Source organism: Pseudanabaena sp. lw0831, assembly GCF_016584665.1.
Classification (GTDB): Bacteria; Cyanobacteriota; Cyanobacteriia; order Pseudanabaenales; family Pseudanabaenaceae; genus Pseudanabaena.
Genome location: NZ_BBJB01000023.1, coordinates 1 through 57671, shown reverse-complemented (window position 1 = coordinate 57671; position 57671 = coordinate 1). Strand labels below are relative to the sequence as shown.

Annotated in this window: 57 protein-coding genes, 1 tRNA gene and 1 pseudogene; 27 read left to right on the top strand and 32 right to left on the bottom strand. The window is 41.6% G+C overall.

Annotation, left to right across the window (positions count from 1 at the left end):
* Positions 1 to 242: 242 nt before the first annotated feature.
* From APA_RS05095 to APA_RS05085, 3 genes are read right to left on the bottom strand one after another with little or no spacing between them, the layout of a single operon-like run.
* Positions 243 to 860 carry a Spy/CpxP family protein refolding chaperone gene (locus APA_RS05095; protein ID WP_201321231.1) on the bottom strand — a complete coding sequence of 206 codons (618 nt, stop codon included), beginning with the start codon at positions 858 to 860 and terminating at the stop codon, positions 243 to 245.
* Positions 861 to 876: 16 nt separating this feature from the next.
* Positions 877 to 1323 carry a hypothetical protein gene (locus tag APA_RS05090; protein ID WP_201321230.1) on the bottom strand — a complete coding sequence of 149 codons (447 nt, stop codon included), beginning with the start codon at positions 1321 to 1323 and terminating at the stop codon, positions 877 to 879.
* Positions 1320 to 1931, bottom strand: a complete 612-nt coding sequence (locus APA_RS05085) for a sigma-70 family RNA polymerase sigma factor (protein ID WP_201321229.1) — start codon at positions 1929 to 1931, stop codon at positions 1320 to 1322. The genes APA_RS05090 and APA_RS05085 overlap by 4 nt, the downstream gene beginning before the upstream one ends.
* Before the next feature lie 114 nt (positions 1932 to 2045).
* Here APA_RS05085 and APA_RS05080 point away from each other — a divergent pair, with 114 nt between their 5' ends.
* Positions 2046 to 2546, top strand: a complete 501-nt coding sequence (locus APA_RS05080) for a DUF2993 domain-containing protein (RefSeq protein WP_201321228.1) — start codon at positions 2046 to 2048, stop codon at positions 2544 to 2546.
* 64 nt (positions 2547 to 2610) lie between these two features.
* Complete coding sequence (locus APA_RS05075) at positions 2611 to 3132, top strand: thermonuclease family protein (RefSeq protein WP_201321227.1); 522 nt, start codon at positions 2611 to 2613, stop codon at positions 3130 to 3132.
* A 35-nt stretch (positions 3133 to 3167) separates the two neighbouring features.
* Here the strand turns inward: APA_RS05075 and rpsU are convergent, their stop codons facing one another.
* From rpsU to APA_RS05060, 3 genes are all read right to left on the bottom strand, one after another.
* Positions 3168 to 3359: a 30S ribosomal protein S21 gene (gene rpsU / locus APA_RS05070; RefSeq protein WP_094532977.1), complete on the bottom strand. Its 192-nt coding sequence runs from the start codon at positions 3357 to 3359 to the stop codon at positions 3168 to 3170.
* 139 nt (positions 3360 to 3498) lie between these two features.
* A complete protein-coding gene (locus APA_RS05065) occupies positions 3499 to 6252 on the bottom strand; it encodes a bifunctional acetate--CoA ligase family protein/GNAT family N-acetyltransferase (protein ID WP_236579414.1) in 2754 nt (917 codons plus the stop codon).
* 144 nt (positions 6253 to 6396) lie between these two features.
* Positions 6397 to 6711: a hypothetical protein gene (locus tag APA_RS05060; RefSeq protein ID WP_201321226.1), complete on the bottom strand. Its 315-nt coding sequence runs from the start codon at positions 6709 to 6711 to the stop codon at positions 6397 to 6399.
* A 157-nt stretch (positions 6712 to 6868) separates the two neighbouring features.
* Between APA_RS05060 and APA_RS05055 the strand changes: the two genes are divergently transcribed.
* A complete protein-coding gene (locus APA_RS05055) occupies positions 6869 to 7354 on the top strand; it encodes a hypothetical protein (RefSeq protein WP_201321225.1) in 486 nt (161 codons plus the stop codon).
* Positions 7355 to 7390: 36 nt separating this feature from the next.
* Here APA_RS05055 and APA_RS05050 read toward each other — a convergent pair whose 3' ends face one another.
* From APA_RS05050 to gap, 6 genes are all read right to left on the bottom strand, one after another.
* Positions 7391 to 8194, bottom strand: a complete 804-nt coding sequence (locus tag APA_RS05050; RefSeq protein WP_201321224.1) for a hypothetical protein — start codon at positions 8192 to 8194, stop codon at positions 7391 to 7393.
* Positions 8191 to 9318, bottom strand: coding sequence for a DUF3419 family protein (locus APA_RS05045; RefSeq protein ID WP_201321223.1), 1128 nt, complete (start codon positions 9316 to 9318; stop codon positions 8191 to 8193). The genes APA_RS05050 and APA_RS05045 overlap by 4 nt, the downstream gene beginning before the upstream one ends.
* Entirely contained in the window at positions 9278 to 10012 is a 735-nt protein-coding gene (locus tag APA_RS05040; RefSeq protein ID WP_201321222.1) for an iron-containing redox enzyme family protein, read from the bottom strand. Before APA_RS05040 ends, APA_RS05045 begins: the two co-directional genes overlap by 41 nt.
* A gap of 14 nt (positions 10013 to 10026) precedes the next feature.
* Positions 10027 to 11019, bottom strand: a complete 993-nt coding sequence (locus tag APA_RS05035) for a fatty acid desaturase (RefSeq protein WP_201321221.1) — start codon at positions 11017 to 11019, stop codon at positions 10027 to 10029.
* Positions 11020 to 11105: 86 nt separating this feature from the next.
* On the bottom strand, positions 11106 to 11312 hold the full coding sequence (locus APA_RS05030; protein ID WP_201321220.1) for a hypothetical protein: 207 nt from the start codon (positions 11310 to 11312) through the stop codon (positions 11106 to 11108).
* A gap of 24 nt (positions 11313 to 11336) precedes the next feature.
* Positions 11337 to 12362 (bottom strand): type I glyceraldehyde-3-phosphate dehydrogenase, encoded by a 1026-nt coding sequence (gene gap, locus APA_RS05025; protein WP_201321219.1) that lies wholly within the window; start codon positions 12360 to 12362, stop codon positions 11337 to 11339.
* Positions 12363 to 12647: 285 nt separating this feature from the next.
* On the opposite strand from gap, the gene APA_RS05020 reads away from it, so the two are divergent.
* From APA_RS05020 to nagA, 3 genes are all read left to right on the top strand, one after another.
* Positions 12648 to 13166: a hypothetical protein gene (locus APA_RS05020; RefSeq protein WP_201321218.1), complete on the top strand. Its 519-nt coding sequence runs from the start codon at positions 12648 to 12650 to the stop codon at positions 13164 to 13166.
* A gap of 99 nt (positions 13167 to 13265) precedes the next feature.
* Positions 13266 to 14030 carry a DUF561 domain-containing protein gene (locus APA_RS05015; protein ID WP_201321217.1) on the top strand — a complete coding sequence of 255 codons (765 nt, stop codon included), beginning with the start codon at positions 13266 to 13268 and terminating at the stop codon, positions 14028 to 14030.
* An 85-nt stretch (positions 14031 to 14115) separates the two neighbouring features.
* On the top strand, positions 14116 to 15192 hold the full coding sequence (gene nagA, locus APA_RS05010; RefSeq protein WP_201321216.1) for an N-acetylglucosamine-6-phosphate deacetylase: 1077 nt from the start codon (positions 14116 to 14118) through the stop codon (positions 15190 to 15192).
* Positions 15193 to 15313: 121 nt separating this feature from the next.
* On the opposite strand, the gene accD is transcribed toward nagA, so the two are convergent.
* The 3 genes from accD to grpE form a co-directional block, all read right to left on the bottom strand.
* The gene (gene accD / locus APA_RS05005; protein WP_201321215.1) at positions 15314 to 16282 is read right to left on the bottom strand and encodes an acetyl-CoA carboxylase, carboxyltransferase subunit beta; all 969 of its coding nucleotides are present in this window, start codon (positions 16280 to 16282) and stop codon (positions 15314 to 15316) included.
* 148 nt (positions 16283 to 16430) lie between these two features.
* Complete coding sequence (gene dnaK / locus APA_RS05000) at positions 16431 to 18290, bottom strand: molecular chaperone DnaK (RefSeq protein ID WP_201321214.1); 1860 nt, start codon at positions 18288 to 18290, stop codon at positions 16431 to 16433.
* 115 nt (positions 18291 to 18405) lie between these two features.
* Positions 18406 to 19158 (bottom strand): nucleotide exchange factor GrpE, encoded by a 753-nt coding sequence (grpE, locus tag APA_RS04995; RefSeq protein WP_201321213.1) that lies wholly within the window; start codon positions 19156 to 19158, stop codon positions 18406 to 18408.
* 183 nt (positions 19159 to 19341) lie between these two features.
* On the opposite strand from grpE, the gene APA_RS04990 reads away from it, so the two are divergent.
* Positions 19342 to 19926, top strand: coding sequence for a GNAT family N-acetyltransferase (locus APA_RS04990; RefSeq protein ID WP_236579413.1), 585 nt, complete (start codon positions 19342 to 19344; stop codon positions 19924 to 19926).
* A gap of 82 nt (positions 19927 to 20008) precedes the next feature.
* Here APA_RS04990 and APA_RS04985 read toward each other — a convergent pair whose 3' ends face one another.
* The 4 genes from APA_RS04985 to APA_RS04970 form a co-directional block, all read right to left on the bottom strand.
* Entirely contained in the window at positions 20009 to 21940 is a 1932-nt protein-coding gene (locus APA_RS04985; RefSeq protein ID WP_201321212.1) for a pentapeptide repeat-containing protein, read from the bottom strand.
* Complete coding sequence (locus tag APA_RS04980) at positions 21937 to 22905, bottom strand: hypothetical protein (RefSeq protein WP_201321211.1); 969 nt, start codon at positions 22903 to 22905, stop codon at positions 21937 to 21939. Before APA_RS04980 ends, APA_RS04985 begins: the two co-directional genes overlap by 4 nt.
* A 190-nt stretch (positions 22906 to 23095) precedes the next feature.
* On the bottom strand, positions 23096 to 23437 hold the full coding sequence (locus tag APA_RS04975) for an MgPME-cyclase complex family protein (RefSeq protein WP_201321210.1): 342 nt from the start codon (positions 23435 to 23437) through the stop codon (positions 23096 to 23098).
* A 107-nt stretch (positions 23438 to 23544) separates the two neighbouring features.
* Complete coding sequence (locus APA_RS04970; protein ID WP_201321209.1) at positions 23545 to 24339, bottom strand: TIGR01548 family HAD-type hydrolase; 795 nt, start codon at positions 24337 to 24339, stop codon at positions 23545 to 23547.
* A 60-nt stretch (positions 24340 to 24399) separates the two neighbouring features.
* On the opposite strand from APA_RS04970, the gene APA_RS04965 reads away from it, so the two are divergent.
* Positions 24400 to 24699, top strand: coding sequence for a 30S ribosomal protein PSRP-3 (locus APA_RS04965; protein ID WP_094530228.1), 300 nt, complete (start codon positions 24400 to 24402; stop codon positions 24697 to 24699).
* Between the two features lie 105 nt (positions 24700 to 24804).
* Here APA_RS04965 and psbC read toward each other — a convergent pair whose 3' ends face one another.
* Both psbC and psbD read right to left on the bottom strand, forming a co-directional pair.
* Positions 24805 to 26196 carry a photosystem II reaction center protein CP43 gene (psbC, locus tag APA_RS04960; protein ID WP_201321208.1) on the bottom strand — a complete coding sequence of 464 codons (1392 nt, stop codon included), beginning with the start codon at positions 26194 to 26196 and terminating at the stop codon, positions 24805 to 24807.
* A 218-nt stretch (positions 26197 to 26414) separates the two neighbouring features.
* Positions 26415 to 27476, bottom strand: coding sequence for a photosystem II D2 protein (photosystem q(a) protein) (psbD, locus tag APA_RS04955; RefSeq protein WP_201321207.1), 1062 nt, complete (start codon positions 27474 to 27476; stop codon positions 26415 to 26417).
* A gap of 449 nt (positions 27477 to 27925) precedes the next feature.
* Between psbD and APA_RS04950 the strand changes: the two genes are divergently transcribed.
* Genes APA_RS04950 through APA_RS04935 form a run of 4 tightly spaced genes read left to right on the top strand, consistent with a single transcriptional unit; the run spans position 27926 to position 30843 of the window.
* Positions 27926 to 28549 carry a type IV pilin-like G/H family protein gene (locus APA_RS04950; protein WP_201321206.1) on the top strand — a complete coding sequence of 208 codons (624 nt, stop codon included), beginning with the start codon at positions 27926 to 27928 and terminating at the stop codon, positions 28547 to 28549.
* 37 nt (positions 28550 to 28586) lie between these two features.
* Positions 28587 to 29531, top strand: coding sequence for a pentapeptide repeat-containing protein (locus APA_RS04945; RefSeq protein WP_201321205.1), 945 nt, complete (start codon positions 28587 to 28589; stop codon positions 29529 to 29531).
* A gap of 30 nt (positions 29532 to 29561) precedes the next feature.
* Positions 29562 to 30338: a sterol desaturase family protein gene (locus APA_RS04940; RefSeq protein WP_201321204.1), complete on the top strand. Its 777-nt coding sequence runs from the start codon at positions 29562 to 29564 to the stop codon at positions 30336 to 30338.
* Positions 30325 to 30843 (top strand): rhodanese-like domain-containing protein, encoded by a 519-nt coding sequence (locus APA_RS04935; RefSeq protein ID WP_201321203.1) that lies wholly within the window; start codon positions 30325 to 30327, stop codon positions 30841 to 30843. The genes APA_RS04940 and APA_RS04935 overlap by 14 nt, the downstream gene beginning before the upstream one ends.
* Positions 30844 to 30886: 43 nt before the next feature.
* Here APA_RS04935 and APA_RS04930 read toward each other — a convergent pair.
* Positions 30887 to 30960, bottom strand: a tRNA-Pro gene (locus APA_RS04930).
* A gap of 190 nt (positions 30961 to 31150) precedes the next feature.
* On the opposite strand from APA_RS04930, the gene APA_RS04925 reads away from it, so the two are divergent.
* From APA_RS04925 to APA_RS04900, 6 genes are all read left to right on the top strand, one after another.
* The gene (locus tag APA_RS04925) at positions 31151 to 31405 is read left to right on the top strand and encodes a DUF29 family protein (RefSeq protein WP_201321202.1); all 255 of its coding nucleotides are present in this window, start codon (positions 31151 to 31153) and stop codon (positions 31403 to 31405) included.
* Positions 31398 to 31979: an AAA family ATPase gene (locus APA_RS04920; protein ID WP_201321201.1), complete on the top strand. Its 582-nt coding sequence runs from the start codon at positions 31398 to 31400 to the stop codon at positions 31977 to 31979. Before APA_RS04925 ends, APA_RS04920 begins: the two co-directional genes overlap by 8 nt.
* A 65-nt stretch (positions 31980 to 32044) precedes the next feature.
* On the top strand, positions 32045 to 32611 hold the full coding sequence (locus tag APA_RS04915; protein ID WP_236579412.1) for a type IV pilin-like G/H family protein: 567 nt from the start codon (positions 32045 to 32047) through the stop codon (positions 32609 to 32611).
* A gap of 283 nt (positions 32612 to 32894) precedes the next feature.
* Complete coding sequence (locus APA_RS04910) at positions 32895 to 33551, top strand: type IV pilin-like G/H family protein (RefSeq protein ID WP_201321200.1); 657 nt, start codon at positions 32895 to 32897, stop codon at positions 33549 to 33551.
* A 183-nt stretch (positions 33552 to 33734) separates the two neighbouring features.
* Positions 33735 to 35939, top strand: a complete 2205-nt coding sequence (locus tag APA_RS04905) for an O-linked N-acetylglucosamine transferase, SPINDLY family protein (protein WP_201321199.1) — start codon at positions 33735 to 33737, stop codon at positions 35937 to 35939.
* The gene (locus APA_RS04900) at positions 35932 to 37782 is read left to right on the top strand and encodes an O-linked N-acetylglucosamine transferase, SPINDLY family protein (protein WP_201321198.1); all 1851 of its coding nucleotides are present in this window, start codon (positions 35932 to 35934) and stop codon (positions 37780 to 37782) included. Before APA_RS04905 ends, APA_RS04900 begins: the two co-directional genes overlap by 8 nt.
* Before the next feature lie 32 nt (positions 37783 to 37814).
* Here APA_RS04900 and APA_RS04895 read toward each other — a convergent pair whose 3' ends face one another.
* The 4 genes from APA_RS04895 to APA_RS04880 all read right to left on the bottom strand — a co-directional run bounded on the left by APA_RS04895 (position 37815) and on the right by APA_RS04880 (position 42719).
* Positions 37815 to 38789, bottom strand: a complete 975-nt coding sequence (locus tag APA_RS04895; RefSeq protein ID WP_201321197.1) for an FkbM family methyltransferase — start codon at positions 38787 to 38789, stop codon at positions 37815 to 37817.
* 48 nt (positions 38790 to 38837) lie between these two features.
* Positions 38838 to 39671 (bottom strand): FkbM family methyltransferase, encoded by an 834-nt coding sequence (locus APA_RS04890; protein WP_201321196.1) that lies wholly within the window; start codon positions 39669 to 39671, stop codon positions 38838 to 38840.
* Positions 39672 to 39773: 102 nt separating this feature from the next.
* Complete coding sequence (locus tag APA_RS04885; RefSeq protein WP_201321195.1) at positions 39774 to 41354, bottom strand: FkbM family methyltransferase; 1581 nt, start codon at positions 41352 to 41354, stop codon at positions 39774 to 39776.
* A 33-nt stretch (positions 41355 to 41387) separates the two neighbouring features.
* Positions 41388 to 42719, bottom strand: a complete 1332-nt coding sequence (locus tag APA_RS04880; RefSeq protein WP_201321194.1) for a class I SAM-dependent methyltransferase — start codon at positions 42717 to 42719, stop codon at positions 41388 to 41390.
* 126 nt (positions 42720 to 42845) lie between these two features.
* Between APA_RS04880 and lnt the strand changes: the two genes are divergently transcribed.
* Complete coding sequence (gene lnt / locus APA_RS04875; protein ID WP_201321193.1) at positions 42846 to 44384, top strand: apolipoprotein N-acyltransferase; 1539 nt, start codon at positions 42846 to 42848, stop codon at positions 44382 to 44384.
* Here the strand turns inward: lnt and APA_RS04870 are convergent, their stop codons facing one another.
* From APA_RS04870 to APA_RS04845, 6 genes are all read right to left on the bottom strand, one after another.
* Positions 44385 to 46082: a YgcG family protein gene (locus tag APA_RS04870; protein WP_201321192.1), complete on the bottom strand. Its 1698-nt coding sequence runs from the start codon at positions 46080 to 46082 to the stop codon at positions 44385 to 44387. It abuts the gene before it with no gap.
* A complete protein-coding gene (locus APA_RS04865) occupies positions 46072 to 47322 on the bottom strand; it encodes a hypothetical protein (protein ID WP_201321191.1) in 1251 nt (416 codons plus the stop codon). The genes APA_RS04870 and APA_RS04865 overlap by 11 nt, the downstream gene beginning before the upstream one ends.
* A gap of 111 nt (positions 47323 to 47433) precedes the next feature.
* Positions 47434 to 49308, bottom strand: a complete 1875-nt coding sequence (locus APA_RS04860; RefSeq protein ID WP_201321190.1) for a lipoxygenase family protein — start codon at positions 49306 to 49308, stop codon at positions 47434 to 47436.
* Between the two features lie 106 nt (positions 49309 to 49414).
* Positions 49415 to 50104: a response regulator transcription factor gene (locus APA_RS04855; RefSeq protein WP_103667276.1), complete on the bottom strand. Its 690-nt coding sequence runs from the start codon at positions 50102 to 50104 to the stop codon at positions 49415 to 49417.
* A 142-nt stretch (positions 50105 to 50246) separates the two neighbouring features.
* The gene (locus APA_RS04850; protein ID WP_201321189.1) at positions 50247 to 50894 is read right to left on the bottom strand and encodes a type I restriction endonuclease subunit R; all 648 of its coding nucleotides are present in this window, start codon (positions 50892 to 50894) and stop codon (positions 50247 to 50249) included.
* Positions 50894 to 52462 carry a hypothetical protein gene (locus tag APA_RS04845; RefSeq protein WP_201321188.1) on the bottom strand — a complete coding sequence of 523 codons (1569 nt, stop codon included), beginning with the start codon at positions 52460 to 52462 and terminating at the stop codon, positions 50894 to 50896. Before APA_RS04845 ends, APA_RS04850 begins: the two co-directional genes overlap by 1 nt.
* A gap of 119 nt (positions 52463 to 52581) precedes the next feature.
* On the opposite strand from APA_RS04845, the gene APA_RS04840 reads away from it, so the two are divergent.
* The 8 genes and pseudogenes from APA_RS04840 to APA_RS04805 all read left to right on the top strand — a co-directional run.
* A complete protein-coding gene (locus tag APA_RS04840) occupies positions 52582 to 52866 on the top strand; it encodes a hypothetical protein (RefSeq protein WP_201321187.1) in 285 nt (94 codons plus the stop codon).
* Positions 52867 to 52900: 34 nt separating this feature from the next.
* Positions 52901 to 54235, top strand: coding sequence for an ATP-binding protein (locus APA_RS04835; RefSeq protein ID WP_201321186.1), 1335 nt, complete (start codon positions 52901 to 52903; stop codon positions 54233 to 54235).
* 93 nt (positions 54236 to 54328) lie between these two features.
* Entirely contained in the window at positions 54329 to 54580 is a 252-nt protein-coding gene (locus APA_RS04830; protein ID WP_201321185.1) for a hypothetical protein, read from the top strand.
* Between the two features lie 5 nt (positions 54581 to 54585).
* Entirely contained in the window at positions 54586 to 54951 is a 366-nt protein-coding gene (locus APA_RS04825; RefSeq protein ID WP_201321184.1) for a type II toxin-antitoxin system PemK/MazF family toxin, read from the top strand.
* Positions 54952 to 55206: 255 nt separating this feature from the next.
* Complete coding sequence (locus APA_RS25060; protein WP_236579411.1) at positions 55207 to 56367, top strand: hypothetical protein; 1161 nt, start codon at positions 55207 to 55209, stop codon at positions 56365 to 56367.
* Positions 56348 to 56710: a hypothetical protein gene (locus APA_RS04815; protein ID WP_201321183.1), complete on the top strand. Its 363-nt coding sequence runs from the start codon at positions 56348 to 56350 to the stop codon at positions 56708 to 56710. The genes APA_RS25060 and APA_RS04815 overlap by 20 nt, the downstream gene beginning before the upstream one ends.
* On the top strand, positions 56707 to 57039 hold the full coding sequence (locus APA_RS04810) for a hypothetical protein (protein WP_201321182.1): 333 nt from the start codon (positions 56707 to 56709) through the stop codon (positions 57037 to 57039). Before APA_RS04815 ends, APA_RS04810 begins: the two co-directional genes overlap by 4 nt.
* 109 nt (positions 57040 to 57148) lie before the next feature.
* Positions 57149 to 57671: pseudogene (locus APA_RS04805) on the top strand (IS4 family transposase); the annotation flags it as partial.

Below are 57671 nucleotides of genomic sequence, written 5' to 3'. Positions count from 1 at the left end.
TCAGGCTTTCTTCGTGAATCTTGATAAAACTCAACAGAAGTATTTGTAATAGCTAGAGATTATATTAAGTGCAGTTCTAGATTTGGCGGAGGGATTTAACAATTTCTTCGCGTTAGGTATTTACACCGATCAAAAAAAAGCACAGATTCGCAGTGCTTTTTTTATGAAGCAATAAATGTTTTAAAAATGTTGCTTAGTAACACTTTTAAAACATTTATTGCTTTGGATTTGAGCGCAAAGCGCTAGAGGGTTGGGCGATCGCCTAGATTATCTAGACGTTTTTTCATGCGATTTTGGATACGGTCTTTCATGCTCTCTCTGGGGTGATTTGGTCGCTCTTTTTGTATGATTTCTTTGAGCTGCGATCGCTGTTGTGGGGTCAAGATTTCGCGCATGGCTAACATTCGCTCGAAATGTTGCTTGCGTAATTCTTGCTGGAGATTTAGCGCTTGATTATGCTTAGCCCGAACTACATCACTGCTTTCAGACCCTGCTAGTAAATCTCGTAACTCCGTATTCGCCTGACTGGATTGTTGAGCAAGCTCTCGAATCCGCGCAAGATCGCGATCGCGAATTGCCTTAAGCTTTTGTAACTGCTCAGTTGATAAATTTAATTGTTTGAGCATCCTACCTGAAGGCATATCGCCATTTTCAGGACGATCCTGCCTTTGGGCTAATATTTCGGGTTCTGATTCTGATTTATTTTCAGGGCTGGCTTGAGATTGAACTTGAGATTTCGCTTGAATTTGAGATTGCGCTGATTGCAACTGCAAGTTTGCCTTACTCGCCCAAATAGTACCACTGGCGGCAACTACGGCGGTCGCGATCGCGCAATATTGAAAAACTTTTGATTTAAACATAATATTTCTCGGCTGTTTACTCATATTCAAGAGGTGCTAACTCACTCAAAAGCTGTGTATCTGAGGAATTAGGTGCAGTATTAACCGCTTGATAGGTCATGTCATCGGTCATATTCCAACTGCTAATCAGCGACTGCTCGATCTCAGCTTTTTCAGATTCGCTAATACTTGCCATTTGATACTGCGATCGGTTCGTTGCCCAATTAAAAGTAATCCCTGTAGCGATCGCGACGGGGAGCAATAACGCCCAAGGCAGCCAACGGCGTAAATTTGCGTTAGAAGATTTTGGCGATCGCTGTGGATATTTACTGATTTCAGCAAATAGCTGTTTCTCAAAATTTGGGGCTGGGGATGGAGCGATCGGTTTATTTTGTTTGAGAAAAGACAATAAGGAGTCATTAGAATTTTCACTAGGGTCTTCGCCAAAGTGTTCTGGAAAATCTTGAGAATATTTGTTTTTCATAACTCGACTCCTTGCGCTTCTAAAAACTTTTTGATGGCACTACGGGCATGAAATAACCGCGATTTCACCGTGCCGACAGGAATAGATAAAATTTCGGCAATATCTTTTTGCGGTAACTCCTCTAGATCATGCAGAACCAATACGGCGCGATGATCTTCGCTTAGCTTAGCCAAACCGCGTTGCATTAGGTCTTGATAATGCATTTGGGTTAAGCTCGGTTGCGAATCACTTTCACGGGCGATCGCATCGTCAGCGAGATTTTCTAATTGCTCATCTTCGACAGAGATATTGCGCGATCGCATTTTGGCTAGAGCTTTACGGCGATCGCTTGCCACGTTAAAGGCAATCCGATAGAGCCACGTCGAAAACTGGGAGGACTGCCGAAACTTAGATAGTCCTTTCCATGCGCGTAAAAACACATCCTGCACCAAATCATCTAGACTATCGGAGCCACATAGCTGGTAGAGCGTTGAGCGCACCTTTTGATGATGACGCTGATAAAGTTTTTTAAACCCATGGGGATCACCCTGCAAGCAAGCTTGCACAATCGCGAGATCGGGATCGGTCTGAGGTGATTCTCTGATATCTGTTTTTACCGCTCTGAACATCTATGGCGAACATCCGTATGAGCATCTATACTTATTTAGACAATATTGGCAGGTTTAACTTATTTCTAAGCTATTAGTTTTGACTGCCAAAACCTTAAATAGGTTCAACTCACAATGTCTGCTGTTAGTTCTGTATTAATTCCTATTATTAAACTATGGTTGCGATCGCAGGTCGAGCATATCGAAACCATCGAAATTGCGATCGCTGGCAAAAGTCGTCAAATTTTAAGCGGTGATATCCCCAAAGCCACAGTCATCGGGGTGGGGGCTAAATATAAAGGCTTAGCGATCACCAATATCGATCTATGCGCCGAGTCTATTCATCTAAATATTTCCCAAATCATCAAAGGTGAGACCTTACGATTACTTGATTCCATCCACGTCACGATGGATGTCGAGCTTTCAGCCGAAGACTTTCAAAGTTGCCTTAAGTCACCAATTTTCTTAGAAGCGATCGCTGCTGATACACCTCCTGTAGCCAATAGCGATCAAGAGATTCACGCATTACTAGAAGCCCTTGTGCATAAACTCGGCAATGAATTTACGCTCCATGAACTAGCGATCTCTGATGGCGGCGCAAAGTGTCGTGGCGAATTTGCGATCGCCGCCACCTAAAGCCGAAAAAGCGCGTGGTTGCGACAGCTATATGATTAATCTAAGCCCTCTGTAATTCCCATAAATGTCCCTTGCTAATTTTGTAAATAAATTTCAGCAGCTTGTCTTGATTGCGGTCATCAACTTCGCATATATCGCGATCTCGACTCAGCCTACATGGGCTGCATCCTTCGCAGTTAGAGTTTTTGATGGCGATAACATCACCCTTGTAGATCGGGGCATCAAAACTAAAGTTCACCTTGCTTGTATTGATGCGCCTGAATTACTGCAATCCGAGGGACAACATGCTCGCAAAGTGTTGCAAAACATCCTTTACGATGAAGAGATTTATCTAAAAGTATTCAAAAAAGATAAATTTGGGCGTTACACTGCCGAAGTTTTAGCGGGTGGACAAAATGCTAACAAAGTTATGGTTTCTCTGGGGCTAGCCCATTACGATCGCCTCCAAGAAAAGGATTGCCAAGGCTATGAGGAAATTGAAGCACAAGCACAAGGCGATCTCTTAGGTGTCTGGGCAAATGGTACTAATGTGATGTTGCCAAGCCAATTTCGGCGTGAAAATAAATTACTAGGCGTTGGCTATTAGCCACAAAAAAAGGAGCGCATTGCACTCCTTTTCTATTAACTATCGCGACGGCGAAAACGACCTCTACGCTTAGCATTTTCAGCTTTACGCTTACGTTTTTCGCCTGCGGTCTCATGGTACTGACAGCGACGAATATCTGCTAGTAAGCCAGCTTTCTGGATTTTTTTCTTAAATCGACGCAGAGCCGATTCAATCCCTTCATTTTCACCAACGATTATTTGAGTCATGCTTATTTTGGTAGCAAAGTATTGTTCTTAATTATGCTGTAGTTTGGCGCATTTTAATTTAGGCGACGAGTATCTAGCTTAGCAAATCTAACCCCAGATTGTAAAGTCTTATTTTTTTAGTCACAAATCTAAGTTGGCTTTACGGCACAAAAACAGCTTTTAACATTCCTTCCTGCCGATCTGGATGTAACTGAAATCCTAAATTGCGACAGATACTTTGCATTTTGTCATTGCTATTCAAGATATAACCAACGATCGCACTGAGTTTTTCTTCTTTACCGACCTCTAAAAGTCTTCTTAATAGCTCTGTGCCTAAACCTTGATGCTGATAGCGATCGCTAACGATTAGTGCAAATTCGGCTTCGGTTGTGCCATGTAACTTACTCAACCTTGCTACCGCCAAAATCTCATGCTCGGAAGTTTGCAGATTTTTAGAATCAGCGACTAAAAGCATTTCGCGATCGTAATCAATGAAGCAAATTCGGGTTAAGCGTTCATGGGCAATCCGCTGCTTGAGCTTAACCATGTGAGCATAACGCAAATAGACACTCTCTTCTGAAAGACTTTGATGGAACTGAACCATAAGCGGCTCATCTTCAGGACGAATAGGGCGAATCGTGAGGCGATCGCCTTTTAGGGATTCCCACGGCTGCACATACTTTGTAGGATAGGGGCGAATGGCAGGAGCTGGGCGCTGGGCAATATCTGTGGTGTGAAGAACTACTCGTGCATCTAGAGCAATCATGCACTCAGGCGAAACCGTCAGAGGATTGATATCAATTTCACGGATCTGGGGCTGTTCGACAATTAATTGGCTGAAGTTAACCAATAACTGTTCAAGTTTTGCGAGGTTGATCGCCTTCCTCCCCCTAACTCCTTGCAAAGCTTGATAGATGCGAGTTTGTTCCATCATTCGTCGCGCTAAAGTGGTATTTAATGGCGGCAAGGCAAGTGCCCGATCTTGAAATATTTCTACTAGCTGACCACCCATACCAAAAAGCATTACCGCGCCGAACTGCGGATCGAGACTACTGCCTAAAATCAGTTCATAGCCTTCTATTTTGACCATCGGTTGCACAGTTACACCCAAAAAGGCTTGAGGATTTATAGCTCGAACCTTGGATGCGATCGCCATAAAAGCGCGAGTAACGGCTGCTGCATCTTCGAGATTAAGACGCACCCCACCTACATCCGTCTTGTGAGTGATAATCTCGGAATGGAGTTTAAGAACAACAGGATAACCAAAGCGATCGGCGATTTCTACAGCTTCCAGATCGCTTGTAGCGATTTCGGTTTGTACAGTGGGAATTCCATAGGCAGCGAGTAGTTTCTTGGATTCATACTCAGTTAACAGACTGCGATCGCTACTGATGGCTGGCGCTAAAATTTTCTCGGCAAGAAGGCGATCGGGTGCGTACTGATCGGAATCCGCAGGTAAGGATGGAGTTTCATAAATACTACGCAGATTATAGGTATACCGCCACATATAGTTAAACAATCTGACGGCAGTATCGGGATAGGGATAGGTGGGAATATTAGCTTGATTGAGAATTTGCGTCCCTGCGGCAATTTCTGCGCCGCCCATCCAACTTGTTAAAACTGGCTTACCTAATTGACTATAAGCCTTGAGCTTTTCCGCAGTCTGGGTGGGATTAGTTATCGCTTGCGGAGTCAAGATTACGAGCAATCCATCGCTGTTGGGATCATTTGCCACAACCTCTAGGGTTTTAGCATAGCGATCGCTATTAGCATCGCCCAAAATATCAATGGGATTATGATGACTCCATTGGGGAGGCAAAAATTGATCTAGCTGCTGCAATGTTTCTGGAGCTAGTTCAGACAATTCACCACCGCCACTGATCAGAGCATCCGTTGCGATCGCGCCTGGTCCCCCAGCATTGGTGACAATCGAGAGGCGATTCCCCTTGGGGCGCGGTTGTTTGGCGAGAATTTCTGCCATATCAAAGAGATCAGAGATCGTATGTACGCGCAATACCCCACAACGACGAAATGCTGCATTTAGCACTTCGTCACTACCTGTCAAAGCCCCAGTGTGTGAGGCAGCAGCTTTCGCTGCCGCTTCCGTATGTCCAACTTTCAATACAATAATCGGTTTATCCATCGCAACTTCACGAGCTGCCGATAGAAAGGCATGAGCATCGCCAATTGATTCCATATATAAAACTATGCTGTGGGTGTGGGGATCATCACCGAGATATTCAATCAAATCACCCCAGCCCACATCCAGCATCGAGCCGATGGAAACAAAGGCACTAAATCCCACATTTTCGCCGAGGCTCCAGTCTAAAATCGAAGTGCAGAGCGCTCCACTTTGACTAATGAAAGCAACGTTACCCGCACGAGCGATCGTACCCGCAAAGGTGGCATTTAGTCCTGCCAGTGGATTCATGACTCCAAGACAATTTGGTCCAATAATTCGCATTCCACCCCGTCTTGCTTCAGCGAGAACTTGCTGTTCTAACGCTGTCCCCGCCTCTCCAATTTCTTTGAACCCCGCCGAAACAATTATTGCCCCTTTCACTCCGACCGCCACACATTCACGAATCACCTGAGGGACTGTCGCCGCAGGTGTTGCAATTACGGCTAGATCAACTACTTCGGGAACACTAGCGATATCTGGATAGGACTTAATTCCCAATACGCTATGACGCTGAGGATTAACTGGAAAAACAGTGCCCCCAAAGGGACTGCGAATTAAGTTCCAAAGCAATGTTCTCCCCACACTTCCTTCTCGTTCACTTGCTCCAATCACAGCAACAGAGCGAGGATGAAAAATACAGTCAAGGGGATGCCGCTGTCTTTTCCAAATATCATGAGCGGGATCGCCAGCACACATTTGATTTGTTAAATTATTTGTTGAAACTTTCTCCATGCCATTATCCTAAACCTAGATATCAATGCAATTTTCCCACTCAAAAAGTAGAAGTCAAGAAAAATCCCTACTCTCTTTCTTTGACTTAGGAGAAAGGGCTAGGAGATAAGGGATTTTCTTGAGTCATTTAAGGCATGTTAAATCTTAACTTACGACGAGAGCGATAAATATTGCCATTGCTGTGAGCAAAATAGCGAATACAACTTGAGATTTAGAGCGAAGTCGCTCTTCAGCAGTTGGAAGAGTAGGCTCTTCTATATACATCGGTGTCAGAATTGCATAGTTATTCAGTAGTCCCTGATCATCTACGGTATAACCGCTTGAGATGGGAATACTTGGATTGGGGGTAGGTTCAAAAGTTGTTTCTGTAACTGCTTCTGGAACTTTTACGGAGGGTAGCTCACTGCTATCACTACGACTATCTGCTACCTTCATTTCTTTGCGATCGATGGTATACATATCGGTGATTCCTCAATGAATAATTTTATCTTTTCACTCTATAATTATACCATTTTCTCTGGTGGCAGGATAAAAATAGACAAGGAGCGAAACAATTCCAAGAACATGATCAGATTCATGTATTCTACTTTTCTCTACAGGTTAAATATTAACTTTTATGACAATTATCAACTCAAGGCTTACTGAATTTTTTGTTACTTCAGCAATATGTTTGATTTCTACATCAATGCCTCTACCGACTGAAGCTCAGTCGGGGGATCTTCAAAAATTTGTTGATTCTATCAAGTCTACTGAGCAAGTAAAGACAGCAATTAGAGGGCTTATTAGCAATCTTGACCAATGTGGAGTGGGTAGCTGCTTCAACTTTAACAGTACTGCGATTTGTGAGTGGGTTGCAGCTTTGGACTCTCAAGTAAATGGACAGATTATTGGTGACTTTACTTCTGTTGGCTCACAGGGTAATGTTGCTATTTCTTCAAGTGATTTGAGCTTGATGCGAGATATCTTTAGCCAATGCAAGCCAACCAATTATCAGTATTGGAATTATTCATCTATGCTGCATGTTTACTATGTCCCCAAACCAGAAATAGATAAAAAGGTAAGAAAAGCGTTAGGAATTCCCTCAAATAAGAGAAGTAGATAATGATTTGTCAGCGATGAATGTTACATCACTGACAAATCAAATATCGCTAGTTAGAATAAATCGCCAATCACTTTCATCCATGCCATGACTGACCAAACTAGCGATCGCATTAGGAAATACATTCTGATTGGCAAGGGCGATCGCTAAGTCATCACCTCTAGGCACACAGAACATATGGGTATATCCAGCGACGGGAGCCGAAATCTCGGCTGGCAGGCGATCACCCCACTGTACATGCAGTAATGGCAACATTTCTCCATTACTTTTTAGTTTTAAATCTTTAATGCCTTTTAGAGAGAGATAAGAGATGTTACCGCGATATTTAATGAGTATCGGTTCTAGCGATCGCATTACTTCCGCATCTACACTATAGATCCCCAATATAGACGAGCAGCGAAACCGCACCAGATTAAACTTCTCGTAAACACGTACAAGACGATTAGGTTTACCATCACCTGCATTCATCGATATTGCATAACCGCGATCGCATTCTCCTATACAAGCTGGTAAAGCATGATGCAAAATCCTCATCGAAAGATGTTGCCGCTGATAGTCGGGATGGACTTTTAAATCGCAGAGATACCAAGCTAAACATGCTGGTTGATCCTGACGGTAAGGCACTTGTCTCAATATTCCTGCACCAACGGCTGCCACGCGATCGCCATCTAGGGCAACAAAGTAACTTACAGCGCCGAGACGATCAAAAAAGGCAAAGTAATTATCACCATGATCGAGTTGAAAGAAATCATTTCCTAATGGATAGAAAGCAGTTTGTTCGATTGCCTCAATTCCAGCTTGAAATAGAGAACGTTCTGCGAACTCAATACGATGGAACTTCATGACCGAAATCCTACAACAACTTCACGATAGAAAAAAGAGCGATCGCTAGCTAGCAATTCCTGACTAAGTGAGCGATCAATCGTAATATGCTCGGACATGATAGCTGCTAAATTATGGTCGCCATTGAGTCTCCGCCCGATGATCGCGCCGCCCGAACTTAGGCAGTTGACTATCTCGTTTAGCATTTGATGTAGATTGCTTAGAGGCATCCAGTCTGAGATATTAGAAAACTGAATCAGGTCGAATTTTTCTGTTTTGGCGAGTTTCTGAAGGCAATCAACAAAAGCGCCCTGATGTAGCTGTAATCGCTCTGTTCCTAATGTGCGAATATCATTTTGGGCGGATGCTTGGAGATAAAGAGGAACTCCCTCTCCTGTGAGATTTGACGTATAGCGATCGCCCCAGACTTGAGTTAAAAAATAATTCTGATTGGGGATAAAGCGCTGTAAAGCTTGAGCAAATACATCGGCAAAATGCTCGCCAAAGCTGCGATCCATCGAGTAGTTAACGGCAGCTTCGCCAAAGGCTTGGATGAGTCGATCGCGCTCAAATACCTGCTCAAAAATATCACGCCATTGCGGATGTTGAACTGCCATTAACTGTTCTTGCAAAGGTTCGATTCCAATCTGGGCAAACTTTTCTGCAAGTTGACGAAATAGTTGTTCAAAGCGTCCGACTTGATTAACGCCAAACTCAATCTGTTCCAGTCTTGCATCCCAAAAGGCTTTTGTACTCGCAGGTAAATTTGAACTGAAGCTGGCATAGAGACTGAGCCGATCGCGATCACTTGCGGATTTATCTACGCCAATTAATTGCAATTGATCATCCAAAGATAAATGCAGTAAGGCTTGGCGACGTAGTTCGACGAGATGTAGTTGGGCGGGATTAAGATCTACCGCCTCGATTTTAGCGATCGCAGGATGTGACAGCAAACTTAAGGCGGTGCAACCACCTGAAGCCACCAAAAGCACCCTTAGCGGGTTTTGCTGACGCTTGGCTAACTCTTGGATTACACGCAATTCAATCCGAGGATCTTCGCGCACTTGCGAGAAGGCTATTTCTGAGGTGATTGCCAAACTGGAGTTACAAATCACGATATAAACTCCAGAAATAGTGAGCGCCAAGCATTAATCCTTGCAATACTTGCCGACGAGAACGCGGATCTTCCCAACCTGCTTCTGCTAATAACAGCAAGTCTCTCGCATGTTCAGTATCCATCTTTTCATGGAATGCATAGTGTGACTGACTACCCACAGATGTCCAGCCACGTTGATGGAAAGTTCTGGCGATCGCGGCACTGATCCCAACATAGAGATATTCGATCATGCCGAGCATCGCTGCTCCCGATTCTCCTGACTGCATTAGGCAATAGGTCAAAATCGATTGATTAAACGCCAATACTGGCATAGTACAAGGTGAATTGAGTTCGCATTCAGTTGCTCCCAAAGCACGAAGGTACTGCTGAAAAGTGTATTTGTGCGATCGCCAGCGATCGCCATGACCATGCTCTTCCGTAATATTTGCTAGTAATGGCAAGCGTGTCTCTAGAGTCTCAGTTCGGGCTAACACCGCAGCTAATGGCTGAGAGAAAGACTCAACGGCAAAACGGAATGGAAGTTGGCTGCGCCGAAAAGAATTGCGATCGGTTGTGGGCTCTTCCATCCAGAGCATATAGGGATGCTTATTAAAGTCATAAACTTCTGCGATCCACAATACGGCTGATTGCAGAGATGGTAACTCGCCTAAATCTTCGAGAGCCAATTCAGGATATTGCTGGATTCTCGGATTAGCGATCGGTTTTCCGATTAAAGTTTGCATATTGATTTCCTGCGTCAATTAATCACCACAGTACCGACGGGCTGACGCTGCAAGCTGGCGGCGATAAAGTCTTGTACAAAAGAAAAATAAGAAGGAATGTATGGTGCTCCCTGTTGAACAAGATCTGACTTTAGCTCTTGATGGAGACGTGGTAGATGATACCAAGGTACGGCGGGATAAAGATGATGCTCTAAATGATAATTTTCATTACACATAAAAAATCTCACTAAAGGAATCGTCAAAATCGTGCGGGTTCCGCGAACTAAATCTGCCTCATGTTCGAGCAATGTATGCTGACTCATCCCGCGAATATTGACCATTGTATTAATCCAAAGCATCGGAATCAACCAACCATGAATTAAGAATGCTGTGGGAATAGGCGATCGCAGCACCGCCGTAACTAATAAGCCAAGCAAGGCTACTTCGATCGCAATCCATACTCGTTCAGATTTATTTCCCTGCCAAAACCCAAGGATCGGAATCGCAATAATGTAAACAGGATAACCAATGATCAATCTACCCCAATGCATAAAAAATGTTAGCCAGTTCCATTTGGTGTAGTTCTTGTAATGATCAGGATCACCTTCTATACCTAAGTGCTTGTGGTGCTTAAGATGTAACACTTTGTATGCCGAGAAGTTTTGCCCAACGGGTAATGCACAAAAAATACTCAGCCATCGATTCCACTGATAATTACGACTCAGTACCCCATGCACTCCTTCATGGGTGAACAGACTAATCCCATGTAGAGAGGCTGCTGCTAATAGATACAAAGGTAAGCAGAGAATGTACACCCAAGGTGTAGCGATCGCCTGTACCAATCCATACAAAGCAAACGCTGCTGCTAAGTACAAAGCAATGAAGATCGGCAAGCGTTGAGGATGCTGATCCAGACTATGCAATTGCTTGAGCAGTTCGGGATCTAGCTTTGGCTTTTCTATCTCTTCACGAGTAGCACCCTGCTCAAGGCTAAGATTTTCCTTGTCTGAGAATTGTTGTGTTTTCATAGACCTAAGGATTTCCACAAAAAAGGATTAAAATGAGTTGCAATTATGAGATCCTATGCTTCACTCCTACTTTAATTGTGTTCGATCTAAGTTGACATAGTGGTGACTGTCATCACAGGCGATCGATGATATAAATGCGCTTTGCGCTCAAACCCAAACCAAGAAAAACCATAAAAGCGTTGCTTTGCAACGCTTTTATGGTTTTTCTTGTGGCTCGTCTGATCGGCAATTGCTGTAAATGTGCGATCACCTCCTCCATAAAATAAGCTAACCAAAAGGTAAGGGCAATTCATGAATTGCCCTTACCTTTTTAGGATTTAGAGAATTCCTTCTTTTTGTGCCATGGAAATCATCAAATCAACCACACGACAGGAATACCCCCACTCATTGTCATACCAAGAGACAACCTTAAAGAAGTTGGGATTTAGTTCCATACCTGCGCCAGCATCAAAGATACTCGATCGCGAATCTCCTCGAAAATCTGTCGAGACAACCTCCTCATCCGTATAACCGAGAATGTCCTTTAATGAATCCTCTGAAGCCGCCTTCATCGCCTCACAGATTGCTTTGTAGCTAGTGGATTTCTCCGTTTTAAACGTCAAATCTACCACCGAAACATCAGGCGTAGGAACACGCAAAGCCATTCCCGTCAGCTTCCCTTTTAGTTCAGGCAGCACCAAAGCCACTGCCTTCGCCGCACCTGTGGAAGAAGGGATGATATTTTGACTAGCACCACGTCCACCGCGCCAGTCTTTTTTGCTTGGCCCGTCCACCGTTGGCTGCGTGGCAGTCATCGCGTGAACAGTGGTCATCAATCCTTCTGCAATCCCAAAGTTATCATTGAGAACTTTCGCGATCGGGGCTAAGCAATTGGTGGTGCAACTTGCATTAGAAACGATCAAATCAGTCTCAGGATTGAACTTCGTGTGATTAACTCCAACTAGCAACGTTGGCACTTTTTCAGGATCTTTTGTGGGAGCGGAAATGATTACACGCTTTGCACCAGCACTAATATGCGCGATCGCACCAGCATAGTCAGTAAACAAGCCCGTGGATTCCACCACATAGTCGGCTTTTAGCTCCCCCCAAGGTAATTCTGAAGGGTTGCGAATCGCAGAGCAAGGAACAAACCTACCGTCGATCTCAATGCCATCTGCTTTAGCTGCGATCGCGCCATCATAGAGTCCATGAGTAGAGTCATGCTTGAGCAGATAGGCGAGGTTATCAGAAGGAACTAGATCGTTGATTCCGACAATCTCGATTTCGGGATGCTTGGCAGCAACGCGAACCACTAATCGTCCAATTCTGCCAAATCCATTAATGCCAATTCTGAGTTTAGCCATATTTTGCTTATCCAGCCTACCTATAGTGCTTAGCGATTATGCTAACCCAAGTTCTATAGTCTCAAAGCCCCAGAACATTAATATGTCAGGGTTTGAATATAAATATAGCGATCCCAACCAACAGTATCAGCGATATCCCAATCACTTAAGTCTTTAGTTGCATCTTGGACAAAGGGAAATTGTTTAGTTTAAAGTTAGTACATCTTAACTTGTTGAATTAGGGTAACTTCTATGAGTTTTTTTTAAAATTCTTACTTTCTGAAAACTCAGCAACCGATCGCCAAAGTGCAAGAAAAACTTCCAAAGCCTGAGCCAATTCCTAATTCAGACTGGATTGTCTGTGATTTTGGCGATCGCTATATGGATGGAATATTCGAGGGAGAGGAATATTTAACCCAAGAGCTTTCAGAAGAATTTGGCGAGGTGATTTTTATTGCGATCGACACTAGCAATGATCAATTAGATTATGAACACTCTCTAGATGGCGTGATTTTGCGCAAACTGGCTTGGCTTTCCGATGGTTGCCAATCTACTTGGATGTGTGTAGAAGGTGAAATGGAAGATTGGGAACGAACTACAGTCTTTTCTGCGAATAATTTAAATCGCACTAGAGAAATGATTCGCTACGATCGGCATTTACAATTATTTCCTGCTGCCGAGATGGAGATCAAAGAGCAAGAGTTGCAGACCATCTGGCAGAATCATCAGTATGTGCTTAATGGTCAATTGCCTTTAGGAGACGCAACCTTAGGGATGGTAATTCAACAACATTTCTTTGGTATTACATATCCCCAAAGAGTGTGAGGTGGCGCAAAGCGAAGTCTTACACTCTTTGGGTTTTACGCAAAATCACGTTAAAGTAGTCCTACATCATATATTCAGTCTATTAGGATGACAAAGATTATGTCTCGTTTACCTCTTACCTTAGCAACCGCCTTTAGCCGCCGCAACACCCTCAAGATTATTAGCGGGCTTCACAACTTCGATCGCAACTCCGTGAAAATGGTCGTGCAAGCAGCCGATCGCGGTGGCGCTACATTTGTTGATATTGCTGCTGATGCTGAACTAATTGCGATCGCTAAGGCTAATTGCTCCTTGCCTATTTGTGTATCCGCAGTGAATGCTCAACAATTGGCTGATGCTGTTGCTAATGGGGCAGATCTCGTCGAAATCGGTAACTATGATAGCTTCTACACTCAAGGTCGGATTTTCACCGCTGATGAAATCATTGCTTTGACCGAAGAAACCAGAGCCTTATTACCACATACCGCTATCTCGGTAACAGTTCCTCACACCTTACCTCTCGATGAGCAAGTCACACTCGCCGAGAAACTCGAAGCGATCGGTGCTGACATCATCCAAACCGAAGGCGGTACAAGCTCGGCTCCAACTCATGCGGGTATCCTCGGTGCGATCGAAAAAGCATCACCTACCCTTGCTGCTGCCCATGCCATTAGCCGCGCAGTTTCCATCCCCGTAATGTGCGCTTCTGGTTTGAGCAATATCACTGCACCGATGGCGATCGCTGCTGGCGCTTCAGGTGTTGGCGTTGGTTCCGCAGTTAACCAATTGAATGATGTAGTTTCCATGATTGCGACCGTTCGCGCTCTTAAAGAATCATTGGGTGAAGCGATCAACAGCAACGTTGCTAATCAGGCGATCGTGTAATACCAATTCCCGAAAGTGTACCTACACTTTCGGGAATTGGAAACCAAACCCAATAAGGGTTTTAAATTCTCAAGTTGAAACTAGCATGACAGGTTTACGCGAAATTATTTGTTCTACCCAAGGAGCGATCGATCTCCAAATTAATGGAGCTTTAGGTATTCCTTTTAATGACCTAAATCGCGATCGCGCACTCAAATTACCAGAAATTTGTCAGTTTTTATATCAACAGGGACTGGATGGATTTTTGCCTACACTTGTTACTACATCAATTGAGCAAACTCATCGATCTCTACTTTTTCTAGCTGAAGCGATCGCCAATCAAAAGCGAAATCCTAATCCTCTCGAAGCCAAAATTTTAGGCGTACATCTCGAAGGGCCATTTCTTCATCCCGACAAAAGGGGCGCACATCCTCAGCAACATTTATTACCGCTTAATCTCGATACATTGCAGCAAGTATTAGGCGATTACACCGAAATAATTAAACTTGTCACCCTAGCGCCCGAACTCGATCCCACAGGCGAAACCATAAAATATTTACGCGATCGCAATATCATCGTCAGCCTAGGTCACTCTATGGCAAATGCAGAACAAACGAGAATGGCGGTCGAGCAAGGAGCCACGATGGTGACTCATGCCTTTAATGCGATGCCTAGTCTGCATCATCGCGATGTCGGTTTATTAGGAGAAGCAATTTTAAGCGATCGGGTTTGGTGTGGGTTAATCGCCGATGGCGTTCATGTTTCACCACAGATGGTAAAACTGCTTTATCGAATGACAAACAAAGTTTTTCTAGTCAGCGATGCGCTTGCACCTCTTGGCTTAGCTGATGGCACTTATCCTTGGGACGATCGCCAGATTACGATTAAAAATGGCACAGCGCGATTACCCGATGGAACGCTCTCAGGTACGACTCTTCCTCTAATTAAAGCTGTGAATAACCTGATCGAGTGGGGAGTTTGTGAACCAGAAAACGCAATTAAGTTAGCGATTGACTCTCCACGCCTTGCCATAAATCTAGCGATCGCTCCAGATGCACCTCAGAGGCTAACTTGGTGTAGGTACTCGTTCTCGTCTCCCGGACGAGCCGGGCCTACTTCGTTCGTCTGTGAAATTAGGGGAATCCAACGAAAAAATGATCCATATAAAACACAAAAATGTTGAGGTGGGCTTAGCCCACCTCAACATTTTTGGGATCAATTATTTTCTGTATGTCCCTTAATTAAATATAGATAAGAACCAATTTTTGAGTGGCGCGGCTTCGCCGCGCCACTCAAAAATTGGTTCATAAGCTTAGCGAACTATCAGACATAGCATGGGTTCCCGACTTAGTAGCACCATTAAGATTTTGATTATTAGCAATTAACTCTTGCGGCTGATGCATTTTCAAAATCATTGCCAAACTTTGCTTGAGCTTAGTTCTTGGTACAACCGCATCTACAAAACCATGATCGAGCAAATATTCTGATGATTGAAAACCTTCAGGAATTTTTTGCTTGAGGGTCTGCTCGATGACTCGCCGCCCTGTAAAACCGATTAAAGCTTTAGGTTCAGCCAGAATAATATCGCCGAGCATGGCAAAACTCGCAGTCACGCCGCCCGTAGTGGGATTTGTCAAAACGGGGATATAAAGTAAATTAGCTTGCCGATGACGCTCCAGAGCTGCCGAAGTCTTCGCCATCTGCATTAAGCTCAAAATCCCCTCTTGCATCCGTGCTCCACCCGAAGCACAAAATATCAAAGCAGGAAAACGTTTTGCAGTCGCAGTCTCTAGCATACGGGTAATTTTTTCACCGACTACCGATCCCATACTGCCGCCCATAAAGCGAAAATCCATTACTGCCATTGCAGCATCACAGCCATCGATCTTGCCAGTTCCAGTGATCACCCCATCACTTAAACCAGTTTTTTGCTTATATTCTTTGATGCGATCTATATAAGGTTTACGATCTTTAAAACCTAGGGGATCGCAGGAAGTTAAATCTGCATCCATTTCTTGCCATGTACCAGAATCAATCAACTGAGCTATGCGCTCATAGGCATTGACCTGATTGTGATGACCACATTCTGGACAAACCATCAAATTGATTTTTAGATCTTTTACATAAGTTAATGCGCCACAACTAGAACATTTGTGCCATAAACCGTCAGGAATTTCACGTTCTTGAGAATTTTGATTTAGATTAGGAGTCTTGCGGTGATATGCTTCACCTGCACGGGAACGGGTTTCAGCAAACCAATCAAACAGTGACATAGCGGCTCACGGTTTACAGAATAAGCGTTAATTGTCTATGTTGAAATACGACAACTGTAGCCAAAAATACAAGTGTAACTTTGTCATCATACAGCGCTTTGCGATCGCAGTAAAATTGAAGGGCGATGTAAAGCATCGCCCTTCAGTTTTATTCTAAGCTGTCGCCTGGTTTTTGCTTCACCCGCTCAACTTGAGAGTACTTCTCAACTGTTTGAGTCACTTCAAATAGTGATTGCTGCAACGGTTTAATTGCAGTTTGGATGTCTTCATAGGTAGCTTCTTCAGCTTCATATAAATTCTTGAGAGCTTCCATGTTTTTGAGCGTAGGTTCGCGCAAACTTGTAGTGATCACCGAGGGTCCATTGTCTCTGAGGATTTCTTCAACAGTGCGAATCAGGTTGGATGCTTGGTTACGCATATTCGCTAATTCACGACGAGCGTCATCTTCCTCAGAATAGACCTCAGCTTCCATCCGCATTCTCTCAATTTCGCTAGGGCTCAAGCCACCTGTGTTGGTGATGCTAATACTTTGCTCAACCCCAGTATCAATATCTCGCGCTGATACCTTGAGAATACCGTTAGCGTCAATATCAAAAGAAACTTCGATCTGCGGAATACCTCGAGGTGCGGGACGAATGCCTTCTAGCTCAAATTTGCCGAGGCTCTTATTGTCCTTTGCCATAGCCCGTTCGCCTTGGAGGACATGGATTTCTACTGCCGATTGATTGTCAACTGCGGTGGAGAAAATCTGGGACTTGCTAGTAGGGATGGTGGTGTTACGTTCTAGGTTTTTAGTAAATACACCGCCTTGAGTTTCTAGTCCGATTGAAAGGGGAATTACGTCTAGTAATAAGAGATCCTTCACCTCGCCGCCTAATATCCCCGCTTGCACAGCAGCGCCGATCGCAACAGCTTCATCAGGGTTAACCGATTGGTCTGGTTTTTTGCCATCAAAAAATCTGGAGATCGCATCCTGTACTGAAGGAATACGGGTGGAGCCACCAACCAAAATAATCCGATTGATTTCTTTCGGTAATAACCCCGCATCTTTGAGAGCTTGAGCCGTTGGTTCGAGTGTTGATTTGACTAAGGATGCCGTAATCTCATCAAATTTAGATCGGGTAAAGTCTAGTTCAATAGTCTTTGGTCCCGTGGCATCAGAGGCAATAAATGGCAAGCTAATTAAAGTTGAAGGTGCGCTAGAAAGCTCGATTTTGGCTTTTTCTGCGGCTTCTTTGAGACGCTGCAAGGCAGTCTTATCTGCAGTTAAGTCAATACCTTCTTTTTGCTTGAAGTCCGCAACCATCCAATCCACGATCACTGCGTCAAAGTCATCACCACCAAGGTGATTATTTCCTGAAGTAGCCTTGACTTCAAAAATACCATCGCCAAGTTGTAGTACGGACACATCAAACGTACCGCCGCCAAGGTCAAACACTAGAACAATCTGATCTTGATCTTGCTTGTCCAATCCATAGGCTAGAGCCGCAGCCGTAGGTTCGTTGACAATGCGCAATACCTCCATGCCCGAAATTGCGCCAGCATCCTTGGTAGCTTGGCGCTGAGTATCGGTAAAATAGGCAGGTACGGTAATAACCGCTTGTGTCACTTCTTCACCTAGATAGTTTTCGGCATCTTGCTTCAGCTTTTGCAAGATCATTGCCGATATTTCTTGGGGAGTGTAGGCGCGATCGCCAATCTGGACATCGACAGTGTTATCTTTACCCTTGACTGCAGTATAAGGAACGCGGCTGCGCTCCTGTTCAGTCTCGTCCCAGCTACGACCAATAAAACGCTTGATACTGTAAACCGTATTTACAGAGTTGGTAACCGATTGGCGCTTAGCAACCTGCCCAACAATTCGCTCGTTGCTGTCTTTAACAAAAGCGACAATACTCGGTGTGGTTCGTCCCCCCTCTGCACTAGAGATGACAACAGGCTTACCACCCTCTAAAACAGAAACACAACTGTTTGTCGTACCAAGGTCGATCCCAATTACTTTCGACATAATCGCAAGTTCCGTTAAAAGCTTTTTAAAAGTTTAGCTTAATGAATTTCTGAATAATGTACCCTAAGAATGCATTTCAAGATGCAATCGCGATCGCAATCTTGAAATATTTGTTTTAGTTAGATTCGCTTGAGCTATCTTCAGAAGTACTTTCAGAGGGTGCACCACCACCATCAATTTTCCCAGATGATACCTTAACCAGAGAATGTCGCAAAACTCGGTCGTCACTGACTAAATATCCTGGGCGCAATTCCTCAGTAATTATGCCTTCGTCATATTCAGACGATGGTTCTTGCATAATTGCTTCATGGAAATTAGGGTCAAAGCCTTGACCAACACACTCCATTCTTACTACACCTGTCTCTTTGAGGCATTTGAGTAACTGCTTGTATACAGATTGATAACTTTTGTGAATTGATGCTTCACCATCAGTTTTTGGTGAAATTTGTAACTGCGCCCGTTCAAAATCGTCAACTACAGGCAATATTTTTTTGAGGATCTTGCCTGTAATTGTGCCTTCTTGCTCTTCTTTATCGCGCTCTGTACGTTTGCGAAAATTCTCGAAGTCGGCATAGAGTCGTAAGTATTGCTGCTTGCGATCATCTAACTGCTCTCTAAGCGATGTTGACTCAGCGATTAAACCATTAATTTTGTCTAGCGTTGCTGCTGCTGCTGCTGTTGCTTTACTTGCTTCAGGTTTTGATTCGCTTGTAGTCGCGGATGCTTGAGAGTCCTCTGGCACAGACGTTTCTGGATTTGTGATTTGATTTAATTCTTCGGTTGCAAGTTGTTGCAGCCGAGACTCAAGCACCTCATCATCTTCGTCGATGAGGTCGTCAGAAATTAGGTTGTTTTCTTCTTCGATCATTACGGTGATACTCTTTTAGCGCTTTTTAGACTAGCAGTAAATTGCTAAGAGTTAAAATTTAAGTGTTAATTTTGACGATTTTAGTCAATTATATCGATTTTACTCTTTATCTGAGACAACTTATAGCCGTTGGTGACATAAAACCAAAAAGTAATAGTAATTACCTTTTACCACTTTTACTTTTTGATAGGTCTAAACATAGGTCACGGCGATCGCCGTGACCTATTATCTAAGGGACTATTTTATTTACCTAAACTGATGGAAATTCAAGACGAACGTCCAGAAGATATAGATGCAATTCGTACGGTTAATATCGCAGCCTTTGGACGAGAGAATGAGGCTAACTTAGTCGATCAGTTAAGGGGAATTGACAATACACTTTCTTTTGTTGCTATAGAATCAGAACAAATTGTTGGTCATATTTTCTTTAGTCCCGTTACGATCGACGAAAAACGCTCTGAAGAATTAATGATTCTTGGATTAGCACCATTAGCAATATTGCCTCAATATCAACGGCAGGGAATTGGATCTCTATTGATTAAACATAGTTTAGAGAAATGCTCTGATTTAGGATGCAAAGCTGTGGTGGTGTTGGGATATCCAGAATACTATTCACGTTTCGGATTTATTTCCGCAAAAGAAAAGGGACTAAAGTGTGAGTACCTAGTTCCAGATGATTTGTTTATGGTCTTAGAATTGAAAAATAGCGCTTTGGATGGTTGTCGTGGAATCGTCAAATACCGATTCGAGTTCCAAGAATGCGAATAGCGATCGCTTATATAAAAACCAATATTTTTTTCAGGGGGGGGGCTTCGCCACCCCTGAAAAAAATATTGGTTTTTATGTTGATTCATGGCAAACAATTAAGAGTTGATTTTGTAGAGATCCCAGTCTCAGCAGCGTTGCCAGAAGCTAAAGAGCAGAAATACTTGCGAATATTTGGAGCAAGATTTAAAGCATTAGTAAAATTTGCCGCTTCGATGCTGCCAATATTTTCAACGATCGCATTGCGAAAATTTGCTCCATTAAGATTTGCCCCTGCAAACTCGATCAAAACTAGTTTCGCTGCTGTTAGATTAGCCGAACTCAGATTTGCATTAGAAAGATTCGTCAAGTGTAGCTCCGCCGATCGCAAGTCTGCTGAGGATAAATCGGCTTCATCTAAGATCGCCTCACTCAGATTAGCTGCACCTAAATTACTCTCACTCAGATTTGCCTTAACTAGATTAGCTTTGCGAAGGTTTGCAAGTACTAAATTTGCGCCTTTGAGATTTGCCGAACTGAGATCGGCTTCACTCAGATTTGATCTCATTAGCTCTGCTTTTGGTAAAAGCGCTGAGACTAATTTGGACTGTGATAAGTTTGCCCGCAATAAATTTGCTTGAGATAAATTTGCTTCAGTCAGATTAGAAAAAGATAAGTTTGCGTCAACAAGACTAGAATTACTCAGATCAGCGCCTCGGAGATCGACTTTAACGATTTTAATGCCGCTCAAATTTGCATTTTTAAAGATGACTTGGCGTAAATCGACTCGCTCTAGGACTGAACCACTGAGGTTAATATTGCTAAAGTCTTGACCTTGTATGCGATCGCCTTGATTGCCAGTCAACTGCACATAGCGAAAATCGCGCTGACCCTCGGCATATTTAGCTTGTAAAGTTGCAGCTGTGATTGGGATTAGTTTTGGGGCTGCCACAGCGACGGGAGTGGGGGGATTTGTGGGAGAAGGAGAGCTTAATGGCGGATTTGTGGGAATGTTAGTTACGGGAGGCTGAGGTTGCGATGGATTTTTTTTTGCCGGCCAAAAAATAAGGCAAACAATAGCGAAGACAGCTAATCCCAAAACTAAAAACATCTTATATTGCGTAACTATAAGTTTGTCTCTTCGTAATGGCTGCTCAGGCTGGTCTTGCCGATCTTCGCCATGACATCGGCGGATCAGGCGATCGCATAGTTCACGGGTTTCATCATCAGGGATATTGGAGATCGACTGAAACACAGGGGATAACTCAGGCTCTTGAAAATCGTTTTGCCGAAAAATCAAATTTTTATTATCTTCATGGAATGTCTCCCAAAGATTAGGTTGACTTGCTAAAGCGCGAAGTGATAAGGAAATTACCTCAAAAGAAAATTCATCAAGGCGATCGCCAAAGTCCTTGGAAGATCGCATCGGTGGCTGATAGTTAGGATGCCCCACCTCAAGGGGCGGAGCCCCTCGCAATGCGGGAACATACATACCGTCATAGTCAACCAGCTTTAGCTCTCCCTCAGAGTCAACCATGATATTTCCATGCTGCAAATCGCCATGGGCGATCCCCACCTGTTGCAGATCTTTTTGCAGTTGTTTCAATTGCCGATCTAAACGCAATAGAACTTGTGAATCGTCAATATATTCGCCAATATAACGATCTATTTCTGAGCCTTGCACCCAATCCATTTTCAGAATCGGATACCATTCGCCTTTGACGAGGATTCCTTGAGTCAGGAATTCAAAATCAACTAAGTAAGGAATTGGATGCTGGCTGAGATATTCGCTGATTAACCTGTATCGCTGCTGAACATCTGATTGGGGAATCCTCGTAAAGCAACGCACTGCCCAAGAGCGATTTCCCTTAGTTAGCTTGTAGACAGTGGCGAAGTTTCCCGACCATAACAAGACTCGCCCCCGTGAATTTTTGGCAGTGCTTGCTTGCTTAAGCTCAGGATCGACAAAGCAGAGGTGGGGATTTTGCACCGCGATCGTAAAGTCAATATTTAATGGCCAAGCTTGAATATCTGTCATGACTCACAATGCACTTCGGTTTCATCCTGAATTTTGAGGCACAACAAGGTTGTATCGTCGTTGGCTATTTCATGGCGATCGCGCAATTCAGTCACCCATTTTGCAAACAAATCTTGTGTCCTGATCTGTTCTAATTTTACCCAAGGATCTTGATTTGCTTCTATTTGCTTAAGAATCCAACAGGCGATCGCATCGGTCGCTAAATAAAAGTGATCTCCAAATTTTGCAACTCCATGAATTTGCGAAATATTAATATTCGCCGCCTTGACATTGGTTCCGATCAGCCTTGGACGATTATTAAATTCATGACTATTTTGTAAAGGAAAGCTTTTTTGCAAAGTGCAATCGCGCACCACAAACAAACAAGAATCTCCCACTGCAAGAGATTTCCAACTTAAATCTGCAAACACTTCCAAGCTCACAAAAGTCGCAAAAGCCCCTTCCCCTGCTTTACGTTTGGCAAACCAAGACAAATCTTGCTGTCCTAACCATTGCTGCCAAGTTGTTTGTAATGGTAATAGCCAAGTTGTGGCACAAGCATAAATTTCTTGCCAAGGCAACTGGCGATCTGTAAAAGCCATAACTAAGGCTCTTGCCCATTCCCTTGTAAATGAAGACTCAGTTGCCCCATCCGATAAAGCGACCGACACCATCGGATTATGTTTTACACAATTCCAAATATCTTCACATTCGACGATCGCATTACCTGCTTTCTGAACTGAAAAACTTTGAATAAGATCAACATCAAAATGTGATTTTTTTGATTCTAAAGTTTGTGGCTCAGCATTGGCAGATAAATTATATAAACTGCGATCGCTATATTTTCGAGTAGTAGTAGAGATCGACTTAAAGCCAAAATTTGCAGCCCCATACTGAGAATGCGAACCAGAAAAAGAATTATTGCAAAAAGATCTAAACACAATATCTGTAGCGATCGGCAATTTGATCAGCAAATTTAAGGTCACACCTTAGCACATTAATCTAATAGAAAAGCCGCCATATGGCGGCTTTTCTTGTACCAAAAATAGAGCGTACTTTGTACGCTCTATTTTTTATTTAAACTAAGAGGGTAAATCCCCCACCGCTCTGCGGTGTGAGTAATTCTAGTAAAAAAGAATTTGATACCCCGTCCGCTTGCGGCGGGGTTATTCATTATTATGCAAACGATAAAGAAGCCAAAGGCTGTGTAATTGAGGCACTAGGCGCAGTAAATTCGCCTGTCACCACAAACTCAAGCCTTAACTTCAGCCAACGCATCGTATTTGGATCAGTTGTAATGATCGCCGCCGCAGGTTGAGGAATTTGCTTTTTAATGCTTGCCATCTCAGGTGCTTCTAGAAAAGCAGGTTGCTCAACCAACCAAAAATTAATTTCCTTATTGCGAGCCTCAAAATTGCGCCGACGCTCCGATAGCGTCTCACTCAAAGGTTTCCCTTCGTATTCACACAAATACTTACGGCTAGCAGCCACGAAATAATATTGCTGGGAATCTGACATAAATTTTTTCTTAACAAGGTAATAGCTTGTAAAGCCAGATCTATGTTAACGCTTATTTAATACCAAAGCACAAAAGTGTCGTCACACTTTTGTGCTTTGGTATATATCTAACTTTGCAATAGATTAAACTGTGGCGTTAGCTCTAGAACATTATTCAAAACGAGATCGGCACCATTCTTTTTGAGTAAAGCTGCATAGCGATCGCGTAAATCTTCAGCCACATGGGGCGGAATCACACCAACAGCAAGATATTGATAACTAGGATCATAAATCCTAGCCTTTACCACCGTCAGCATATCCGCCACCGTATCACCAACATAGACAACAAAAGTTGCCGATTTATCTTGTCTAAGTTCAATTTGCTTCACGGCAAGTAAAAGTCCCGTGGGATCTGGTTTACCCGCAGCATCTTCCATGGCAATCAACACAGGCGCATCAATTGCTAGGCGCTGCAAGACATAACTAGCTGAAGCCCTTGTCGCCCCACTAAAAAATCCCCAACCAATCCCTGCGATCGTCAATCCCCGAAAATATTCCGTTGTCGCGATCAACGGCTCTGTCGCAATATATCCATCTGACCAGTCAGAATTTCTGCCCCGATAACGACCCTGAAAAAATTCCACAATCGTTTCATAGGAGATTGCGATCTCTTTGCCTAGACCTTGAAAATATCGCTTAATTAACTCCTGTGAGGCTTCCCAGTCATTGTTCCAAACTCCTTCAGCTTTTAACTCGTCGATTTCTTCTGGGGTAGGACGATAAGCTGCATTTGTAAAATATTCAACCGTATCTGCTAGTGCTCGGCGATAAGAACCCGATACATCACGAATCACGCCATCAATATCAAATGCAAAAATACTTGAGCTTAATAGTTTTAAGTCAACTTTAGAGGTTTCAATCATGTTATATTGCAAGATCGCTACTTTAATATGTAATTTAACTTTTCTTGGAGGTAGGTAGCATTGTCCCAGTTTATTCTAAAAATCTTATGGTTAGAGAATAATGTAGCTCTTGCTGTCGATCAAGTCGTTGGCAAAGGTTTCAGCCCTCTCACCAAGTATTTCTTTTGGCCCCGTGATGATGCTTGGGATCAACTTAAAACAGAAATGGAAAGCAAGCCTTGGATTGCCGATCAAGATCGGATTGAAATTTTAAATAAGGCAACCGAAGTAATTAATTACTGGCAACAAGAGGGGAAAAACCGCCCCATGACAGAAGCTCAAGGTAAATTCCCTGACGTTATATTTACTGGTAGTAACTAGTAATTATCGCGAAAACAAAAAAAGAAAGGCAGTACTAATCACTACCTTTCTTTTTTTTATTAATAAGAATTAATAAGAGGTGAACAGCACCTCTTATCTTTTGATTTATTTATCGAGCGCAGGCATCGATAGTACAGCTTCATCCTTACGATCAATACCCTTTTCAAAGCCAGCAACAGCCGCGCGAGCGCGACCAGCGTGCCATAGGTGACCAACTAAGAACATGAAGGACAATACGAAGTGGGAAGTAGACAACCAAGAACGAGGCGAAACAAAGTTTACCGCATTGATTTCAGTTATAACACCACCAACCGAGTTTAAGGAACCCAAAGGAGCGTGAGTCATGTACTCAGCAGCGCGACGTACTTGCCAAGGTTGAACATCATTCTTAAGTTTGTCGATATCCAAGCCGTTAGGACCACGAAGCGGCTCTAACCAAGGACCTCGGAAATCCCAGAAACGCATTGTTTCACCACCGAAGATGATTTCGCCCGAAGGAGAACGCATCAAGTACTTACCTAAACCAGTAGGACCTTGAGAGGTTGCAATGTTTGCGCCCAATTTTTGGTCGCGGACAAGGTAAGTGAAAGCTTGAGACTGCGAAGCTTCAGCAGCAGTAGGTCCAAAGAATTCGCTAGGATAAACGGTGTTGTTAAACCATACAAAGCAAGTCGCAATGAAAGCCATAAAGCTCAATGCACCAAGACTGTAAGAGAGGTATGCTTCACCAGACCAAACAAGGGCACGACGCGCCCAACCAAAAGGTTTAGTGAGGATATGCCAAATACCGCCAGTAATGCAGACTAAACCGATCCAGATATGTCCGCCGACTACATCTTCAAGATTATCAACACCAACGATGTTCCCTTCTCCACCAAAGGGTGAATTAAGCAGGTAGCCAAAGACAACAACTGGGTTGATAGTAGGATTAGTGATCACACGTACATCGCCACCACCAGGTGCCCATGTATCATAGAGACCACCAAAGAACATAGCCTTGAATACGAGCAGTAATGCACCACAACCTAACAAGATCAGGTGATACCCGATAATGTTGGTCATTTGGTTTTTGTCTTTCCAGTCGTAACCAAAGAAGGAAGAGTAGTTTTCTAAGACTTCAGGTCCACGCAAAGCATGGTAAATTCCACCAAAGCCAAGTACCGCCGAAGAAATAAGGTGTAAAACGCCAACTACGAAGTATGGAAAAATATCCACAACCTCACCGCCAGCACCAACGCCCCAACCTTGGGTAGCAAGGTGAGGAAGAAGGATAAATCCTTGCTCGTACATTGGCTTTTCGGGAATAAAGTGCGCGACTTCAAACAAAGTCATTGCGCCAGCCCAGAATACAATCAAACCAGCATGAGCGACATGAGCACCCAGCAGTTTGCCAGAAAGGTTTATGAGTCTTGCGTTGCCAGACCACCAAGCAAAGCCCGATGTATCCTGTGTGCGCCCACCCACTCCTAGCGAGTTTAAGTTAATGGTCGTCGTCACGAGAGGTTATCTCCAGAAAATTTTTTTATAGGTTTAAAGTGCAAATAATTTTTAAGCTATCAGCTATCAGATTGTTAGCTGCTAACGTTTAGACGTTTGATGAGATTCATCATAATCCAAAAACTAGTAGAACCGTACTGATTTCTGATAGCTAAATTTTGCAATTATCCTTAAAAAATTGCTTGCAACAGGCTGCAAGCAATTTTTTAGCTTCAAATTTATAGTGCGTTACCGCGAGGCAATACTTCTTCAGGGAAGATGAATCTTTCGGCTGGCTGATCTTGAGGAGCCATCCAAGCGCGAATACCTTCGTTCAAGAGCAAGTTCTTGGTGTAGAAGGTTTCAAATTCAGGATCTTCTGCGGCGCGAACTTCTTGAGATACGAAGTCATAAGCACGCAAGTTCAATGCTAGTCCGACAATACCAACGCTGCTAAACCATAGTCCAGTTACTGGAACGAACAGCATGAAGAAGTGCAACCAACGCTTGTTGGAGAAAGCAATACCGAAGATTTGGCTCCAGAAGCGGTTAGCTGTAACCATGGAATAGGTTTCTTCAGATTGGGTTGGGTTGAAAGCTTTAAAGGTGTTTGAGGTGTCGCCATCTTCAAACAATGTATTCTCAACGGTTGCGCCGTGAATTGCACATAGCAATGCTCCACCTAGAATACCTGCTACGCCCATCATGTGGAAGGGGTTCAGAGTCCAGTTGTGAAAACCTTGTAAGAATAAGATGAAGCGAAAGATGCCAGCTACGCCGAAGGTTGGACCGAAGAACCAACCAGATTGCCCCAAGGGGTACATCAAGAATACGGATACGAATACAGCGATAGGGCCAGAGAATGCGATCGCATTATAAGGACGGATACCGACTAGACGAGCAATTTCAAACTGACGCAGCATGAAGCCGATCAGTGCAAATGCACCGTGAAGTGCGAGGAATGTCCATAAACCACCAATTTGACACCAACGGGTGAAGTCACCTTGGGCTTCAGGTCCCCACAGTAGTAATAAGGAATGTCCAACGCTTAACGGTGGAGAAGATACTGCGACGGTCAAGATGTTGCAGCCTTCGAGGAAACTAGAAGCTAAACCGTGGCTATACCAAGATGATACAAAGGTGATGCCAGTAAACCAGCCACCAATAGATAAAAATGCGGTTGGGAATAGCAATAAGCCACTCCAGCCAATAAATACAAATCTGTCGCGCTTTAGCCAGTCGTCGATGACATCAAACCATCCTCTTTCGACTTCTTGCGACCTGCCCATTGCAATGGTCATAATCTTAAATCCTGCTTTAACTACGAGTATTTATATGGATTTTAAATTAGCTTAACACATCTTTACGTTTGACTTCTTATAAAATACTTAAAACCCGCAAATCCTTGCTAAACAAAGGTTTGACATGGATTTATAAAGTATATAGATTTGAAAATAAATCTTAAAAAAGTGTTAAGGAGTTTCGCATCTACACTCTTAGGGATAGGTGCTAATAAATTAATATATTAGTTAACAATATAGCAGCACTAAATCAAGTCATTTCAAAAATGCATTAATGAGCCAAAATTGGTCTTGATATTTGTGTTAGCAAACTAAGTATTTATACTTATAGTTGTTAGAAATAAGTTTTGTAATAATTCTCACCAAAAGACGCGATCGCGATCGCATCTTTATCTTAAAAATTAGTGCAATATCATTGAAACAGCAATTTGCAGCCACAGGTAATAGCCATGATTAGACAAGTTGAACTTAACCAGCCAGAACTTGATCATGATCTGGTCGCTGATCTGCCACAAGATACAGCCACCCCACCAAAGCCAAAAAAAGCCAGACGATGGATTATGCGTTTGATTATTTATGGTTCGTTGGGGTTTGGACTAATTGCTTTGGCGTTACCCTCTTTTAGTGGTTGTGGAAATAAGGCTAGGAGTTCTGAGGGCAGAACGTATGTGGGGAGTATGAATAGAGCGCAGCAAGCATTTTGGTCTGAAAAACAAACTTTTGGGCGATCGATTCCTGCGTTAGAACTTGGGATAAAAGAAGAAACTGATAACTTTAAATTTCAGGTGCAAAGTTTTGATCTTGTCACTTATCAATACGGTGTTCCTAAAAATGACAATGTAAAAAGTTTTGTCGGAGCAGTATTTGTTGTACCTGAAAAATCTCAAACATCTCAAGGCTCCAATCAAAAGGTAAATCAAACATCAGAATCACAGCCAAGTGCCAAAAAAGAGCTAACTACGGTCACTATTCTTTGTGAATCTCCCAAAACTGGTGTAAAGCAAAAGCTACCAAATCCATTTCTCCAAAATGGGACTCCAACATGTGCTGAGGGAACTGTAGCGCTAAATTAGCTGTCTCGCTAAACTAACTTAACAAAGAGGTTGACCGATGGATAACTACGTAAATTATCGTTATCGTGACTTTCAGAATCAATCGTTTCAAAATGAATTTCGTAAAGGCGAAGAAAAGAAGGCTGACTTTACAGGCTCAAGATTGAAAAGTTGTGATTTTCGAGGTGCGAGTCTAGTTAGCTCTGATTTCTCGGAAACAGCGATCAGTCGAGATAAGCAGAATTTCCAAAAGCAGATCATACAAATGTCGCTGCATATCATTTTGGGCGTTCCCCTTGGATTAGCTGCGTGGGCTTCAGGACAACTTGTTTTAGTTGGCTGTGGTGGTGAAGTCGCAAATCCCTATGGGTGGATGACAAATCCATTTGTTTGGATGTTTGCTTTTGCGACAGCCGCTGCAATGTCTCAAAGAAGGCTTTTTATTATATACATGGGGCTAATTGGGTTAATGGTGATCGCTGCCATTAACTCTACAGCTTTGACGGTGGTCGGTATAGGTGTGATGATTGCCGCGTTTGTGATGTCTCTTTTCGGGCTATATCTGGGCTATAAAAAAGGGGCGATCGCAGTGGGTATGGTATGGATGTCAGTGGGAGTTTCGTCAGCAATTTCGGCTGGCTATAGCTGGATCAAACATCACGAAATTCACTATGCAATCTTATTTGCAGTACTTGCACTTTTGCCTGCTGTTTTGGCAACCAAGGCTTTTAATCTGCATTTTACAAAAGTCAAAATGTCAGCGATGACTTCTTTCCGTGGTGCAGATTTAGAAAATGCGCAATTTGTAAATTCACACTTAGAAAATTGTGATTTTTTAGATGCAAATCTGCAAGGTGTGGATTGGTATGGTGCAACTTTTAAAAATTGCAAGTTTCCTAAAGGTTTTTCTATGGATGTAATGGATGTAATGGATGTAAATGAGGCGATCGCTAAAAAACCTGAAATTAATTCAGAGATTAAAAAAATGGCTGTAAATACTTAACCATACGCAGAATTAGTGATTGGAATCATGATGGAAATCCCTGATGTTATCAAAGGAATACTAATCCTTGTCTTTGTATTCGTACCGATTGAAAAAGCATTAGCATTTCATCACCAAAAACTATTGCGTGAAGGTTGGTTCACGGATCTTTGTTACTATTTTTCAGGTTATTTCATTGGTCATGGCACAACAAAACTATTAATTATATTTGTATTGATGAGCCAAGGCTCAATACCGATATTGTCTAAATTTGTCGGTCAACAAACCCTTGTTTTGCAAGTAACTGTAGCTATATTCATTGGCGATTTGTGCTTTTATTTCGCTCATCGACTATTGCATACTGTTCCTTGGTTATGGCAATTTCATGTAATCCATCATAGTTCTACTCATATTGATTGGCTTGCCACAGTACGTGTCCATCCTTTTGAGCAGATTCTAACCAAGGCTTGCCAGATGATTCCCCTTTACTTGCTAGGGTTTTCATCAGAGGCTTTGGCAATTTATATAATTTTTTCGAGTGCGATCGCCTTTTTTATCCATGCCAATGTTCGAGTGAAGTTTCCGATTTTAAAATGGCTTATTGCTACGCCAGAATTTCATCGTTGGCATCATGATCGCTATCCACAGAAATACGCTCAAAATCTAGCCGTACAGTTACCAATTCTTGATTATATATTTGGAACTTTGTATATGCCTGAGAATGAACAACCAAAACTATATGGAACCAGATTAAATGCCTCAACAAATTATTTTAATCATTTAATTTATCCGTTTAAAAATTGGAATAAGAAAAATGCAGACAAGTGATTTTCAGGAATTTGTCTCTAAGCGTAGATATTTAATCCCCTTAGCCTTAGTTGGATCGTTGCTAGTTGCTACTGCTGGGATTTTGAGCATTGCTGCATATCAACATCAAATGAGCTTGTCAGTGTATTTGCAAAGCTTTAGTACGCCGCAAATCTCTATTGAGGAGTTGGCTAGTAGCAAACTCAAATCTGTAGTTTTAATCGATGTGCGATCTCAGAGCGAATATGCAGAAGATCATATTGCTAATAGTGAGCTTGTGCCATTACCCGAAATTGAGGGTGAGGTGGGTATTCAACGGGTTAAGAATATTGTGGAACGCTATGAAAAAAAGCATCAAGCTCAACCAAAGGTAGTTTTGTACTGTACTTCGGGAATGAGATCGATTAAAGCGAATAGGTATCTTCGTGATCGCGGTTATCAAGCTTCGACTCTGACAGGCGGCATTACGGCATGGCGCAAACAATTTACGCGATCGCAGGATTTACAAGTTTTTGCTAGCAAATAAAAAAGAGCCATAGCTGACGCTTTTTGAATTTTTTCTTTTTAAGTCGGGATGATAGGATTCGAACCTACGGCATCCTGCTCCCAAAGCAGGCGCGCTACCAAGCTGCGCTACATCCCGTTGCGAATATCTATGTTACTACAGAAAGTGCTAAGTGCAAAAAATAATTTTGCGCATTAAAATTTCACTTCAAGAATCTCATCCAGAGCAAAGGGCGATCGCCATATGAATTAGGACAGTAAAGGTGAACGCTTATACTTAATTTTGAGATTAAAATAAATTGAGATTAGAGATCGCAGGAGCGAACCCAATGACTCAAACAATTGCCCGAAATACATCACTGTACGATCTTGATCTTAATCTGTGGTTTGAAACAGTGATCGCACAGTTAAAGAAGGGTGATTTAAAATCTCTCGATATTGAAAATTTGATAGAGGAGTTAGAAGGTTTGGCGGGTCGTAGACGCGCTGAAGCTCAGCAGCAACTAGCTGAGCAAGAAAGTCAACGTGCTAATCGCCTTGCGGAGCGTTTACGAGCTTTGGGTATCGGTCCAGAAGATGTTTAAACTTAATAGTAATCTGGGGCTCTGTGGCGCACATCGCACAGGCAAAACAACATTGGCGATCGCAATCGCCTCACGACTAAATATCCCCTTTGTTCGCACCACGACCAGCCAAGTTTTTGCCCAACTTGGCTTAGATCCTGCGGAGCCAATGGACTTTAAAACAAGGTTATTTGTACAGAATCATGTTTTGGATGCTGCCGAGCAGGTTTGGCAAAATTCAGCAGTACCATTTGTTAGCGATCGCACTCCCATCGATATGATCGCCTATACCCTCGCTGATATTCAGGGTAAAACTGAGGTGGATTTCGATTTGCTTAGTCAATATATAGATCGCTGCTTTGCCAGTACCAATCAATTTTTTCAAAATCTTGCCATCATTCAACCAGGTATCCCACTTGTATATGAAGATGGCAAGGCGGCGCTGAATGCCGCATACATTGAGCATATTAATGTTTTAGTGATTGGGTTATGTCGCGATTCGCGGCTTAAGGCAAATGTATTTTGTAATCTTAGGGATACGATCAGTCTAGAAATTAGAATCCTTAATATTTTGGAATATTTTGGATCGATTTAAATCTCTGAAAACTGGGTAACTTGATCTGAGGGAAAAGGATATAAGTTAGTCGTAGGTATGGGACAGTGGACTTCAGACATTTAGAATTTATCGTTAGTTTATGGCTTCGGGATCGCCGTTTCAGTAAAGATCAAGCCCCAGATGAGCAGGGCTTTACGCTGATTGAGTTGTTAGTTGTGATCGTTATTATTGGTTTGCTAGCCGCGATCGCACTGCCCTCATTTATCAATCAAGCCAATAAGGCAAGATTTGCCGAAGCTAAATCATTTATTGGAACGATGAGCCGCCTGCAACAAGCTTATTATCTGGAAAAAAAGACGTTTGCTAGCGATATAACTAAACTGAATGTGGGAGCAAATATATCATCAGCTAATTTCACTTATTCTGTGATTACGGGCGATGTTAATGGAAATACCATCCCGGTCCAGATAGATCAAATTGTGACTAATGTCGCAACACCAGCATCCCCAAATTTAAAGGCTTTTGTTGGTGTTGTTGGGATACCTGGGGTAGTCAGAATAGACACCATTTTTTGTATTGCCAATGCCCCTAATATTGCTATTCCTCCTGGATCGCTTAATGCCACTTCACAAACCATGGTATGCCCTCTCAACTTTTCCTTGGACGAATAAAAACTTAAAAAGCAAAAAGCTAGAGCAGTGCTTTGCACTAATCTAGCTTTTTTGTTTTTTATAACAATGTAAGTTTTGCTTAGGACATAAAACCCAAAAGATGAGTGGCGGCGCTTCGCGCCGTCACTCATCTTTTGGGTTTTGATTTGTCCTAGCTGTCTCTTGCGTTGCTATACAATCAAAAAATATTTTTACTGGAGTGATATCATCCTGTTTTTTTGTGGGTAAGTTACTTTCACAAGCAAACCGCTAAACAATCTTGACATTCACGGGATAAAGACTCATGAAATCTGAATTTAAGACCAAGCTCATTCAACACATCCTCAACAAGAAGAATGGCGAAAAGGGCTTCACCCTCATTGAACTTCTCGTTGTTATCATCATCATCGGTATTCTAGCTGCGATCGCGCTTCCTTCTTTCCTTAACCAAGCATCTAAAGCTCGTCAATCTGAAGCCAAAACCTACACTGGCTCCATGAACCGTTCTCAACAAGCTTATTACCTAGAAAAACAACAATTTGCACCTAACCTAGGTTCTCTTGGTGTCGGTATTGCTTTCACCACAGAGAACTATGGCTATGGAATTGCCAGAAATGGAGGCAAGACTGTTAGTGGAACTTCTCAATCTGCCAATGTTTTTGGTGTAGCAACTCCAACTGGTGCTGTTTCTGGTACTGGTACTGTTGCTGATGCCATGACAGGCGGTGCTAGCTCACCTCTAAAATCCTATACAGGTCAAGTTAGTGTTTCGACTCCAACTGGTAGTAATGAAGCTACTACATTAGCCACACTTTGTGAAGCTAATTTACCTGCTGTTAATGCAGGAAGCCAACTAGCTGTCCAGACTGGTGCTGTATACATTACTCCAAATGTAGCTGCAGCCCCACTATGTAACACAACTATTGGTACTACAACACTTGGCTATACTGCTATCCAGTAGTCCCCAGATGTTTTGTCTGAACTGATTTGTAGACTCTCTGCGACTGCAAGTGAAGTTGACTTTTACAGATATAGAGGCTCAACTTTTACTTTACTTAAGCACAAAACTGGTTGCAAAAGACTTTTCGTTTTTTTGCAACCAGTTTTGTGGTATCTAGACTACTTAATTACAAAGGTAATACTAATGACTAACTGGCAAGAACTTCTATTACAAAATGATTACGACCAAATTATCAGCTATAGCAAACAAGGGATTGAACTATATCCAAATGTTGGCGAAGGTTATTATTATTTGGGATTAGCCTTTTTATTACAATCAAAAGATGAAGAAGCTGACAATATTTGGACTCTTGGATTAAAAAATTCTAGTGATGCCGACCTATATACTAAAGAACTTTATGAAATTTTAAGGAGAGAGGCTGATCGTCAGGAAGAATTAAAAGAATATCAAGTTTCTTTAACAATTCGTCAAAATATACGTCGAATAATGCCCCAAAACTTTGAGAACTTGGTGCAAATCGTATACTTATATCTTCAGCTTCAAATATTTAACATTCAAACTTTACAAGAGCTTGACTTAATCAATCTAATCCAATCAGGTATAGATATAAATGATAATGCTCTACTACAACTAATTGAAAATATTTCGTTTACGCCAATTTCTCAGGCAACATCTGAAGAAGTTATGTCCTTTTATTTAGGATTTATATCTTCCTGTATACCCTATGTTCAAAACAAAGAAGTTGGGACGAGTAAACTGATTTATGCTGCTTTTAGCCAAAAATTGAGACTAGATATATCTCTGAAATTTGTTGATATGTGTCTGCAACTTTGCCCTGATAGCATTATGGTTTTAGGGTTCTTAGTCCAGCTTTATATTAAGCACGATCGTTATAATGAAGCTCTTGAAGTTGCTCGCAATATTATCGTCAAATTTCCTGAAAGCCTTGATCAAACGATTGCTTATCATTTGCTTTTGAGTGCAATTATGAGCGCAGGAGGTAATTGGCAAGAAATAAAGGTGATTTTTGCTAAATATCAATCTTTGCTGTCTGATTTAGTTCAGCAAAATCCTGTTGACATGAATCGGTTTTACGTAACTTATATCTGCATGTCTTGTTTCTTTGCACCGTATATTCAGGATATGCCTCAAGATAACCGAGCCATTCAAAACAAGGTTATGAGCTTGGTTCAATCGAATATGCAACATTATCAGTCTGAAATTACCCAAAGATTTCAAAATAATCAACGATTAAGAAAAGAAAGCCCAAGAAGTCTAAAAAGCTCCAAACTCAGAATTGGATATCTCGCAACTAGTTTAAGACAGCATTCGGTTGGATGGCTCGCTCGATCGCTGTTTCAACACTTCGATCGAGACTCTTTTGAAATTTATGGATATTTCCCCGAATACAGTCAATGTAAAGATTTTTTGCAAGAATGGTATGTACGCCAAATGCATAAATCCTTTAGGGAAGGCGTAGATTATTGGGGTGATAACTTTTTAGTTGCTGAACAAATAGATCGCGATCGGATTGATTTGTTAGTCGATCTTGAAAGTATGACTTCAGGAAATTGCTGCGATATTCTTGCGCTTAAGCCAGCCCCTCTACAAGTTAGTTGGTTGGGATGGGATGCTTCAGGGTTACCAGCAATTGACTACTATATAGCCGATCCATACGTTCTACCCGAAAATGCTCAAGAATATTATTCAGAAAAAATTTGGCGCTTACCTAAAACTTACATAGCTGTTGATGGCTTTGAAACTTCAATTGCCACCTTACGCCGATCCGATCTGGATATTCCCGCTGATGCGATCGTTTATTTTAGTTCTCAAAAAAGTTATAAACGTCATCCTGATATAGTTCGAGCGCAACTGCAAATTATTCGGAAAGTTCCTAATAGTTACTTCATAATTAAAGGGCTAGCAGATGAGACCTCTATGCAAAACTTCTTTTATGAAATTGCTGATTCGGAAGGGGTTGAACGAGATTATCTTAAATTCTTACCATTTGCCAAGTTTGAAGCCGAACATCGAGCTAATATGGCGATCGCCGATATTGTGTTAGACACATATCCTTATAATGGAGCAACCACAACCATGGAAACCTTATGGATGGGGATACCTATGGTTACACAGGTTGGAGAACAGTTTGTTGCCCGCAATAGCTATACGATGATGATGAATGCTGGTATAACCGAAGGAATTGCCTGGAATGTTCAAGAATATGTGGAATGGGGCGTAAAGTTCGGTATGGATCCACAATTAAGGCAAACCGTTGCTTGGAAGCTCCGTCAATCTCGTAAAACTTCATCGCTTTGGGATGGTAGACAGTTCGCTAAAGAGATGGAAAATGCCTATAGACAAATGTGGGAGATTCACAATGGATAAAGATAAATTGATCAATAGTGCCTACAAATTATTTGTTGAGAGCCAATATCCTGAAGCTGCTGAGCTTTATGAAAAAGCGGCTGAGCTAGAACCTGATGTCAAATCTCACTATTGGTACTTAGGTTTATGTCTTTTGTTTCAAGGTCTAATAGAAGAAGCGCAAATAACTTGGTGGATAACTATTGATGAGAGTGAGTCTAGTAAAAATGAATTTGTACAATTTCTCCAAGATGTTTCTAGGAGATTTGGGCTAAATCTTAATAGATACGATATGGCTATAAGTATTCTAGAAGCAGGGGTGGGTTTAGAACTAGAAAACATCTATTTGTTGGCTGAATTAGCAAGATTTTATGGTCTGAGTTTGGAACATAAAAAATGTATAGAAGTAGCCAAGCAATGTCGCAAACTAGTTCAAGATTTACCAAATCAGATTTATGTAAATCACATAATTTTAAATTCTTTGCTTTGTTTAGGAAGTCAATGGCAAGAAATTTTTGCGTTGGCGGATAGCCAATTAGATTTGATTCAATCCTTAATTCAAGAACAGCCCGTCAATACTAATTCCACTGATATATCTCGTCTACTTGTTTCTACTTTCTTTTTGCCTTATCTCAAAGACGATCCCAATAGAAATCGAACTTTACAAAATGAATTAGCGAAAGTTTACCAAAACAGTTTACCAACCTTACCGATTCCAGTAACCCGAAATACTGACAAGCGACCACTTAAAATTGGCTATTTGTCCCATTGCTTACGCAGACATTCCGTTGGGTGGTTGGCAAGATGGATTTTCAGACATCACGATCTTAAGAAATTTAATATTCATGCTTATTTCGTGTTCGATCAGCTTAATGCATCTGATTCAGTCAGGGAATTTATTGCTGACTATTGCCATAAGTCCTACAAATTTGGATCTGATGCAACCGCGATCGCTAAACAAATAGCAGAAGATGAGATTGATATTCTCGTCGATCTTGACAGCATTACTTTAGATATATCTTGTCAGGTAATGGCGCTCAAACCTGCGCCTGTACAAGTGACTTGGCTAGGATTAGATGCTTCGGGCTTACCTGCGATTGATTACTTTATTGCCGATCCTTATGTGTTGCCAGAACATGCTCAGAAATATTACTCAGAGAAGATTTGGCGGTTACCGAATACTTACATTGCCGTTGATAGCTTTGAGGTGCTTTTCCCAACGATACACCGCAATCAGTTTAATATTCCGCTCGATGCGATCGTTTATCTAAGTTCTCAATCAGGATATAAACGACATCCTGACAACATCAGACTGCAAATGCAGATTATTAAATCTGTACCTAATAGTTATCTATTAGTTAAGGGACTATCCGATCAACAGGGACTTAAAAACTTTTTTGTGGAAATTGCTAAATCAGAAGGCATAAGTGATGATCGCCTCATATTTTTGCCTCAGGTAACTACCGAAGCCGAACATCGCGCTAATTTAGACATTGCTGACGTGATTTTAGATACTTATCCCTATAATGGCGCAACTACCACAATGGAAGCTTTGTGGATGTGTATTCCCATGGTTACAAAAGTTGGCGAACAATTTGCTGCTCGAAATAGTTACACCATGATGATCAATGCAGGAGTGACCGAAGGAATTTCTTGGAGCGATCAAGAGTATATTGATTGGGGTATTCGTCTAGGTACAGATGAGGCTTTGCGAAAGCAAGTGTTTTGGAAACTGAAAGAATCTCGTAAAACTTCGCCTTTGTGGAATGCTGAGAAGTTCACGAGGGATATGGAATCTGCTTATGAACAAATGTGGGAGATCTATACCGATCATCAGTTAGCCGTAAGTAGTGATAATTTATGAATTGCCACTACTGAGTTTTAGTTCTAGCTAAATTAATTGCTAGCGTAATCTTGAATTTTGACTACAACAGCTAAAGAGTTTAGTCCCTGAGCAACTAGATCTGGAAACTGAGCTAAGCCTTCGATAATATTGTCAGCGAAGTTGTAATTTGAGTCTTGACTCCCATATTGCAATGTTAGGTATTCCAATATTTCTAATGCATAGTCAGGGAAATTCAAGATATCAGCAATACAAGCTAACTTCAACATCCGATCTGGTGATTTTAGATGTCCGTCCATATCTTCACGAATTAGATCGCGAAAATAGTAAGCATCACCCCAAAGTAATTGTCCTGCTCTTACTGTTGAGCGAATTGGCGATCGCGCACGAAGTCCATATGCTCGAGTTAAATCGAACAGGGTAAAGTCATTCTTTCTCAAGAAAGTATCGACATCAGCGAATAGTGGTTGATTTTTATATAAATGCGAAAATATTACCTCAACTTGTATAGCCAGAGTACCACTATTCAAAATCTTATTCGCCCCCTCTAAAACATCAAGATCCGCACCCTGAACGTCAATTTGCAGAAAATCAATTTCATTAATTTCCTCGTCTTGACAGAATCGATCTAAAGTTGTCGTGTCAATTTCAATACTAAAATCTAAATTGGCTACTTCTGATAGCCCAGCTAAGCGTTCTAAATATGGTTCGTTTGGCGGATACAAGGAAATGCACATGGGATCTTTCGTAATGTAAAGAGTTCTCTGTTCGATCGCTTTGCCAATCGCTAGAGGAAAGTGTATTTCTTTCCAGTTAATCTCTCTGGCTTCAAGTTCTGCGTTAGCTTCGTCACAAGTATTACCATCAGCATCAAATCCATAGATACTTAAGTTTGGTGCAAATATTTGCCATCCTTGGCTAGCATAGTCATCTTGACTGCTTAATTTGCGCGATCCGACATTACAAACAGTCATTTGAATGTGGTCTAAACGACCGTTTCTCTTTAAAATTGGAAGAAATACTGACATAAAAGAATCCTTGGCTTTTTATAAATGATTGATTAGTATCATTTTAATCTAGTTGTTCAACATAACATTAAATAGATAGTCAACTAGAAAATCTGGCTGTGCATCTGTAATTTCAACTCTAGTTAGAGGAGCAAATTCTTGAAATATGGGTTCAATAGAAGGATTAGATGCAAAGATAAAGCCATCACAAGAAGTAGTGCCATTATCAAAATCAGATGATATTTCAATTCGATAATTGAACCCCTCAAGTAAACTGATAACATCAAGATGTAGTTTTTGAGAATGAGTTGAAATAAAGAGATAGTCGATCGCTTGACTTTTCAAGGATTTGGTACAATCTTCCAACATTTCTATTTCATATCCTTGAACATCAGAATGAAGTATGGTAAGCTTCTCAATCCCTTTTTCTGCCAAATATTGATCGACTCCAAATTGATTTTTTCCGACGAAAGCCTGTATAAATTCACCGTTAAATCCATTAAGCTGGAAATTATGCTTGCCCGCGTTAATATTTTGCAATTCTGGTTCTACTAGATGAACAGTAGAATTTGGGTGAACTAGTTTTAGCCACATCGAGTAATGTCCCCAGTAAGCTCCAAGTTCAAGCATTAGTGGCGCAGTCGGAAGATGCTTGACAACTTCTTGGAATACAAATTCTTCAAGAGGTTCATGGACTCCACGATTTATGACAAGAATCGAGCTAAATTGTCCATAATAGGCGTAAGAACCAAGCACTGGAACTCTTAATCCGTTATGAAGATAAACAAAATCACCATCTACAAAGCCAGCGCGAGGGTCTCTCTGGATCGCCAAGTTAAGCGGATCTGATACGATTTCTCTAAATCGTCCTAAAAGATCATTGTCATTAGCTTTTTTTTGCATGTGTATTGACTCTTAGAAATGTGTAAGTTTTGTAGTTTCGCTATACTTCAAGACAGCTTCTAACATGAGTATCTAGGCTGGCAGTATAGCAAGATCGTTAATTTAAAGATAGTTCTTAGGTAAAGCAATAACGTTTAGGCTACCCTGAAAGTCAGCATTAACATCTACAGGGATCAACTTTTGTAAATAGGGCTGATAGCGAAATAGTTGATAACCAATACTTCTGAGAAAATCTGCAACAGGTAAATTACTACCTTGATCTGCTGCAATATTTTCATAGAGGATGATTGGAGCAAAGTCTGTAAGAAGGCGATCGCTTCCTTTCAAGACTTGGAGTTCATGACCCTCCGCATCAATCTTGAGAAAGTCAACTCGACTTACCTCATATTTTTCAATTAGGCTATCCAACGTAAAACATTCAACTTCTTCAAAGCTACCAGCATCTCTAGATTTATCATCATCTTCAGCAATTAGTTCATTAAGCTCACTCGCCGCACTCAGCGATAGTTTTGCTTTGCCATTGCGATCGCTAGCCGCACCTGCACAAACTTTTACCCAATCAATTTGATTAACTTGACAAGTTTCATTGAGATAACTCACACATTGCGAAAATGGTTCAACTGCCAAGACCAAACCCGTCTCTCCCACTCTTTGCGCCGCACTAAATGTGTACACACCAGCATTTGCTCCTACATCAATCACTGCCATGCCTTCTCGAATCCAGTTGCGCCAAAACTCAATCTCGCTCTCAAACCAGTCGCCTTGAGCGACTAACACGCCCGTAACAATACTGCGAAAGGTCGGCTCAACGGCAAGTACCAAATCTTGATCGAAAGCAACATAGGTGATTTTGCTGTCTATAGCCAATTTTGTCCATTGCCACTCAGCTGCATCACTATTTTGATTTAGACAACAGTTATTGGCCGTCTCTAGCCAATATGCAGCGGTTTTAAAATCGCCAATACTACGATAGCCAAGATAAAGTGCTTGCAAAATTGGCGCGTAAAGTGGGATTAGTTGTTGCGCGTGATGCAAATACACAATTCCTTCAAGTTGCCCAGTCATTAGTTCGGCAATACCCAGCATCAAGCAAATAGTGAGGCTACCTGAAAAAAGCTGATTAGCTATTCTTAAAAAGCGTATTCCTGAAGGATTGTAAAACACAAATTGAGATCGCCACAACGCCTCTGCTAGTAGCATTAACGCCTGAGTGAAACCATTATCTGCATTTAAAATAAGCTCAAATTCAATTGAATTTCGAGCAGATGGAGGTAGGTAAACTAATCCTAGCAAAGCATTTTGAGTATATAAATGTGCAGACTGGAATGTAGTAATAGTGGTATTTAAAGCTAAATTAGTTGCCTTCGTGTTTTCTCTCAACATACTTTGAATAAGCAGATAATGAGCAGCACAATACGGGCTTGTATCTAGGCTAAATCCTTTCTCCAGTTTTCCCATTGCCATCTGGATTAGTTTTGTTTTTGCCTCTAAATCTTCAAGTTGCTCAGCTTCAATCAAATCTATAACAGCTAAGTTATTCCAATCTAGAGAAGTCTCAGGACTATCCCAGTTAGTACTTTCAAAGATCGCTTCGACAGATGACAAAATGTCTGCGTCAATGTCAGGATAGTGGCTGAAAATATATTCAAGATAGAGATCGCTAGAGATAGAGGCTAATTCCATGACTAAATCCTTTGTAAAAAATTGAGATAAATATTAGTGAGATTGAAGTTCCAGCATGAGGTAATCCAGACTTTCTAGAGACTTTACTGTATTTTGGACTAACTGAAAAGCTTTCTCATGATCTATAGGCTGCAAAGTCACAGGATCTACAGGTCTAAATTGCTTCCAACGTTCAACTAGAGAGAGCATAGACTGTGGTGCATCCAATAAAGGTAATAGACAAGTAGCCATTGAGCTGTCAAGTGTCACAACTTGTTTATGTGTTGATAGATATTTATTAAGACTAAGAATCCCACAACCAGTCACATTAGTTATTAGATCTTCTCTAAAATTAGAAGTATTTAGTTGAGGATGTAGATAAATTTTTGCAGTCTGCCAATCGAAACCACTCCATTCGCTAAAAGGAACGAAGGATTGAGCTTGCTGCGGATGACCACACCAAAAATCTAATAACCGATGAATTGGATGGATTAGTTCATACATTTGTAATCGATCCTCTATCGATAGATCTGGTAAGCTCATCCCCAAAAAGACAGGCAAATTATCTCCTTCTTTAAATAAATCTCTAAAATCCCATTCGCGCCAGTTTACCATACTAATAAACTCTAGATCGGATAATCTTAAAGCATCAAAAAGGTCGGAGATCGTATAGCCCTTATCGCCTTGGAATAAGTGATTCATCAAGATATCTTGCTTATTTTCTTGCACTGTATATTTAGTGTCCCAAGTTTGAGCTTTTAGCAAAACATTGTCTTTTAAAGCTTGCATTGTCTCCACAACAATTTCGACCTCTAGATCTTCTGGATTTTCATCCAATAAACCCATCATTCTAAACATTTTTTGAGCGCGAAAAAAATTAGCTCTCTGGATAGAACTATGTAAATTACTGCGAATTATGCCGTCAGGTTTTAATACTGACTGCATCGACTTTAGAGCGATCGCAGGCTCAGGAAAAAGATATAACAATTCATCACAATTTATATAATCAAATTGACAACCTAAAGATGGTAATTCTTCGATTGATGTGGCAAGAAATTCCACGTTATCAAAACCATGATGTTCTAAACGTTGTTGTGCTAACTTAATAGATTCTGCGGATATATCTACTCCAACTATTTTTGCCCCTGGGTTTGCTTCAGCTAAAATGAGAGACTTATAACCAGAACCACATCCTGCATCTAAAATAACTCTTCCTTTAGTATCTATAACTTTTTGATCTCTTAAGTAGAAAGAAGTTACTAGGTTGTGAATATATAGTTCATTTGGATCGTTTTTGGGGGATTTATCAAGAGGGATTCTAGGATATGGACTACTATCAAATTGCTGCCGTATTTTATCTAGTAGGTCAGATTGTGGATCAGTCATGTAAAGTTAGCCTGAAATCTACTGATGATTGTCGTTTAATAAATGCGATCGCATTGTAGCAGACTGCTATTCAGGAATAAATGCGAAAATTGTAGAATTACAATATAAAGATTATTTGGCTTTTCTATGCGAAATTTGCAAAATCTCCTGTTTGCCGCTCTAGGTGGTGTACTGATGGGACTTACACCTGATCCATTTAGTCAATGGTGGCTAGCATGGATTGCCCTGATTCCTCTGTGGATGCTGGCTCAAAATCTGAAGGTCAAAGAGGCGATCGCTATGGGAGCAATGTGGGGATTTTGCTATCACGGTATGGCGCTATTTTGGATTACGAGTGTGCATCCGATGGAATGGATGGGTGTGCCTTGGTGGACGAGTTTTTGGATTGCAACTTTGGTTTGGTTGTTGATTACGGGGTGGGGTGCGGTATTGTCGGGCTTATGGGCTGGGGGAATGTCATTGTTCACGCAGAAGCTCAATGTAACTAGTCGGGTAATTATTGCTTGTGCGATGTTTAGTGGATTAGAAATTGTGTGGAGTTGGGGGCCACTTTACTGGACGGCGCTTGGCTATACCCAGAGCCCCCATGATTTGCTGTTGTTACAAATTAGCCGTATCTCTGGACAGCAGACTATGACTACGGCGATTGTGGCAATTAATGGATTATTTGCGGAAATTCTTTTACATAGAACTTGGGCTGAAAGACGACGCTATGCAATCGCGGCGATTTCTTTGTTAATTGCGATCGCGGGTTATGGTGCTTGGGAAATGCAAAGCGATCGCATGGTAAGAAGCAATGGACAAGCCATCAAAGCAGGAATCATTCAGGGGGATTTCCCCAATGCGCTCACGGTCAAACCGAGAGGATGGGAGATCGCAGTTAATAACTATACCAAAGGCTATGAAAAGCTAGCTCAGTCAGGAGCAGAGATGATCGTCACTCCTGAAACCGCAATTTCTTTTCTCTATCCTAACTATGATGCTCGTCGCGAATCTTTTGATCTCGCAGTGAAGAAATATCGCGTTCCTGTCTGGCTGGGAGGCTTTGGCACGACTCGCAATCCCAATGCGGAAGATCCGAATAATTATACTAATAGTCTATTTTTGATTGATGGCTCAGATAAGATTCTCGGTCAATATGACAAAGTGCGGCTTGTGCCAGTAGGGGAATATATTCCCTTTAAACCAATATTAGGAAGTCTGATTAAGCGCTTATCTCCGCTTAGAGGCGAAGTCGATGCAGGTTCGAGCGAGCAACTTGTTGATACACCTTGGGGACGTTTCATTGTGGGGATTTGCTATGAGTCGGCTTATCCAGCAACTTTCCGTTTCCAAACCGCCGCAGGGGGGAGGTTAATTCTCTCTGCTTCTAATAATTCTCACTTTGCTTCTTATATGTCGGCGCAACACCATGCTCAAGATGTAGCAAGAGCAATTGAAAGCGATCGCTGGGCAGTTAGAGCTACTAATACTGGCTATTCTGGCTTTGTTGATCCGAATGGGCGCACGATTTGGCTATCGGATGTAAATACCTATGAAACCCATCTGGAAACAGTTTATTTGCGCGATACCAAGACTTTATATGTCTTATGGGGTGATTGGTTGACACCGTTGCTTTGTATTACCAGCATTGCCATTTATGCTAAGCATCGCTTTATTGCATAATCACCAATCGCCACCAGCGCCGCCACCATCGCTACTGCCGCCGCCAAAGTCACTGCTAGAAGACGAGCTTCCATAATCATAGGAATCATAGCTACTAGAATTACTACTAGAACTATCGCTAGAACTGGAATAATCTGAACTACTAGCATAACTCACAGGTTTAGGAATAAATGGATAGACAGGTTCTTCATGGAAACAGTTTTGACATTGACGCATACTGATCGCATCTTTGGAAGCTTTTTTGGGGAATTTCTTGGTTCTGCGAGATTGTTTGAGTTCTGCGTCAATCAATGTCGGATAGCTACATTTTGGGCAAACTGCATCTTCGTTTAAAATATTGGGCTGGCAATAAACATGTTGGCGATCGCGAGTTTGAGGATAACAGCGATCGCAAGAATATACTGTGTAAGTAGCATTCCCCAACTCGATAGCCTTTAACTCTGGCTTGGTCAAGTACTGATCAGTTATATCTGAGGCTAGATGCTGAACTAGATTTCGACAGTTTTGACAAAAATACTTCTCTCTAGCTAAGCTCCTGTCAATATACATGTCATTAACTAGGTACAGCCATAGAAATTGATATCCCATCGCCAAAAGTAAGCTTGTCAATGCAAATAACGAGTGTCTAGGAATAGTTAGCAAAATCGAAGTACTGATGATTACCCACAGCACAGCCAGAGCAGGGAAATGAAAAACAAGAATCAACCCAGAATTTCTGAATAATTCTAAGCCAAAGCGACTTGTTTCATAGCGCTGAATTGGAGTTTGGAAAATGGTAGTCAATTGAGCCAACCAAAATTTTTCAATACTTAACCAAATAGCAAGAGATGCAAAAGCGACGATCGAGTTAATCAATATCGTGACTAAAAATTGATTGATTGGCTGAATAAATAAGCTAGTCAGTGATTCCTGCGACAAGACCCATGCATTAATGCTAATGGTAATCGTAACTAGCCCAAATACCAGTAGCAACATTCCTAAACTGGTAAATTCCGTCAATTGAGGAATATGTAGCTGAAAAACAACAGAACTAGGGAGGATTTGCTGCTTCACAGTAGGCAATGTTTGTCTGCACTCTCTAATTTTGATAACGATCAATATCACGCCGCTAATAGCGATCGCTATGCCCACCAGTCCGATGCTGCTGTAAATCGAAAAAAAGGGGAAAGGATAAAAATTAATTTTCTCTAAACGTCCTGATACTTCCTCCACGCCATTTATGACCCCGCGATCATAGTTCTGACGCTTAAACTCAGGAGTAATCTGATCTTCGATAATTTGCTTTACTTGGCGATCGCTAATATAGGGAGAAATACCGCGCCCAGTTTCTATTTCAATTCGTCGTTCCTTGACTGCGACCAGAAATAGCACGCCATTATCAAATCCGCGTTTACCAATTCCCCAAGTATTAAACAACTCCGTAGCATATGCTTTGACAGTGCTGGCTGGAGTCGTATCTGGCACGGTCACCACAGCGATTTCTGAACCGTTATTTGCAGCTAGTTGCGAAATTCGTTTATTGAGATGTGCTTCGGTATCAGCACTCAGAACATTTGCGACATCACTAACCCAAGTTCCATTTACTCTTCTGGGATTAGGAATATCACTAATGGGAATTGCTTGTAAAGGAGCTATAGGCAATAGGATTGCCCATAGCAAAAATATTACACAGAAGATTTTGGTTACATTACCCTTCATAGGAAGTTAGCTCTACTCCAGAAATACTGTACTTAATTTCTTTAAATCCACTCACATCTACTAGAGCACGCATCGATGTACTCAAATATAGTTTACCAAATTCGCCTTTGTCTTGAGCTATCTTGGAAGCTACATTAACAGGGCTTCCCGCAATATCTCTAGTGCCGAATGGTAGATTAAAAATAAGAACTTCACCTTGATCAATTCCAATCCGACAAGTGATATCTTGTTTTGCTAACTCTTGACGAAATGTTTGGGCAAATTTCACCGACTCGATCGCATCATCAAAAGCATAAATTCCTAATGAGCTAAGCACTTTAATTTCCGCAGCAGCTTTTTTGTCTAGCAGTCGCAAACCGATATCTTTCATTAAAGCAGAGAATGAAAGCTGATTGAACATTGAAACTTCATGGGTCTCTACTACTTCATTTTTACTTTCGATTAGCACCACTACTTTATGTTGAATATACCTATCTACTAAGGCATGAGCAAAATTTTGATCGGTTAGTCGAGTTTCATATTCCAATAAATCAGCATAAAAATCCTCAGAATAGGGAATTGGATAACGGTGATCGATTGGCTGTAATCCTGATAATCTCTCGCCATCTAATACTCGATAAATATTGCCAATTGTCGGATTTAAATCACCGCGTTTCTCTATCGTGAAGTTGTGATTTGATGGTAGGAGATCGCATATCGCTTGGCTGATTAAGATCTCCCCACCACAGGTATGATTCTCAGCTATTTCTTCAATCTCATCTGCTTCTACTCCATACAAACCACCACTAATCGAATAGAAATTACCATAATGAGCACCAATACCAATTTTGATTTGGCAACTGTTTGCGATCGCATCTTGGATCGTTAGGAGTGTGGAAACAAGGGTAGATGCACTAAGAGAATCTGGATAGAACATCTGTGTATTGTCCGCTGCCCAAATCCCTACACTTTCTCCCCCGATCGCTTTTCCGTAGCCATGTAAAATTTTTTTCGGTTGATTAATGATTGCTAAAATCTCTAATAATCCCTTTTGCTGCGTCAGCTTAGTGAGTCCAACTGAGTCAGAAGATACACTATATCCTTGGACTTTGTGACTCTCAAGTATTTGTAACGCATTCTCATAGGTTTGTTCGCTGCTCAGCCATTGCTCCACCAATTTGAGCGGCAACGCACCAATAATGTCCTGAGTGATATCAAACAGGTTTGTGGAATAGCGTTTTTTGCTGAGCTTTTCTGGCATTGAAGTTTCTCAGATTAGATAGGTATCGAGGCTTTGCGCTAAAACCCGAACCAATAAATTTTTTAAAAGTGTTGCGAAGCAACACTTTTAAAAAATTTATTGGTTCGGGTTTTAGATATTGATGCTTTGGGGAATTCGTGATGGTCTCAAATAGTTATAGTCTGCAACTCGTGTTTCATTGCGAGACTTGATTGTGGACTCGATCGCCTTTAACTGATCTTGAAAATCACGTAAAGGCTGCTGAATGCGATCGTCATTAAAATAATTAGTGCCATACTCACCCAAGGTCGTGTAATAGACCGAACCAAGAATATAAGTCATTGTTAATTGACTCTTAGCCTGATCGATTGGAGGCAGCATTGCAAAAAAATCTGCCTCGCTTGCACCTGTGGTTTTAGTTGGGGCAGGAGTATAGCCCGCGAGAGGAAATGCAGGAGTATAAAGCATCAAGTCACCTTGAGGGAAGTTCACTGCCGCATGTTGAGCGCTACCAGTAAAGATCAGCAAAGTCACTGCATTGACTAAATAATCAAAAGTGCGAATCTGTCCACTCTGTCCGAAACTAGTTACACGACCGCCATTATCAGAGATGATTTCCTGTACCCAAGCTTGCAGTTCTGAATCTCTAATCACATCATTGTCATTGAAGTAATAGATGGATAGATAGCTCTTAACCCAAGTCGCGATCGCATCCCAAACCAATAAAGCATCATCGCGATAGGGATAGTCTGGCAATAGGTTTGGATCATCAACGCCTCTCTTCTTCAGCGCTACAGGCAGCATCGCCTCATCAAAGTTATAGGTTTTGACACCATGTACTGACAGAGCGCGAGAAGAGCCAATCGTGCCTGCCAATAGACTATCAATGGTTCCACCTGCATTAATCAGTCCAGATTGAGCCGCATCATTGATCGCCAAAGTACCTTGGAAATGCAGCTTTAGTAAAACATATAGAGGATGATTGCTGGCGAGTTGGCGATTTGTCGCGATCGCAAAAGGCTCGATAAATAGATGCGTTCTACCCAAATGACTAATTAGTTCATGGTAATTAGCATCGGCGATTTGGACAACGGTTTTAGCCAGCATCCAGTTTGGCTCATCACCATCTTGTTTCAAAAAGATCGGATTGGTATTCGGATCTTGTCCCAGTTGAATTGCGATCGGAGTCAGACTCTTCTTCCCTTTGGGAATCGCAAATAGAGCTAAAGGTGCATTGATGTATTTCTGCTCTGATTTAGGAAAATTACCACCTGCGATCGCAGTTAGTTCTACATAATCCGCCAAATACAATCGCCCTTCTGCTCCTGCCACAGCTAAAGAATCACCAGTCAAAACCTTCTGGAATTGCGCCTCAGTCAATGGGAATCGCGCATCCAAAGCCTTAACCTGTTGAATCACTAGCGGATTAAATCCAGCGACGCGCAACCTTGCAAATTCGGAATTGCTCTTAAAATTTTGGCTGATTGCAGGTAGAGGAATAATCCAAAAAAGATCGTTATATTCTTGAATATTTGTCCCTTCTAAATCAATTGGCTCATCTTCAAGAATTGTTGGCAAGTCAGACAATAGTTCTACTAGGGCATTTTCTGAATGAGACATACTAGCTTCTAGCAAACGCTTTGAGAAGTCCAGTTGTTGGGCTTTAGATTTCTCCTTATCAATGAATGCCGAAGGATTAGCGCGATCATTTAACAAAACCTTGACCACGACCTTCCCAACTAATAATCCCCAAGATAGAGAAAACCTCTCATTCTTAGGAACCTTCTCCACCATTGGTAGCGACTCAATGTAGGTGTAGTTGTATTGATAGAGTTGCCTAGATTGATTTAGGGATGCTTGACGCTGAGTAATTGCGGGATCATTCTGAGGCAAAAGCGGATATTTACTCGACTGCGATCGCCTTAATATTAAATTCGCTAAGTCTGTTAACTTCGCTGAAACGAAATTTAATGCTCTGGCAACACCACTCAAAAGCGAAAAGATCATAGATGCACCTTAAAATCTATACATCCATATATAAAACCTGAATGGTTTAATTAAGATAAATTTTTATAAATAAAAGATAAGACGGCGCATCGCGCCGTCTTATCTTTTATTTAACTAATCCTGCTCTGAGGGCGCGGACGGCGGCTTGAGTGCGATCATCAGCGCATAGCTTGTTCAAAATATTGCGTACATGGGTTTTGACAGTGCCCACTGTAATGTAAAGGCGCTCAGCAATCTCGGCATTGCTATTGCCATTGACAATCTCAGATAGCACTTCTAGCTCACGCTCAGTTAATGGCGTAGCGGCAAGGACTTGCTTGTAGTCTGCCTCAGCAGCATCAATTTCCACAGTTGCTTCGCGACGACGTACCTGCTGTAAGACAATACTTGCGATCGCAGGATCGATCCATGAGTTGCCCTCAGCAGTTAGCTTCAGTGCTTGCACCAGATTTTCGGAACTAATATCTTTGATGCAGTAGGAATCTGCACCTGCGGCAAAAGCAGCGAGTACGGTTTCTTGGCTATCGGTCAAGGTCAAAATTAAAACTTTAGTGGCTCGTCCTGCATCAGTAGCCGCCGCCTTGATTTGGCGCGTTACTTCTACGCCATCCATATCAGGCAAGCCCAAATCAACGATCGCCACATCAGGATGTTGGCTATTTACCAGAGACACACCTTCCGCGCCCGTGGCAGCTTCGCCAACAAACACAAGTTCTCCCTGCTGTTGCAAGGCGATCTTCATGCCCATGCGGGTCAGGTCATGGTCTTCAATTAGGACAACACGAATCGAACTCATAAGCATTTTTGCAGATTGTGCATAGTCTGTATTGATACCAGAATCTCATAGAAGGGGCCTTAAAACTACTCAACTTAAGATTTATAGTGCCTATAGCACTGTAAATCCTATTGATCATCAGTTCGCCAAAACCATTATTTATTTACAGCGCTTCCAGTACAGCTAGCCCCAATCGCTTGAGGATTTGGAGGACTTTACGGAGTTCATGTTGTCTAGGAAATAAGGAAAAAGTACGCGATACATCATATTGAGGCGCATCATCATGGGTTAGCTTCAGGAATACAAATTCATCCCCATTGGTAGCTAAACCGTAAGATGGCTTAGCACTTTGTCCATTGGGACTTGCCAACATATAAGCCAATAACTGCGGTATAGCTGCTAGCACAGAAATACTAGTCCGTTTAGACTCGACTACTAAAATCCAGAGTTTTTGTTGAATAACGAGCATATCGATAAAGCCACGTAATATTTCCTCGGAATCATCAAGCTCTAACATAATTCCGTAGGGCGAATACATCCGATATGGAGCATCGAGAAATCCTGCTAGCTCTAACAAAGGAGATACTACAGCGACTTGAATAGTGCCTTCTAATAATAGCCCATCCATTCTTTGATAGTCATAACGCTGTTTGAGCTTAGCAACACCTGCTGTTTCTAACTCAGTTAGTTCTGGAAAGTTTTCTTCCCATTCGCTAAAAAAATTGTCGCTATCAGCTTGACGTAAATTTAAGCGATCGCTTAAATCGTTCAAACTATGAATTGCGTCTGTAATTCCTGTACTAACAACCATTAGTTTTTCCCAACGATAAAAGCAGAGTCGATACTTTGATTATATTTTGCGCCGCTCTTGGTGGTTTGATTGATCACAATTCCATAAGCTGCATTGTAATCAGCTTTTAGCCAAGGTGAGCAATAACGACCAACGGGCAAAGTGTAACTATTGCCATTAACTTTCGCTCCCTCGCTAGGCTCTAGTTTCGGTGGAATTTTGAAGGTAACCTTGCGACGTTTAACATAATCGCCAGCGACTACACCCGTTGCCGATTGCTTACTAAAACATTCCACTTCGATTTGTGTCTCTTTGAGTAACTCGCGCACATTTCCGCGATCGCTAAGTATTAATTGATTATCAGTGCCAACACCTGAGATAGTTTGCAATTGGAATGAACTAACACGATCTGGATTAAACCCGCCTGTAATCTTCACCACTTGAAGATTATTCTCAGGAATAACTTGATATTCCAATGTTCCTGGTAGTTGGTATTCAAGCTCTGCATTCTCATTGCGGACATTTACCTTTGCCCCAATTTCGACGAGATCGACTCCTAAAGCCACAGGAGTTTCTTTTGCCGCCCAATCAAATCGATAAAAAAGTCGTGCCGTATCTTTGAGATAGGTGTATGTATCTGGCACGTCAGAACTAGCCCGAAGTAGACGTGTCAAGCCACTTCTCTCAACCCAAATATTTTTAATTAGTCCCACTTTTTTGCCGATCGCTATTCCGAGAGCAGCGCGATCGCTTGTAATCTCCGCAGGAATATCTAAACGCGGTACAAGTGTAATTTGTCCATAGGGACCAGTTTTTCCTTCAAGTCCGTTATTACTTGTCAGTCCATCGCGACCACTCTGACAAGAATAAGAAGCACTGCTGGATTGTTCCTTTTTACTGCGATAGACCCAATTACCATCGCTGCTAGGTTGTTTTGAAGATGGCAAAACATTACTTAAAAGACTAGACAAAATGTTCTCCCCAAAATTGTCGCCTGATGTTGAGCAAACTCTCGAATGGCTAGAATAATGTTGCCAAGGAGCATTTGGATCTTTAGCTGATCTGCGCTCGACTTCTGTAGTACAGGTCGTAATTGTCCAAGAAGTTTCTTGGCAGTCACAACCCTTTCCACCGAGAGCGCCGCGGCCATTACGCCCACCCTTTCCGCCATTGTTAAGGATTTCGAGCATCTGGAGCGCTGCAATATCAGTGTAAAAAATAGTGGCATTGCCCCCACGTCCACCATTGCCGCCATTACCGCCGATGCCCCCACTACCACCAGATGCACCAATTAGAGAGAATTGAGTCCGACGAGGCTGCTCACAACTACTAGCCGATCGCCCTGCAATTCCATCTTCAGCATCTTCGCCAATTGTGCCTGTGAGATTATAAGCAGCAGGCTTCCCATCACCAACAATTTTGAGGTCTTGCCCATCTCGACCATTGCGCCCATCTTGACCGCGATTGCCATCCTCTCCAGCAAGTCCAAAAGTGTTTTGCGCGATCGCTGAGAAGCTTACTAAAGGTAAGGTCAGAATGGCGATCGGTAAAGCATGGATCACAAATTTGGGCGATCGAGGTTTCCACATATGCTAAAAACTTTGAAATTACTTTATTTTGTTGACAGTATCACTACAGGCTGAGTTCCTAATATATTCTAGAAATCTGCACCGCCTAACCTAAACTTAAAATAAAAATCATTTGTACTATGCCTGCAAATCAAGGTCAACAATTAGAAATATATAGTAGTAACCATCCTCAAGAAGTTTTACTGGTCAAGCTAAAAATTGATGATGAACTTGATGAAGTAATGATTTTCAAGGGCTTTTCAAGCTCTTTGATGCGATCGACAGCCTTTGATCCTGATGTGTCAGTAATTAGCGATCGCGCCGAAATATTGACCATTGATCGCCTCGTCGCACCCTATAAACCAAATCAGCCTAACTATCTCCAACAAGGGATAACATGGGAAGAGTTTCAAGATTATTTGTGAAGTGCATTCCTTACGAAATTAACTTGATGTAGATATGCTTGAAGAGACGCGGCAATCGATTTATACAAAGCAAGTGAGAATCGCCTCATTACTGCTTTACCAAAATGTTTTAGAGCAAGAAACGTGGGAAGCCTATGTGAAGTTATTGCATAGCCTTGCCAACTTCGCTTTAGATGGTCATGAAAATAGCTCGCGGCGGCTTAGCTATTTATTTGCCTATGGAAGATGGTTTCGGGCGATTGCCTCAACAGGCTACAATTGGCGAGACTATCTAATTTCGCAAATTCTGACCTCTGAAAATCCCTTTAGTCAGCAAGCGCAAACCACAGAATTTAAGTTGTTATCTCAATCATTGGTCGCTGCCGCCAAGCATGATCTCCAAGTCCTAGAAGAGATTAGTCTTTGGGGCGGAGATAAGCTAGTTGATTGTATAGAATCTTTTGGCGATCGCCCTGTGACCTTGCAATTGTCAGAAAGTAATATATCGAGACTTTCGGAAGTTAAGCGATCGCTGATTCTCAAATTTCAATCCACCGATGACTGGACGCAACTCTTGCCAGAGTTAGCCAATTATTACAAACATTCAGGCACAGGGATATTTACTGATTACGATGCATTCCGTTGGTGCAAAGGTCATCTGGAGGGGATTGCCTATCCCGATTTGGTTCAGCTATCCGATCTAATCGGCTACGAGTCACAAAGACAGACTCTGTACAAGAATACAGAAGCTTTTTTAGCTGGCTATCATGGGTTGCATACCTTGCTCTATGGCAGTCGAGGCACTGGCAAATCTTCAATGGTTAAGTCATTGATGTATGCCTATCGCGATCGCGGTTTACGTCTAGTCGAAGTCGCTAAAAATGATCTTAAAGATCTGCCCATCATTGCCGAGATTCTGCGTCAAGTTCCACAGAAATTTATCATTTTTGTGGATGACTTGTCCTTTGAGGAAGAGAGCGAAGACTATAAGGCTCTCAAGGTAGTTCTGGAAGGAAACCTTTCTGCACAGCCCAATAATCTTTTGGTTTATGCAACTTCCAATCGTCGTCATTTATTGCGTGAATATTTTAGCGATCGCCCTAGCCTGAGAGATCTTAGCGATAGTAAAGAAGTCAATCCTTGGGACACAATGCAGGAAAAGTTATCTCTAAGCGATCGCTTTGGCTTAACCCTGACATTCCTGCAAGCCGACCAAGAAATCTATCTCAAAATCGTGCATCACCTCGCAAAGCGTGCAGGTATTGAATTGTTGGATGATGATCTCAATTTTCGCGCCTTGCAATGGGCTACTCGCCATAATGGTCAATCGGGTCGTACTGCCCAGCAATTTGTCGATTTTTTGCAAGCAGATTTAGAACTTAAGAGTTGAAATGTAATGCGATCGCCTCTCTAATCTCGGTGAAAGTAAAGTGCGATCGCCAGCAAGTAAAATAAAGTAAGCGGTTATTCTGAGTTTACAATTATGACCTTCACCGAGTTATTGCCGAATCTGCAAAAACTAAACCCTTCCGACAAGCTTAGGGCTATTCAGTTTCTAGCGACTGAGTTATCAAAAACAGAAAATTTTGCCCCAAATGATCTAGAGTCTCAATCTTGGTTAGATGCAGATTTAGGCGGTAATTTACCTGAGTATGATTGGGGCGAGGGTGGAATGCCCAGTATGAAGCCAGTGGAATATATTTCTGGTATTGGTTTAGTGGTAAAAGCAGGATAGAGATTTTGAATAGTCAGCCTCTCAAATGTGGTGATATTGTTTTTGTCAACCTGCCTTCCCATAATCCTAAAGGACATGAACAGGAAGGGAGAAGACCTGCTGTTATTGTTGGTGTACCTTTGGGAGATGTTCGTTATTCTGTTGTGGTTGTGGTTCCATTAACTACTCAGTTCGGAGTTTGGGGTAAGAGAAATCCTGTGCTATATCCAATTATTCCATCTGGAACAGCGGGACTGCCTCAAAAGTCGGTTGCTTTGTGCGACCAAATACGTGCGGTAGATATACAGAGGGTAATTGGCTATTTGGGCAGCCTAAATATTAACGAATATTTGCCGATTATTGATGGAGTAAGACAGGTTTTGGATTTGTAATACTTCGTGAAGAGATCGCCTCTTTAATCTCTGTGAAAGTAAAGTGCGATCGCTAGTGGAGCTAATCAAATTAGCACTTTTAATCTCAAAGCTTTTTCTCAAACCTTCCTTAGCACAATCTAGTTTATTGTACGAACATTTTATACACAAAATATCCATGGTTGCAAAAATAAACTTAGCTAAATATAGCAAATGGATGTATTGATCTTTAAGGTTTTGGTAATACAATGCTTACATTATTTAGTCTAATAAAGTATGAGTGGTGTTAAAGCTTTTGTTGATAATGGATTTTCTGGCATAGATTTTCTCCGTCATTTTTTGGCAAGCCCTGAATTTACTACCAGCACGCTAAAAAAAATATTCCCTTCAGGAAAAACTAGTCAGGGAAAGGAAGGTTTGGTTAATGAAATTATATATGCACTAAATGATGGTGTGATTTCTGAAAATGACGTTTTGTTAGCATATATAGAACAGCCTAAACAATGGTTAAGCTTTCAAGTGGGTAAGCACTTAGAAGAACCTCAACTTGCTGATGTTGCATTTTTACTCAGGAATTTTGGAGATGAGAAGTGGTATGGTACGATTTTTAATAAAGAGAGAAATAAGAAATGGTACATCCGAGTTCATAAAGTCTCCAATCCCTCTTTTATTGGTATAGGTGAAGCCCGCAAATTAGATCTCAGTCAAAATATTCGCTGGATGGTAGCTGCTGAGATTGGGGATGGATATATTTCATTACATTGGAATGGATTTAGCAGTTCTGTCTATGAGGATAATGATGAAACTCTAAAACAAAATCAATTTACATATTGGAAATATATCCCTCAGTTTTTTGATGAGCTAAAAGAACTATTTAAGGGAGAGTGGGAAAATCCAAACTTATATAAACTTGTATTATCAGATTTATGGGATAAATATCTTAATAAAGCAATAGGAGGTTTTAAGTATGAATGGGCGCATTTGCGTATTCGTGCTGAAGCGTCTGGGGTAGCTCTAAATGCCCGTAGTTCTGGAAGTTCTGACATTGACGTTAGTGGATTACAGGCACTTTCAAAACAATTAGCTAAATCTGCTATTGAATCACTAGGATTAGAGGCATTAGAGGATTCGCCCAAATTCTCTGATGTTGAAAACGCAATTTTAAGAACAATCATACGAGAGTGGGGTACTAAGTCTTATGAGTTTCGATTGGATAGACGAAATGTAATTACTGGTAATGAAATATCTGACAAAGAACATAAAAAAGAATTTGTTTTCAAAGCGCATTGCTATTTTGGTGCTAAACCTAAATCAGAGCAGCCAGATGCTTTAATCCATTTGCATTGCTATATAGAATACGGAGGTAGTACTGGAGCGTTAGACTTCTTAATAAATGAGATTGAGTTAGGAGAAAAAGATGACTCTTTTTACTTGTGACGATTCAATAAAGTTAGATGATTATCAAAAATTATTACTTAGCAAACACTTTAGTCAAGCAGGTAGTAATATGATGCCTCATCAACTCGCTGCAAGCTTAGGATTAAAATACTCTACGGCGTTACTGATACTGACACTTTTAGGGCTTTCTGAGCGAACTAAAAGTTCTTTGCTCATTTATCATAATTGTGATCCATCTGTTCCAGCAGGTGCAATTCCATACGGCACTGGATTCCCCAAACTACCTTGGCATTGTTCTTTGTGTGAAGAAGAAGTAGAGGATTATTCTGAGCTATCTTTTGATGTTAGGGTTACAGCACTTGACCCAATTGAATTTATATGAGTTTGTCAGTAGAACAACTATGTGACCAATTTGCTGAAGTTTTAGAACAACTGGAAGAACTAAGAAAGCAAGGGAAAAATATTCCAGAACTAGCAGTTAGTCGTTGTGTCTCACATTTATATATACCAATTCCTCTTTTAGATGAGTATCTAAATCAACTCAAAATATTTTTGGATTTACCAAAACCAAAACAAGAAGAAATAACAAAAGCTGGTTATCTGTTAGAAGAGATCGCTTTAATTTGTTTTTGTGGTTTGCGAGGCTATACAAATGTTAAAAGTTTTCGTTCTCCATCTGCACAATACGATCTTGTTATTAGTGGAGCTTAGTGGTGCAGAAAAGTCTTGAAAGCATTGACACACATAGATTCTCATAATGAGACAGGAGATAGGGAAAGGGCAAAACATGAGATACTCAAGTTCCTCAACAAAAGTTCTCATGCAAATACCCCACCTCTATCTTCAACTACAACAACAAATGCGTCAATGGATTAAGCCAAAAGACAAACGACATCTGCAAGGATTTGCTGAGGCAGTAGCCGCAATATTACAATCAGGAAGTGCAAGTCTTAGTCATTGGTTGCCCTATTTGAGCCATCGGGACTGCAAAGCAAGGAGCCAAATGGAAAGACTAAACTACTTTGTGCATAATCCGCACATCATCCCTGAAACATTCTATAACCCATTGCTGAAGCACTTTCTGCAAGCATTTGCAGGAGCATCGTTAGAACTGGTTCTAGATACGAGTATGCTGTGGGATAAATTTTGTTTAATAGAAGTATGCTTGATTTGGGGAGGAAGGTCGATTGGCTTGGCGCAAGTAGTGCTGGAACATCGCAGTGCCACAGTTGGCTTTGAGGATTATCGTCCAGTATTAGAACAAGTACTCACCCTATTGCCACCGCAAAGCACGGTGACCTTACTTGCCGACCGAGGTTTTGAACATGGGGAATTAATCCGTT

Coding starts and splice junctions, on each gene's coding strand:
- APA_RS05095 (WP_201321231.1), bottom strand. CDS start 860: ATGTTTAAATCAAAAGTTTTTCAATATTGCGCGATCGCGACCGCCGTA.
- APA_RS05090 (WP_201321230.1), bottom strand. CDS start 1,323: ATGAAAAACAAATATTCTCAAGATTTTCCAGAACACTTTGGCGAAGAC.
- APA_RS05085 (WP_201321229.1), bottom strand. CDS start 1,931: ATGTTCAGAGCGGTAAAAACAGATATCAGAGAATCACCTCAGACCGAT.
- APA_RS05080 (WP_201321228.1), top strand. CDS start 2,046: ATGTCTGCTGTTAGTTCTGTATTAATTCCTATTATTAAACTATGGTTG.
- APA_RS05075 (WP_201321227.1), top strand. CDS start 2,611: ATGTCCCTTGCTAATTTTGTAAATAAATTTCAGCAGCTTGTCTTGATT.
- rpsU (WP_094532977.1), bottom strand. CDS start 3,359: ATGACTCAAATAATCGTTGGTGAAAATGAAGGGATTGAATCGGCTCTG.
- APA_RS05065 (WP_236579414.1), bottom strand. CDS start 6,252: ATGGAGAAAGTTTCAACAAATAATTTAACAAATCAAATGTGTGCTGGC.
- APA_RS05060 (WP_201321226.1), bottom strand. CDS start 6,711: ATGTATACCATCGATCGCAAAGAAATGAAGGTAGCAGATAGTCGTAGT.
- APA_RS05055 (WP_201321225.1), top strand. CDS start 6,869: ATGACAATTATCAACTCAAGGCTTACTGAATTTTTTGTTACTTCAGCA.
- APA_RS05050 (WP_201321224.1), bottom strand. CDS start 8,194: ATGAAGTTCCATCGTATTGAGTTCGCAGAACGTTCTCTATTTCAAGCT.
- APA_RS05040 (WP_201321222.1), bottom strand. CDS start 10,012: ATGCAAACTTTAATCGGAAAACCGATCGCTAATCCGAGAATCCAGCAA.
- APA_RS05035 (WP_201321221.1), bottom strand. CDS start 11,019: ATGAAAACACAACAATTCTCAGACAAGGAAAATCTTAGCCTTGAGCAG.
- APA_RS05030 (WP_201321220.1), bottom strand. CDS start 11,312: ATGAATTGCCCTTACCTTTTGGTTAGCTTATTTTATGGAGGAGGTGAT.
- gap (WP_201321219.1), bottom strand. CDS start 12,362: ATGGCTAAACTCAGAATTGGCATTAATGGATTTGGCAGAATTGGACGA.
- APA_RS05015 (WP_201321217.1), top strand. CDS start 13,266: ATGTCTCGTTTACCTCTTACCTTAGCAACCGCCTTTAGCCGCCGCAAC.
- nagA (WP_201321216.1), top strand. CDS start 14,116: ATGACAGGTTTACGCGAAATTATTTGTTCTACCCAAGGAGCGATCGAT.
- accD (WP_201321215.1), bottom strand. CDS start 16,282: ATGTCACTGTTTGATTGGTTTGCTGAAACCCGTTCCCGTGCAGGTGAA.
- dnaK (WP_201321214.1), bottom strand. CDS start 18,290: ATGTCGAAAGTAATTGGGATCGACCTTGGTACGACAAACAGTTGTGTT.
- grpE (WP_201321213.1), bottom strand. CDS start 19,158: ATGATCGAAGAAGAAAACAACCTAATTTCTGACGACCTCATCGACGAA.
- APA_RS04985 (WP_201321212.1), bottom strand. CDS start 21,940: ATGACAGATATTCAAGCTTGGCCATTAAATATTGACTTTACGATCGCG.
- APA_RS04975 (WP_201321210.1), bottom strand. CDS start 23,437: ATGTCAGATTCCCAGCAATATTATTTCGTGGCTGCTAGCCGTAAGTAT.
- APA_RS04970 (WP_201321209.1), bottom strand. CDS start 24,339: ATGATTGAAACCTCTAAAGTTGACTTAAAACTATTAAGCTCAAGTATT.
- psbD (WP_201321207.1), bottom strand. CDS start 27,476: ATGACCATTGCAATGGGCAGGTCGCAAGAAGTCGAAAGAGGATGGTTT.
- APA_RS04950 (WP_201321206.1), top strand. CDS start 27,926: ATGATTAGACAAGTTGAACTTAACCAGCCAGAACTTGATCATGATCTG.
- APA_RS04945 (WP_201321205.1), top strand. CDS start 28,587: ATGGATAACTACGTAAATTATCGTTATCGTGACTTTCAGAATCAATCG.
- APA_RS04940 (WP_201321204.1), top strand. CDS start 29,562: ATGGAAATCCCTGATGTTATCAAAGGAATACTAATCCTTGTCTTTGTA.
- APA_RS04935 (WP_201321203.1), top strand. CDS start 30,325: ATGCAGACAAGTGATTTTCAGGAATTTGTCTCTAAGCGTAGATATTTA.
- APA_RS04925 (WP_201321202.1), top strand. CDS start 31,151: ATGACTCAAACAATTGCCCGAAATACATCACTGTACGATCTTGATCTT.
- APA_RS04920 (WP_201321201.1), top strand. CDS start 31,398: ATGTTTAAACTTAATAGTAATCTGGGGCTCTGTGGCGCACATCGCACA.
- APA_RS04910 (WP_201321200.1), top strand. CDS start 32,895: ATGAAATCTGAATTTAAGACCAAGCTCATTCAACACATCCTCAACAAG.
- APA_RS04905 (WP_201321199.1), top strand. CDS start 33,735: ATGACTAACTGGCAAGAACTTCTATTACAAAATGATTACGACCAAATT.
- APA_RS04900 (WP_201321198.1), top strand. CDS start 35,932: ATGGATAAAGATAAATTGATCAATAGTGCCTACAAATTATTTGTTGAG.
- APA_RS04895 (WP_201321197.1), bottom strand. CDS start 38,789: ATGTCAGTATTTCTTCCAATTTTAAAGAGAAACGGTCGTTTAGACCAC.
- APA_RS04890 (WP_201321196.1), bottom strand. CDS start 39,671: ATGCAAAAAAAAGCTAATGACAATGATCTTTTAGGACGATTTAGAGAA.
- APA_RS04885 (WP_201321195.1), bottom strand. CDS start 41,354: ATGGAATTAGCCTCTATCTCTAGCGATCTCTATCTTGAATATATTTTC.
- APA_RS04880 (WP_201321194.1), bottom strand. CDS start 42,719: ATGACTGATCCACAATCTGACCTACTAGATAAAATACGGCAGCAATTT.
- lnt (WP_201321193.1), top strand. CDS start 42,846: ATGCGAAATTTGCAAAATCTCCTGTTTGCCGCTCTAGGTGGTGTACTG.
- APA_RS04870 (WP_201321192.1), bottom strand. CDS start 46,082: ATGAAGGGTAATGTAACCAAAATCTTCTGTGTAATATTTTTGCTATGG.
- APA_RS04865 (WP_201321191.1), bottom strand. CDS start 47,322: ATGCCAGAAAAGCTCAGCAAAAAACGCTATTCCACAAACCTGTTTGAT.
- APA_RS04860 (WP_201321190.1), bottom strand. CDS start 49,308: ATGATCTTTTCGCTTTTGAGTGGTGTTGCCAGAGCATTAAATTTCGTT.
- APA_RS04855 (WP_103667276.1), bottom strand. CDS start 50,104: ATGAGTTCGATTCGTGTTGTCCTAATTGAAGACCATGACCTGACCCGC.
- APA_RS04850 (WP_201321189.1), bottom strand. CDS start 50,894: ATGGTTGTTAGTACAGGAATTACAGACGCAATTCATAGTTTGAACGAT.
- APA_RS04845 (WP_201321188.1), bottom strand. CDS start 52,462: ATGTGGAAACCTCGATCGCCCAAATTTGTGATCCATGCTTTACCGATC.
- APA_RS04840 (WP_201321187.1), top strand. CDS start 52,582: ATGCCTGCAAATCAAGGTCAACAATTAGAAATATATAGTAGTAACCAT.
- APA_RS04835 (WP_201321186.1), top strand. CDS start 52,901: ATGCTTGAAGAGACGCGGCAATCGATTTATACAAAGCAAGTGAGAATC.
- APA_RS04830 (WP_201321185.1), top strand. CDS start 54,329: ATGACCTTCACCGAGTTATTGCCGAATCTGCAAAAACTAAACCCTTCC.
- APA_RS25060 (WP_236579411.1), top strand. CDS start 55,207: ATGAGTGGTGTTAAAGCTTTTGTTGATAATGGATTTTCTGGCATAGAT.
- APA_RS04815 (WP_201321183.1), top strand. CDS start 56,348: ATGACTCTTTTTACTTGTGACGATTCAATAAAGTTAGATGATTATCAA.
- APA_RS04810 (WP_201321182.1), top strand. CDS start 56,707: ATGAGTTTGTCAGTAGAACAACTATGTGACCAATTTGCTGAAGTTTTA.